Genomic DNA, 56,843 nt, shown 5'->3' with positions numbered 1-56,843 from the left:
TAACTCTTAACCCTTGGGATATTTGTTCATATTATTTTCTTAGATTAAAAATAAGAAAAATATTAAAATCATTCAAGTGACCATTGGGCTACTTTCGCATTATCTTGACCTTGAGTTCTTACCAAGAGACGGTCGCCGTAGACATCACGAAAATAAAAAGAACAATATACTAAACCTTCACTACAGTTTTCAATTTCCCAATAGCCTTTATCCCACCATTCTCGGCCGACAGAATTCCATAGTTCGTCCTTGTGAGTCCAGTGTTGCTTTTGCGGTTGCCATCCTTCAGCAATCAATTTGCGACGTGCTTGTGCATATTCCAAAGCATATAGGCTAGGGATTGAGGAGTGCTGCCTTGATTGGTGAGACTGTGAAGAATTTTCGAGTGTCCATTTGTTAACTGTGGCATTCACTTGGCCTTGAGTTGTCACCAAAAGACGGTTGCCATAGACATCACGAAAATAAAAGGAACAATATACTAAACCTCCACTACAGTTTTCAATTTCCCAATAGCCTTTATCCCACCATTCTCGGCCGCTAGAATTCCATAGTTCGTTTCTGTAAGTCCAATGTTGCTTTTGCGGTTGCCATCCCGCCGCAATTAATTTTTGCCGCGCTTGCTCATATTCTAAACCGTAAATACTGGGTATTTTTGTATGTTGTCTAGATTGATTAGTTTGAGCTAACACAGGCTCCATTGGAAGAGAGCTAATCGCTATCCCCAGAAAAAAATATAGGCTAGAAAAGATTAATGATTTCATTTTTTTGAAGATAAAAATCTACCACCAAGAAACTAAATCTTAAAATACACTTAGCTTCATACCCAAACATACCTTATGGCACAAAGACTAGAAATAAACGTAGCAATTCTTAACTTCGTGTATTGATATCAGTAGCTATCATTTCTAAGCAATTGAAAGTGAGCATAGCGATCATGGTGGCTATTAATTATTCCCAGCAAAAGCTGAAATCCTATCAACTTCGCCATACTTTTAAAAGACTATTTAGTTTTTCAGTGATATTGTATGTCTACGCATTTAAGACTCAAGAACCGAAACCCTACCCCCTACTTTTTCCGGGGCTGATCTGTGGATTGGGTTAATTTGGCGATCGCCGCCTTGGCCCGTTGGGGTTGACCCCAGAGAATCGTTTCCTGTTTATAAATGCACATTCCTGGTTTGGCCCCCTTGGGTTTATAAACGTGCTTGGGTTTTGTATAAACAATGGGCACCTGATCGCTTTGGCTGGCGCGACTGTAATAGGCCGCAAAATCCGCCACCCACTGCAATTCCGCCTCATCGGGAACCGCACCGGGTTCTAGTCGTAATAAAACATGGCTACCGGGGATTTCTTGGCTATGGAACCAAAGATCATAATCATTGGCCACCCGAAACGTTAGATGATCATTTTGTTGGTTATTGCGCCCGATCCAGAGTTCTGATCCTCCTGGGGTGCGGTAAATATGGGGTTTAGAAACCGCTTGTTTAGCAGTGGGTTCCCGGTTGGTTTTGAGGTAACCCCCGTGGATCAATTCTGCCTGAATTTCCTGTAAAGCTTCCAAGTCAGTGGCGTTTTCGTAATTCGCAATTTGTCCCAAACTTGCTTCAATGTGTTCGAGGTAATGAATTTCTGTTTCTACTTCCTTTAAAAGCGGTTGCACAATGTGATTTGCTCGCTTTAGTTTTTGGTGTTGTTTATAAAAAGCCTGGGCATTTTGGACAGCATTTTTATCCGGTTGGAGGGGAATTTTAAGGCGATCGCCTGAGGCAAAATCCGTTAGGGCAATTTCAGTTAAACCCGGTTGCCACTCATGCAAATAGGCCATGAGTAAATCGCCGTATTGACGGTATTGATCCGCTTCGGTGGATTCCGTCAGGCGCGTTCGAAAAAGTTGGGCTTTTTGCTGCAATTTTCCCAACAGGAGACTAACTTTCTGGTTGAGTTGGTGGTGCAGTTGTTGGAATTGTTGTTGATTAAGGCGGCTTTGGTAATAGTGATTGAGAGTTGGCTGTAGGGGCAAACAAGATTCATCCGGCTGCCAGGTTACCATTTGATATTGGTTGTCCTGGAGCGTCAGGCAAAACTGTCGCTGTTCTAGGCAAGCGAGCCACCATTGCCACTGCTGAAAAAGATTTTCCCAATCGTTAGCGGTGAGGGTATCCGTCGTTTGTTCAGGGGTTAGTTGGGCCGCGCCAATCATCCCTGCTAGGAGAATAGGACTCACGCCCCGGTAATTTTCGAGGATTTGTTTTTTCAGGGATTTGGGTAATAGGGCGATTCTTTCTTGCCAGCGTTCAAAGGACTCTGTGGGACTGGGCGCTGTTTTCGTCAGGGCCGGGGGAAATTCGTAGGGTTGGCCGGTTTGGACGGGGCGGACGGTGGAGCGATCGCCACTAATTTGTTGGGCCGTAGTAACAATTTGCTGATCGGCATTGGCGAGGATTACGTTGCTGTGTTTCCCCATAATTTCGACATACAAATGCCATTGGGGGACTTCTCCAGGGCGACGGCCAAACTGAAAATCCACCACCCGCTCCCAAGGCTGGATCAATTCAATCCCCAGCAAGGCTGAACCTTTAATCAAATGGCGCAGTTGGTCGCTAAAGGTGAAAGTATCGGGATCCCTGGGGGGGCGATCGCCTAAATGCATTCTGGCGGCCTGGGGGTGCCAAGATAACCAGAGCCATTCCCGTTTTTCGAGGGTACGCAGGGCTAAACAGAGAGTTTGTTTGTCGTATTGATAAACCTGTTCGAGGCGCGCCGGCACCCAGTCCCGCTGTAATTCCGTGACCAGGGCCACCAAGGTTGTGTAGTCTACTGCCTGAATTTTCATTGCTGCTCGATTCTCCCCAATGCCGATGCCACGGATGCGCAGTCTTGGATCTTAGGGGCTTTCGCTAAAACTATCCAGGTAAGCGCCGATATATTTTTTCATTCGTTCGATGAAATAGGCCGAAAACAGTTCCCCATAGTCTGCTTCTACGAGGGCGATCGCCTCATTTAAACGGTGATGACCACAGGCGATAAACTGCGCCGTAGAAATGGCATGGAACTGCGATTCTGCCCCAGGCACATTATTTTTAAACGCATCAATGTAGAGTCCCCGCACCCGCCGCACATAGTCGGTTTCCCCATCGCTAAATTCAACGGTGCCGATGCTGGGAAACGACAATTCCACATTTTTCATAAAGCCCATCACCATGTTCATACATTGCCGGGTCTGCTCGATGGGGAGCGCTTGTTCTGCCCCGCGCCGATAGGCCCATTGGGTGATGCCGTTGGTCACTTCTAGGGCACGTAGTTTTGCTAGTTTATCTAGAGTTGCCGCAGGAAAGCGATCCAGATCTTGCAATTGCTGTTCAATTTCGGCTTGGAAACCAGCAAAATCCGCCGCAAAAAATTCCTTGAGTTCGTAAATTTCCGCTAATTTCTGCCAGTTAATCTGTCGCTGTGGTGCCATAATCATGCCTCAAGCTTCCGCGCAAAATCTACCATTCATCCCGCCGTCGCCGTTGGGGTGCCGTCCATTCCAACTCCGCCAATTCTGGGTCTTCTTCCAGTTCAATTTGCCACACTTCCTTAAAGGGATTGACAACTTTTAGAATTGCATCGCCGACAAAATCTTTGACAAACTCATCTTTTTTACTGAGCTTAAACTGTTCCTGCACTACTTCCGTGATCCCGCCATCGCCCCAATCCTGGTCATGGCGGAAATATTCGATGAAACTTTTGCCCGCAATGCGCGTGAGATAGGCCGCCGTCACCCCCTGGATTGCTTTGCCCACGAGATAAGTAGCAATGTTCGTTTGGAGAATCTTCGCAAGAATTTCCACCGCCCCTTTAACAACGCCCAAGCTGACTAGAGTTTTCCCCAGGGAGACGGCCAATTCTTTACCGCGATCGCCATCGATTTCGCAGCCATAAACCCGACCAATTTCCATCACCATCTGGGCATTCACCGCCGCCGTCGCCAACATATCCACCACAGGTAAGGGCGTTACAGCAATTACTCCAGCACCAATCCACTGGTAGCGTTCAATCACCTGTTCGGCCTGTTTTTTCCGTTGGTGTTCAATGATTTTGCGGGCTTCTTCCCCCAGGCGTTGGGATTGTAGGAGGAGATTATCTGCTAACAAATCATCCCCTTCAGCCCGCAGCACCACCGCTAAACGTTTTACTAGGGGCATCACGTCCGGCTCTGGGGTAAAAATTTCGCCATCCTCTAGTTCTACGGGTTGGGGATTGGCACAGACTAAAACCACGTCCTGGGGAGTGATCAGGTGTTGTACTTTTTCCTTGAGGCGATCGCCAATTAATTGTTGATCAGCGTCTGCGTAAACATCGATTTTGTTAAACACCAACAGCGATCGCTTGCCAATTTCAGCCAGCTCACAGAGGGGATCATATTCCGATTGCCGCAGATCGTTATCCACCACGAAAATCAGCAGATCTGCATTGGTTGCCAACTCCCGCGCCAGGCGATCGCGTTGGATGCCCGCTTCCCCCGCTTCTAAAATTCCCGGTGTATCCGTGATTAAAATTTGCCGATTCACCCCTTTGAGTTTCAGACGATAGGTCTGGCCCGTCTGGGTGGTGCCCATGGTCGCTTCGACGTTACCCACCATTTGCCCAATCAGCGCATTCACTAGAGATGTTTTCCCCGCTGATCCCGTACCAAAAACAGCCACCTGGAGCTCTTGTCGCTCAAAATTCGCCTGAATTTCCTGGGAACGGTTCAGGAGGACTTTCTGGGCCACTTTATCTTGAATTTGGTTCACCTGCTGTTGAATCGTGCGCAGATTTGCCGCCGCCACTTCTGTTTTTTCCGTGGGCAGTTGGGGTTGATAATTGACAACTTTCCGGGGCGATCGCGGTTTTCGTTTGCGGCCAAAGAGGTTGAAATAGCGCCAAAATGTCCAGAGAATCAAACCAATTAGGGCAATAAGCACCAAAATTAGCAGATTTGCCAGAAATGGCGCCGTAAAGGACACCTGGAGATAGAGACGATAGAGGGAATTCACCAACCACAACATCAGCCCCAGAATAATACTCAGGCCAATGAAAAATAAGGTGAGGCGAATCGGGTGCATTAACGCGCAAACTCTCTGAAAAACCTGATGACCATCATAGCTTGTCCCCCTTCGCTGAGGATGCTGTAACCCTTAGTTCACTTGACTCCCATTGTTTGTTTCCGGCTGTTTGGTCACGATTGATCTTGGTGATAGGCATCAAATGCTAGACAAGGGAGTGTTGGTCAGAACCAGAGGCAATCGCCTTTTCCCTTTTGGCAACCCAACAGTTGATATAAGAGAATGGAGCAAAAGCAAATTCTGACCCTGCAGACATAACCCCATCACCACAAACTCCTATGAAACGTGATTCCTACGGTGCTTTAGCGGGCGCATCGATCCCCGCCGCCATCCTCAGAGCCTCCGCCACCCTCAAACTCGCCGGTAATATTGGCTTCTGGGTACAGATTATCCTCGGTGTTGTCGCAGCGCTAATTCTCCTCTTTGCCAGTGCGAGCCTAGTCGGCAGTGATGCCACCAACGCCAACCAAGATATTCGCTTTAGCCAAGGAAGCAGCTTTGGGCTATTCTGTGCTGCCGGCGGTCTCATTGCCCTCATCGTGAGTATCTTTTTCTTCTTCCGCTACAAAACCATTGCCCGACTGATGCTCGCGGGTGATAGCTCCCTCCGGCCCAAGAAATCTTACACCATTCAAACCATTAAATTTGGCCTCTTGGCTAACCTCCTGGGCATGATGTTTGCGATCATTGGAGCCGAAGCCTTTGTGGGGCTCGTCCTCGGGAAATCTTTGACCATTCCCCAGGGGGCCGTTTTTTCCAATACATCCCAGCTCATTCAACCGAAAGATCTATTTATCATCCTGGCGAATACCCACACGATCGCCTCCCATTTCACCGGGATTGTCATTGCCCTCTGGCTCCTCGATCGATTGAATAAATAATGTCCTCACCGCTCCTGACGTGACCTATGCAACGTACCCGACTCAATCTCCTCCTGGGGGAAACCCTTGGGCAATTTACCAGTTTTTTTCAAAATCCATGGCGCAAGATGGCCTTGCTCGCCATTTTTCTCCTTTTTGGAAACTTTGTTGCGACGGTTTTTCCGCCGGCTATCGGCCAAGCCATGGCTTGGGATCCGATAGTTGCCATTGGGATCATTTTTTTGGCTGAAGTGATCAACTTTCTCTACTACAGACAAGGCGATCGCCAAACCATTGCCCAAAAAGCGGCCACAAACCCCACTGCGCCCCAGAGCCGACTCTTATTTCAACTGATGCATGTCTTCAAAATTGGGCTCCTGTATGGCCTCACTGTTTCTGCCGTTAACGTCGGTTCGTAGCGAATGTTACCAGAGCTTGCCAAGGGGGAGAAACCGTATCAGAATCAATTGTTCTAGGCATCAACCAAAAATTTCCCCTGTGCTAGAATCAACTCTACATAGGGACTAGCAGCAGGTAAAAAACAGGTCATGTTTGAACGCTTCACAGAAAAAGCTATTAAGGTGATTATGCTCGCCCAAGAGGAAGCGCGTCGCCTTGGTCACAACTTCGTTGGTACGGAGCAAATCCTCCTCGGTCTCATTGGTGAGGGGACTGGCGTTGCCGCTAAGGTACTCCGGTCTATGGGGGTTAATCTCAAGGATGCCCGCATTGAGGTAGAGAAAATTATCGGGCGGGGTTCTGGCTTTGTGGCCGTTGAAATTCCGTTCACGCCCAGGGCAAAACGGGTCTTAGAACTCTCCCTCGAAGAAGCTCGCCAATTGGGTCACAACTATATTGGTACGGAGCATTTGTTACTAGGCTTAATCCGTGAAGGGGAAGGAGTTGCTGCCAGAGTCCTCGAAAATTTAGGGGTTGACCTCTCCAAGGTACGTACCCAGGTAATCCGGATGCTCGGTGAGACCGCAGAAGTCGCAGCGGGTGGCGGTTCTTCCCGGAGTAATAAGACACCGACCTTAGATGAGTTTGGCTCGAATCTGACACAATTAGCCAAAGACAGTAAGCTTGATCCCGTCGTTGGTCGTCAAAATGAAATTGAACGGGTAATTCAAATCCTTGGTCGCCGCACGAAAAATAATCCGGTACTGATTGGCGAACCAGGGGTCGGGAAAACGGCGATCGCCGAAGGTCTTGCCCAAAGAATTTCCAATGGGGATGTGCCTGACATCCTCGAAGAAAAGCGCGTTGTCACCCTCGACATTGGTTTGCTGGTTGCGGGCACGAAATACCGGGGTGAATTTGAAGAACGCCTCAAAAAAATCATGGACGAAATTCGCCAAGCCGGGAATGTGATCCTGGTGATTGACGAAGTTCATACCCTAATCGGTGCGGGTGCTGCGGAAGGGGCGATCGATGCCGCCAATATCCTCAAGCCTGCCCTCGCCCGTGGTGAACTGCAATGTATCGGTGCCACCACCCTTGATGAATATCGCAAGCACATTGAGCGGGATGCGGCCCTTGAGCGGCGTTTCCAGCCCGTAATGGTCGGTGAACCTTCCGTCGAAGAAACCATTGAGATTCTCTTTGGTCTGCGGGAACGCTATGAACAGCACCACAAGCTTAAAATTTTAGATGAAGCCCTTGATGCAGCGGCAAAATTAGCCGACCGTTATATAAGCGATCGCTTCTTACCCGACAAAGCCATTGACTTAATCGATGAAGCGGGTTCCCGTGTCCGGTTGATCAATTCCCAACTGCCCCCCGAAGCCAAGGAACTCGATAAAGAATTGCGCGATGTCCTGAAACAAAAGGATGAAGCGGTACGCTCCCAAGACTTTGATAAAGCGGGTGAACTGCGCGATCGCGAAATGGAAATCAAAACCGAAATTCGGGCGATCGCCGCCAGCCAAAAAGAGAAAAATAGCGACATCGATGCCGTGGTTGATGCTGAAGAAATCGCCCACATCGTCGCCTCTTGGACAGGGGTTCCCCTCAACAAACTCACCGAGAGCGAATCCACCAAGCTCCTCAACATGGAGGATACCCTGCACCAGCGGCTCATTGGTCAAGAAGATGCCGTTAAAGCTGTATCCCGCGCCATTCGTCGGGCCCGTGTTGGCTTGAAAAACCCCAACCGTCCCATTGCCAGCTTCGTCTTCTCTGGCCCCACTGGGGTTGGTAAAACCGAATTAACCAAGGCTTTAGCTGCCTACTTCTTCGGTTCTGAAGATGCGATGATTCGCCTCGACATGTCTGAATTCATGGAGCGGCACACTGTTTCTAAACTGATTGGTTCCCCTCCCGGATACGTCGGTTATAACGAAGGGGGTCAGTTAACCGAAGCCGTTCGTCGTCGTCCTTACACAGTCATTCTCTTTGACGAAATCGAGAAAGCGCACCCCGACATCTTCAACATGCTGCTGCAAATCCTTGAAGATGGACGCTTGACCGACGCGAAGGGACGCACCGTGGACTTCAAGAACACCTTGATTATCTTGACCTCCAACATTGGCTCTAAGGTCATTGAAAAGGGTGGCGGTGGCCTCGGCTTCGAATTTGGCGAAGATGCGGCAGAATCCCAGTACAACCGGATCCGTTCCCTGGTCAACGAAGAACTCAAGCAATACTTCCGTCCAGAGTTCCTCAACCGTCTCGATGAGATTATTGTCTTCCGTCAACTCAACAAAGAAGAGGTTAAAGAAATCTCCGAAATCCTCCTTAAGGACGTCTTCAAGCGCCTGACTGAGCAGGAAATTGAGTTGCAAGTTACCGACAAGTTTAAGGAGCGACTCGTAGAAGAAGGCTACAACCCATCCTATGGTGCCCGTCCATTACGTCGCGCGATTATGCGTCTGTTAGAGGATGTCCTCGCTGAGGAAATTCTTTCTGGCCGCGTTGGTTCTGGTGATACGGCGATCGTCGACATCAATGAAGAAGGTAAAGTGGCCGTCAGTAAAGCAGCAAAACCTTTGGAATTAGCCAAGCAACCTGGTTAACTGTGACCAATCTATAGCCTGTCGATAACCCTAACGTTAATTAAAACCTAAGATGCCAAGAGGAGCTTTCGGGCTCCTTTTTTGTGGTTTGGTTATACGCAATCTAAGTAGAATCCTTAAGTTTTTCTGATTTTTTCGAGAAAATTTAGGGATTAATGTAACAATAGTTACAGAAAAAGTTTTGAGGCACAGTGAGGAAATCTCTATGAAATTGACATATCGTGGTGTTTCCTATGATTCTCTTCCCGCAACCTTAGAAGTGACGGAAGGGGATATCTTAGGTCGTTATCGTGGACAAACGGTGCGGCGACACTGTGTAACGCAAACAGTTGATCGTCCGGATGTTGAGTCAGTACTCCTCCACTATCGGGGTGGCACCTACGCGATTCAGCAACCTGTGGTTAAAGCGACGGCCCAACAGCAACAGGAAGCGGCCGCTGCAGCTTGTCCGGTACGAGTCCCACAGCTCTCTAAATTAATGGGTCAAGATGCCCGGCGTGTGCACTTAGAAAATATGCGTCGCAGCTTAGAACGGCGGATCCGCACGGCCCAAGCTCAGGGGGACGAACAACTGATTACCCTGCTGCAACAGGAATCTAACGCTTTATCCTCGGTGTAAGTTGTGATTTTGATTTAAACTCTTTCTGACTCTGGTGAGAGAACAAGGTAAATCTCCCCAGTAGTCGTAACAGTAAGAATAATGAGTATTCGTTGGAAGTGGATGGAAGCTGCTTCCTTTTTTATTGGGAAAATGGTCGGCGATCGCCTTGGGTCAGGTTTCCTTCTTCGGGAATAATGGGAATCAAGGTGTTTTGGAAGTAACCATGCGCATTTTGTTGGTAGACGATGAACGGGAATTACGGGGCGCCCTTAGCCAAGTGCTCCAACGGGAAGGGCATACCGTAGCATTGGCAGAAACTGGCCAGCAGGGGTTAGAACTGGCCTGCGATCAAGAGTATGATCTACTGATTTTGGATTGGATGTTGCCGCAATATTCGGGGGTTGAAATCTGCCAACGGGTGCGATCGCTAGGCCGCACAACGCCTATTTTATTTTTAACGGCCAAGGATACGGTGGACGACCGGGTTTCTGGTCTGGATGCTGGTGCTGATGATTATTTAGTCAAGCCCTTTGAGTTGCGGGAACTGCTGGCCCGGGTGCGGGCGTTATTAAGGCGATCGCCTGGGGGAGAGCCACCTAATCGTTTAAAGATTGCCGATCTCGAATTAGATATCGCCAACCAAATGGCCTACCGTGCTGGCCGGGCCATCCGTCTCTCGGATCGGGAGTTGCAACTCCTGAGCTATTTTATGGAGCACCCAGCTCAACTCCTGACCCACGAGCAAATTTATCAACACCTCTGGCAAGATGGCGATGAATCCCCCAGCAGTAATGTTTTAGCGGCCCTGGTACGCTTGCTGCGGCGTAAGGTGGAAGCAAAAGGCGATCGCCCTCTAATCCACACCATTTACGGAAAAGGATATTACTTTGGCGAGCAGAATACCTAGGGAGCTGTTTCCTTCTTTTGAATGACAGGGGGAGCCGGCACATCAACATTCGTAGGAGCTGGTCTTGGGGCCGCAGGCGGACTCGGTGGCGTTGCGGTGGATGCAGGTCGATTATTACTCGGTACGGGGGCAAGGGGAGGCACAGTATCCGCCGGATCAGTGAAGTCAAAGGCCGGTGCTGGGGGTTTAATTTCATTGTCGACCACAGCTTTATTATCATTGTTCGTCGGTGTTGTCGCCGCTGCCTCTGGGGTTGGGCGCTCATCAGAGGATGCTTCCGTGGTCTCTTGTGCTTCTGAATTTGTGGTGCTGGTTTTTTCTTCTGTATCTGTGGCAACGACCTTCGTTTTTTTCGCGCCCCCTTGGATTGGTTCTGCGGCAATAGAACCGACGCGATTATTCAAATTTGGTAATTTGGGAAAGTCTTCCACCGTCATGGCCGCCGCAATTTGACGCATTGCATCACCCCAAAGGCGCGCCGCTGTACTACTGGCTCCCCAGGTGGGTTTATTATCGTCATTGCCGAGCCAAACCCCTGTTACCATTTGGGGGATGTAACCAATAAACCATAGGTCTCGCGCCTGATCGGAGGTGCCTGTTTTCCCGGCTACTGGACGACCAATATTTGCTTGGCTGCCAGTACCGCTACTCACGACATTGCGCAGCATATAGGTCATGATGGCGGCACTATCAGAATCGATAGCTTGGATCGGTTTGCGGTTCGCTTGGTAAACGACCTTGCCATTGCGATCAAGAATTCGACTAATGCCATACACAGGCTGATAAGCGCCACCATTTGCGAGGGTGCCATAGGCGGCGGTTAGCTCTAGTAAATTTACTTCCCAGGCTCCCAGAGCTAAGGAATAGGTGGGCTTCATCTCCGATTCAACACCCATGCGGTGGGCGAGATTAATGATCGGGTCCCAACCCACATCAAGCATCACACTCAAGGCGATGGTGTTGATCGATTTTGTCAGGGCTTCTGTGAGGGAAACGGCTTGATTGCTGACGGTACCGGAATAGTTCTTCGGACGGTAGCCATCAATGGCAAATTCTTGGTCAACGTAGGTTGCATTGGGAGACATCCCAGAGGCGATCGCCGCTGCATAGACAAACATTTTGAAGGTTGAACCAGGTTGCCGTTGGGCTTGGGTGACGCGGTTATATTGATTATTTTCAAAATCTAAACCCCCAACCATCGTTTTAATCTGGCCACTGCGGGGATCGATGCTCACCATCGCCGCCTGTTCAAAGCGTTGGTAACGTCCGTAGTTCGTAATTCCTTCCGCCACAACCGCCTCTGACCACTCCTGCCATTGAGGATTTAAGGTCGTTTCAATGACAAAACTGCCCGTTTCCAACTGCTCTGGGGAAAGGTACCGTTTCAGTTCTGCCTTCACATAATCAGCAAAATAGGGGTATTTGCGCAGTAAACGTTGGGGCGTTTGCCGATTCGTTTCAATGGGGGTGGCGATCGCCGTTTCATACTCGGTCTGGGAAATATAACCCTCTTCCCACATCCGCTCTAGCACCTGATCCCGCCGTACTGTCGCCGCCTGGAGATTCACAAACGGTGAATATAAACTGGGGGCTGGCGCTAAACCCGCAATCATCGCCGTTTCCCCTAGGGTCAATTCTTCTAAATTTTTACCAAAATAAACCCAAGCCGCATCCGAGACACCATAGGCCCCGGAGCCTAGATAAACTAAATTTAGATAACTTTCTAGGATTTGCTCCTTGGAGAACTGTTCTTCTAATTTTGTTGCCAAGCGCATTTCCTTGACCTTACGCGCTAGGGTCATTTCCTGGTTCAAAAAGACAATACGCGCCACCTGCTGCGTAATGCTACTGCCCCCTTCTACGACTCTGCCTGCCCGAAAGTTCATGTAGGCGGCCCGTGCGACCCCCTGTAAATCCACCCCAAAATGCTCATAGAAGCGTCGGTCTTCACTGGCAATAAACGCCTCGGTTAAAGTCGTTGGTACGGCCCAGATTTTGACCCGGTCATGGGAAACAGGCCCCACCTCTTCAATGACACTGCCATCTGCTGCTTGAATGGTAAGGGTGCCAGGACGTGTATAAATTAAGATTTCATCGACATTTTCCGGCACCAGTGCCTCTAGTTCCTGCCAGCCCCGGTAGATGAGAAAACTGCCGCTGCCAACCCCAAGCACAAGTCCCGCCAATAGCCAAAGCCGCCAACGTCGTCTTTTTGATTTTCGCTGTGGTTTTTGGGATGATGCGCCGTTATCTGTAGTGGTTTGTGGTAATTCTCCCTCGCCCATGGCCACCCTTTCAGCACCTTGTAAGTCATGGTCAGAGCTAGCCCCAGGTTGTGACCCACTCTGCAATTGATTGGTGTTGTCTTCTAGGGGTTGAGACACTGACTTTCTGACAAAATTAAACACGCCGAAATCCTCTAAGCATGGCTCGAATTAAGCGATAGATTATGATGCATCGCGGTCTTTGATTCGGAGCCAGTTTAACAAATGTGCTCGAATATTCCAGACAGTCTATAGCAAATCGCAACGATTGTACCAGGGCGAATGATGAGGTTATTTTATTGTTTGATTAGTTTTTTAGTTAAGCGGGTAACGCGATTCGAACGCGCGACATTCACCTTGGCAAGGTGACGCTCTACCGCTGAGCTATACCCGCTTGCGTGCTGAGCACGTATACAACTATGCCAAGAAAAAACGAAGATGTCAAGGGTCTCATTGATTTTTTTTGAGATCCCGTTGGCGATCGCCCCAAAGCTTAAATTTTTCCCATCAGACTCGCCATTTCTAAAGCACTGAGAGCGTAGCCCCAACCGAGATTATTCTTAATCCCGGCCCGTTCGAGGGCCTGCTGCATGGTATCTGTGGTCAGGACGCCAAAAATAACCGGTACGCCCGTTTGGAATGCCGCCGCCGCAACTCCCTTGGAAACTTCAGCCGCAACGTAATCAAAATGGGGAGTATCGCCCCGAATCACCGCCCCAAGACAAATGATGGCATCGTATTTACCAGAATCAGCCAGTTTTTTGGCGACTAGGGAAATTTCAAAACAGCCGGGCACCCAAATGTAATCGATTTGCGCTCCTTCTGGATCAGTATTGACTCCATGGCGACGGAGACAGTCTTGGCAGCCTGCGAGGAGCTTGCTTGTTACCAGGTCATTGAAACGACCGATGACGATCGCCAATTTGAGCGCTTGGGTGTTGTCGTTATAGGTTCCTTCAAAGGTAGCCATAATGGATTTGTAGAGAAAAGGTGTAAAAGGGGGAAATTAATAAAAAAATTAAGGTGCAATCACGTTGAGGTTGCCAACGCAGAAGATTGCACCTTGGGGGAGATCAGGGCCGTCCTGATCGCCAAGCATAGGAATGTGCGTGGTTAGATCACGAAAAAATTCAGGACACCGACGGCAATGACCAGAACAGTCCAAGCAATGGAACCGACAAAAATCAAGGATTTGGATTGTTCCCAGTTGGTGGGGGAAGCATAGGCAACGGGGACACCAATTACCATCAGGAACGAAAGGGCCACGAGGGCAGCAAGGGCAAGTTGGAATAAAATAGTCATTTTTTAAAATTCTCCCAAGACAGCAAGCAAATGGGGTTTATGGGCTTAGGATGCCAAATAGGGTTTTGAAAATCCTAAAGTTTTCATTGTTTATAGTAAGCTACCAGAAAATTGACCTTCTCTGGTAGATGGGGCCGCAAGTGATTCTCAAAGAAGGCATTCTCGGTGAGAATGGGAAAGCTTTTCGCTTTTTATTGTGTTTTTTAAATTCCTAAAAGATTGTGACTGATTCTCCTCGAAAGTCTCGTTCGCTAGCTGGTATTGCGGGGGTTGTGGCGATCGCCACCCTGATTAGTAAGGTATTCGGCTTGGTGCGAGAGCAGGCGATCGCCCGGGCGTTTGGGGTGGGGCCAGTGGTCGATGCCTATGCCTATGCCTACATCATTCCGGGCTTTTTACTCATTCTGTTGGGGGGAATCAATGGGCCGTTCCACAGTGCCCTAGTAAGTATCTTGGCCAAGCGAGATCAAAAAGATGCCGCGCCCCTCGTCGAGACGGTTTCTACCCTGGTGACGGGGGGACTCCTGTTGATCACTGTTTTGCTGGTGGTCTTTGCGGGATTTTTCATTGACTTGGTAGCCCCAGGTTTAGAGGGAACCGTGCGGGAGTTGGCGATTTTGCAGTTGCAGATTATGGCTCCGTTGGCGGTCTTTGCGGGTCTAATTGGCATTGGTTTCGGGGTGTTAAATGCCTCGGATCAATATTGGCTACCGGGGATTAGTCCGTTATTTTCGAGCCTCAGTGTGGTGATCGGGGTCAGCAGCTTGATCTGGATTTTGGGGGAACAGGCCAGCGCCCCCGAATATATGCAGTTGGGCTGTATTGTCCTCGCTGGAACGACCCTCATTGGTGCGGTTTGGCAGTGGCTCGCCCAGGTGTTTGCCCAGTGGAAATCGGGCTTAGGTACCCTGCGGCCTCGATTAGATCTGAATATTCCGGGGGTAAAAGATGTGATGCGGGTGATGTTGCCCGCCACCTTGTCTTCGGGAATGCTGCATATCAATGTTTATACGGATATGTATTTTGCCTCCTATATTGAGAGTGCGGCGGCGGCGATGCGCTATGCCAATTTCATCGTCCTCACGCCCCTAGGGATTATTTCCAACATGATTTTGGTGCCATTGTTGCCTGTGTTTTCACGGTTGGCGGCCCCAGAAAATTGGGATGATTTAAAGATTCGCATTCGTCAGGGTTTGTTGCTCACGGCCCTTTCGATGTTGCCCCTGAGTGCAATTTTTGTCTCCCAGGCGCGGACGATTATCCGGATTATCTACGAATACAATGCTTTTGCGGCGGAAGCGACGGCCATTGTTGCTCCAGTCTTGATGGCCTATGGGATGGGGATGTTTTTCTACCTGGGACGGGATGTGCTGGTGCGGGTTTTCTATGGCCTGGGGGATGGGGTCACGCCGTCGCGGATTAGTGTTTTTAATATTTTTTTGAACGCGTTTTTAGATTTTATTTTAGTAAACCAATTCCAGACGCCGGGTTTGGTCTTTGCCACGATTGGGGTCAATATTTTCTCGATCGTCATGATGCTTGGGATCTTAAACCGTCGCCTCGGCGGATTGCCCTTGGGAGAATGGGGCTTAAATTTGCTGGGCTTAACGGGGGCAGCGATCGCCGCTGGATTTGTAAGCTGGGGAATTTCGCTGGGGGTAGAATCCTTGAGTTTCGGCCAAAACCTCTATGTGCAGGGCTTGGAATTATTTGTGGCGATCGCCTTTTCTTTAGTCGTTTTCTTTGGCCTTGCGAGTTTGTTGAAATTGCCAGAACTCGATATCTTTTGGCAGCGCATTAAGGGCAAGCTTAAGCGCCGTTAAGGGAAGCTAAAAGCCTTGATTGGTTTGGCGAGACAGATAAAGGTTAAAAATTGAGAGGACAAAAATTACCAAGAACAAGACGAGGCCAATGGTGCAAGCATAGCTAATCTCTAAATTTTGAAACGCCTGTTCATAGAGGTAATAGACCACCGTTTTTGAAGCGTTTAACGGCCCCCCCTGGGTCATCACATAAATTTCTTCAAAGACTTTTGTCGCCGAAATCGCTGAAATCACAGACACCAGCAAAATGTAGGGACGCATCAAGGGCACCGTAATATCTAGGTGTTTACGCCAGCCGTCCGAACCGTCTAGGGAAGCTGCTTCATACAGTTCTGGGGAAATCGCCTGCAATCCCGCCAGATAGATCACCATGTAATAGCCCAACCCTTTCCAAATGGTCACCAACATCACACTCCAGAGAGCGAGTTTGGGATCCGTGAGCCAAGGAATTCCGTCCCCTAAACCAACTTGCTTCAGAAGTTGATTAAAAAAACCATTGGAGGCATACAGAGCGCGCCAGGCAATTCCCGCCACCACCAGAGAAACGATCACTGGGGTATAAAAAGCCGCCCGAAACCAAGTAATTCCCCGGAGACTTTGGTTGACCAGAATTGCTAGGGCCAAGGAAAAACTCACCAGTATCGGTACGACCCCAATCAGATACAACACCGTATTACCCAAGGTTTTCCAAAATAGATCGTCCTGGAGCAGCAGGGCAAAATTTTTAAAGCCGATCCAATGGGGCGTTTGGGTCAGATCGTATTGGTACTCGGTGAAACTAAGGTAAAACGCCTGGAGGGCCGGGAGAGCTACCGCTAGGCCCAAAATGGCAAGGGCCGGTAGCAGAAAAAGATATGGCGTCAGGAACTTGGTTGAAAGTTTCATGGGGAATACCGGGGCGCAGAGTCAAAATGTATCTTAAGGCAAAAATCTAAGGTTGCCCGACATAGACGGTGATTTGGGGGCCGCTCCTGAACCAAGGAGAAGCGCCAATTTGTTAAGCTAAAGGTGATCGTTATTCATTATTTTTCAGCCCCTGTGGAAAATTTCCCTGGAAAATTCTATGGCCCGTTTCAATCGACGAACTGTTAAGCGTTTATATCGCAAGGAGCCAGTGTCTAGCTTCTTGATTGTGATGGGTTTAATCGAAGTGGTGATTGGGGGTGTCGATGAGCATTGGGGTCTATTTACCATCGGTTTGGGATTTGTATTAGGGGCGATCGCCATTCGCTGGTCTCGTATCCGCCGCGATCAACGGGATCTCAATCGGGTTTTACCACGTCGTTATTTACCCCCCACAGAAGTGAATGTGCCGCTGCCCCAGTTGATGAACGAAAGACAACGCTAATGGCAACGGCAGATTATGGTCTCAAAATTGGGACAGTGGCGCAACAGAGTAGTTTACCGGTAAAAACGATTCGCTACTATGCGGATCTGGGGTTGTTGACCACGGTGATGGGGCGATCGCCAAAGGGTTATCGACTCTTTTCGGCGGCGGTCTTTGCTCGGTTGGCATTTATTAAACGGGCCCAGTCCCTCGGTTTAAGCCTCGAAGACATTGGCAAGATTCTGACGGTACGTGACCAAGGAACATTACCCTGTGGGGTAATTAGGGAGTTATTAGAAGCGCAACTCCAAGAAATTAATCAGCAAATGGCCGCCCTGACGATCCTAAAGGGGGAATTACAGGGTATTCTGTCTGGTTGGCAAGATTTTTCCGATCAGCCCCAGCCCCCATCGACCATTTGTCCAAATTTGCAATGACCCCCCTCCAACAACGCTGGTTTGCACAACTCCGAGAACACCGGGCGATCGCCGTTATTCGGGCCACGGACTGGCAACTGGGAATAAAAATGGCTGAAACCGCCATTAACGGGGGATTAAAGCTCATTGAAATCACCTGGAACAGTGATCAAGCTGGCCACATCATTGCGACCCTGCGGGAAAAGTTTCCCACAGCAATCATCGGCACGGGCACTATCCTCACGCCCACAGATTTAAAAGAGGCGATCGCCTGTGGGGCTACCTTTGCCTTCAGCCCCCACAGTGACCGGGAGTTAATCCAGATTGCCCATCACCAGGATATTCCCATGGTGCTAGGCGCCTTAACCCCAAGCGAAATCTACCAAGCCTGGCGTTGGGGCAGTGATGGCGTCAAGGTATTTCCCATTAAAGCCGTTGGTGGCGCTAGTTTTATCCGTTGTCTCCAAGCCCCTCTACCCCACATTCCTCTCATTCCCACTGGGGGCGTTACCCTCACCAATGGCCCAGACTTGATCCAAGCCGGGGCGATCGCCGTTGGCCTTTCAAGTGATCTCTTTCCCCCCGCGATGCTCGCAAAACAAGAATGGCCGGAACTTAGCCAGCGACTCCAGCAACATCACCCTAGTCAATGGTAATTTCCACAAAAAAACGACCCCCACCATGGCGATCGCTATCTCGATTTGTGCAGATTAATTTCTAGGAAAATTTAATCATCACCATCGGCACCCAGTTGTTTGAGGTGAATATGCTTGCGACCTAAAGAAATTTCAAATTCATCACCGGGCTGGAGTCCCATTTTTTTGGTGTAGGCAGACCCAATCAAAAGATTCCCATTGGACTGTACACTAATACGATAGGTGGCAGCACGACCACCCCGACCTTGGGCATTTGTATTGCTATCTAACTGCACCCCTTCTGCTTCGATGAGAGCATTATAGAACTTCATCATATTGACACGTTCAACCCCATTCTTGGTGATCGTGTAATAGCCGCAAGCTCTTGCTTTTTCTTCTTTACTGTGGTTTTCAAGCTCCTTAACTTTTGCGAGCAGTGCATCACCGGTCAATGTTTCAATCTTTTTCTTTGTAGCCATTTACTTATTACGAATGAATGACGATAAATGAGAGTTATGGGATGAAGCCTGCGAATTCTTTTTTTACTTCGCTGCGCACCTTAAACTTTTAAATTAGCTGTTTCTCACGTTTATCTTACATTATTCTCTCTTAAAATAGAGGTTAAGACGATTTTTTTTGGTAAAAATAATCGCATTCTTTCCTAACATGCCAAAATTTTTTCAAAAAAGGTAGCCATGAAGCTAACCACCAGAGGTCATTACAGCGTTAAAGCTTTACTCGATATTAGTTTACAACCCGGTTATGGCCCCACCTCCGTAAAGGCGATCGCCAAACGCCAAAACCTCCCTGCCCCATACCTTGAGAAGCTGTTGATTGAGATGCGTCGAGCCGGAATTCTTCGTTCAGTCCGTGGTGCCCAAGGGGGATATCAATTACTATCGAAACCCGAAGATATTTCCCTAGGTCAAATTCTCCAGGCCATCGGTGAAACCATTGAACCGCTCCCCCACCATGAACCCCACCCCGACCAAGCCGAAGATTGGGTTACCTTTAGTCTCTGGCAGCGGCTCCACCAAAAACTCCAAGAAGCCCTTTATAACATTACCCTTGCTGATTTGTATTACGACGCCCGCAGTTGGAAAGCAGCCCAGGGAGAAGCCACAAGTTTTGTTATTTGAAGTTTTTACAATGTCTAATTTTTCTGAACCGAAACGTTATGGTGGTGGTTGTCATTGTGGTGGTATTTGCTTCCAAGTCGTCCTGAGAAACTTTCAAGCCCTTGACTGTAACTGTTCTATTTGTCGCAAAAAAGGATTTCTCCATATCATTGTCCCCCAGGCAGATTTCCATTTACTCCAAGGACAAGATCTGCTAACGGCCTACCAGTTTAATACCCACCAAGCCACCCACCTTTTTTGTCGGCGTTGTGGCGTCCATTCTTTTTATCTACCCCGCTCCCATCCCGATAGTATCGATGTGAATCTGCGCTGTTTAGATGAAAATCTATTAGATGTCTTTGAGATTATATTTTTTGATGGGGAAAATTGGGAAGACAATCTCTCCCAAATCACCTAAAATCTGGATCCTGTGCTGTTAGCTAAAAAATAAGATTGTGCTGTCGAGAAGATATCAACGCATTTGCCAAACCTTAGACCGTCGTCAACCTGACCTCACTGTCCTCATGGAGGATGTCCACAAACCCCACAATATTTCCGCGATTATTCGCACCTGTGATGCGGTGGGGGTGATGGCTGTCCATGCAATGAATCAGGTCGCAGATGGTGATGTCCTCGATACTTACTCCCAGGTGGCCCAAGGCAGTGAGAAATGGGTTGATTTAAATCGTCACCCTGACGTTACCGTAGCTATTGACCATCTCCACCAGCAAAACTTTAAGATCTATGCGGCCCATTTAAGCGATCGCGCCGTTGATTATCGCACCATTGACTATACGCAACCCACGGCAATTTTGATGGGGGCCGAACGGTGGGGGGTCAGCGACACAGCCGCAGAGCTTGTAGATGGTCACATTATCATTCCGATGTTAGGGATGGTGCAGTCCCTTAATGTTTCCGTGGCCGCAGCGGTGATTCTCTTTGAGGCACAACGTCAACGCCTCCAGGCTGGATTTTATGATCAACCCCGTCTGGACCCAGAGTTCTACCGTCAGAAGGTCTTTGAGTGGGGCTACCCTGAACTTGTCGCCCATTACCGCGATCGCCAATTACCCTATCCCCCGCTAGATTCAGAAGGTCAAATCATTCCAACCTGAGCTGAGTCAGCCCTAACAACCCCATTGCAACACACCCATGGCTGCGATCATTCTTGCCTAGGTGTTTTTCATGTAAAAACGTAATTCAATTCATGCATAGAACTCAAGTGCCCTCAAAAATCGTAGCTTTGGTTACACATTTTCAGGGTTTCCTTGTTTAACTTATGACCTATTAAACGCGCAAAATCTCTTTTAAAAAGATTTTTGTAGCTCGTTCTCTACTTTGCCAAGGATTATTATTTTCTTAGCAAAACCAACTGAAGATTACTTTCTTCTAAACAATTTGAATCCTCTATATTTTTTGCAGTTAGTCAGAAAATGGAGCTTCAATTGTGACTGGAGACTGATTTTATTTAAAAGTATTTTTCTTTGGGAGAATTCCTCGAAAGTATTGTTGTGCCTGGCTTTAACGTAGGCCAAGGGATTTCCTTAGCTGAATATCACAGCAGAACAAAAATCCAGAGCTAAACTTTTGAAATCAAATTCCGAAAAAGTAAAATTAAGTTCTTCATGAACAATTTATCTGTGGTTTAAAAGTTAATCTCAAAGCGCATTGACTTTAGAAAAACCAATGACCCTTTTGTTTCCCCATCGGTTTTAAATTAGGAGAAAATAATGGACTACGTAATCCCCAAAGAACTAGTAGATGCCAGTATCAAAGCAGGCGAAACAAAAGCACGTCTTTCCGTCAAAGATCTGCTCATCCGTGGCTTCTACTCTGGTCTGGCCCTTGGCGTTGCCACTACCCTCGCTGTTACCGTCGCTGTACAAAGTGGTCTGCCATTCCTCGGAGCACTTCTCTTCCCTTGGGGATTTGCCTCCATCGTGCTCTTTGGGATGGAACTGGTCACTGGCAACTTTGCGCTGATGACATCGGCAATGTTGGCGAGACGAGTGAGGTTTGGCAGAGTTATTAATAATTGGCTTTGGGTTTATCTGGGTAATTTTTTAGGTTGTTTGTTTGTGGCCTTGCTGATGGGGTTCTCCCTTACCAATGGTGGGACGGCTGACCCCAGCCCCGTGGGTGAAAAAATCATCGAAATCGCCCTCTCCAAGACCGTGGCAGTGAAAGAAATGGGCATCAATGGCTTTTTCCTCTTCATTGTCCGTGGTATTTTCTGTAACTTCCTAGTTTGTTTGGCTGTGATGATGGGCATGGTGAGTAAGTCCGTCCCAGGTAAATTTATGGGCTGCTGGTTCCCGATCTTCGCGTTCGTCACCCTCGGCCTGGAGCACATCGTGGTCAATATGTTCTTTATCTTGACTGGTATGGTTCTCGGTGCGCCGATCTCGGGTATGGATATGGTCTTCTGGGATTTCCTGCCTGTGACGATTGGTAACATCATTGGTGGTGGCATCTTCATCGGTGCACTGCTGTACTCGACCCACTACACGAAATCCCAAGGGCTACCTCAAATGGCGATGGAAGAATCCATGAAAAATCCTGTGCTGCGTTAGGAAATCAGGCTTAATCCACCGATTGCCAAAATAAAAATAATTATGAAAATGGGAGGGAGCGACTCAGATCGCTCCTTTTCTATGTTTTGAATTGTGAGGGCCAAGATCAACTCAAAGGATGCCGAAGGTTAAGCCACTGTAAGCGGTGAGGCGATCGATGAGATGTTCACCCATGGCTGTGGCCGGTGTCCAGAAGCCACCGGATCGGGATAGATTATCTTTGGCTAAACAAAGTCCTGCTTGGGCGATAATTTTTGCGGTGGAACCATAGCCAGGGTCGCGATCGCCAGTGACTTTTGCCATAAGAGCTTCACCCGAAGTAGTAATGCCCCAAAAGCGTAGATCATAAAATCCGGCTTGCTGTTGGCTGGGGGAAGGCCCTTCGCCGGGGGCCGGGACAATTTTTTCGAGGATGCCAGGGGCGATCGCCGCAGTTCCTCCCAGGATTTTAAGTAATAGGCTTAGACCCTGGGCTTTAAGCCAACCCCCGACACTGATCCCCGTAAGCAGCCCTTCGTCGTAATGGAACTGCTCTCCATAGGCCCAATTTTGTAGGACATTGGAGCGCAGCACAATGGGGGTATTCACCGCCGCCATGATAAAGGGCGTCACCCATTCGCCGAAAATGTGATCGATTTGTACCGGGATTAGGGGAGCTGGGTGCTGGGGATTGGGGGCTTTGGGACAGAGGGCGTAGGGATTAGCCAACAGCGCTTTGATCTCTGGGTCGGCGATCGCCTCTTTGATCAGATTTACGCCGCTGGCCGCCGTCCCCCCGGAAATGCCTCCCTGGGCTGTCTTAACGCGCATCTTAATTTGGCGACAGGGTTTTCCGAATCGTTTTAAAGCCCGCTGTTGCAAAAAATACACCCCAAGGTCAGACGGCACCGAATCAAAGCCGCAACAATGGACGATCCGTGCCCCCGACTGTTGGGCGATCGCCTCATATTTAGTCACCATCTTTTTGACCCACTGGACTTCCCCGGTCAGATCGCAATAATCGGTTCCCGTTGTGGCACAGGCCTGCACCAGCGTTTCTCCATAAAGACTGTAGGGGCCGACCGTTGTGAGGATCACCTTCGTTTGCTCGCAGAGGGCCGTCACTGCCCCTTGATCAAACACATCAACAACAAAGGTTGCTAAGATCTCCCCTGGGATGCCCAAGGAGTGCTTGAGTTGGGCTAATTTTTCGGCTGAACGACCGGCGATCGCCCAAGTAAACGATTCACGTTCGGCATGGTCACAAAAATAGCGGCAAATAATTTGGCCCACAAAACCAGTGGCCCCTACCACGATCAGATCATAGGGGGGTGACGATGGCGACATTTTTTCAGAAGACATAGAGCCTAGTGTCCCAGACAAAGATGCCCTTCAGTGTATCGTCTGTGCTAAACCTTTGTGGCTCGGTTGGGGGTGCCCCGTTCTGCATCCCGCACCCGTTTACCGCGCCAAACCAAACGGATCGGCGTGCCCGCAAAACCGAGATCCTGACGAAATTGCTTCTCGATATAGCGGCGGTAGCTATCGTTAAATCGTTTGGGGTCATTAACAAACAGAGAAATCGTCGGCGGCTGACTCCGTACCTGGGTGCCATAGTAAATCCGGCCCTGTTTCCCTTGGCGGCTGGTGGGGGGAGAATGCCAGGAAACCGCTTCTTGGATCACCTCATTAATCACAGCAGTAGAAACGCGGCGACGGTGAGATTCGGCGGCTTGATCAACTAAATCCAGGATTTTATTCACCCGCTGACCAGTCTGGGCGCTAATGAAGAGCATTTCGGCCCATTCCATGAAAAATAGACGCGCTTGCAACTCTTTGCGGTATTGGTTGATCGTGTAGGTATCCTTCTCGACGGCATCCCACTTGTTGGCAACGATGATCACCGCTCGGCCTTCGTCAATGATCCGACCCGCTAGTTTGAGATCCTGTTCGGTCACCCCATCTAAAACATCAATCACAAAAAGCACTACATCCGCCCGACGAATCGCTTTAAAGGCACGGTTAATGCTAAAAAATTCGGCCCCATAATCCACATTTTTTTTCCGGCGGATGCCAGCGGTGTCAATGAGACGATATTGTTGGCCGTTGCGTTCGATGATTGTGTCAATGGCATCGCGAGTCGTCCCAGAAATCGGACTGACGATCGCCCGTTGTTCTCCGGTGAGGGCATTGAGCAGACTCGATTTACCGACGTTGGGGCGACCAATGATCGCGACGTTAATGGTGGTATCTTCTTCGACATCGGTGATCGTGGGGAGGTACTCAATCACTTTGTCTAAAAGATCGCCGGTGCCACTGCCATGGATCGCCGAAATAGGGAAAGGCTCTTCCATGCCCAGCTCCCAAAATTCAGCTGCTTGGGTATAGCCCTGTTCGAGGGATTCGCATTTGTTCACGGCCAGGACAACGGGGACATTTTGTTGGCGCAACCAGTCGGCAATTTCTTGGTCGGCGGCATTTAACCCAGCTTGGCCATCCACCACAAAAAGGGCAACGGCTGCTTCGGCCAGGGCGATCGCCGCTTGTTCGCGGATTAAAGGTAAAAATTCTTCGTGGTCATCGAAAACAATCCCGCCCGTATCGACAATCTGAAAGTTGCGGTCTTGCCAAAAACCAGGCCGATAGGTGCGATCGCGGGTAATGCCGGGCTGGTCATGGACGATCGCCTGTTGATCGCCAGCAATGCGGTTGACGAGGGTAGATTTGCCCACGTTGGGACGACCGATCACGGCAATAATGGGGAGTTTCATAGGGACTCTGCTTGAATCAGGGGAAAAGACTGGATAATGACGGGGGGACTCGCTAAGCTTTAGTACAAGCGGTCTGTTTTGCTTCAAAAAATTATGATATAAACGCCAACATCAAAACTCAGAATATTTAATCATACCAATTTTTCAGGCGATCGCCCCGATTCCGACCCCCTTTTCTTACCCTTTACTCTGTAATTTTTTCCATGGCTTCCCACAATGAACTGCCTGAGGTGATTAAACCTCTCTTGATGTACAGTGGCTCGAAATTTGCCTACGAAGTGAATCGTCTGCGGTTACCCAATGGGGCCGTCGGTGATTATGGGGCGATCCGCCATCCGGGGGGCGCGTTGGTGGTGCCTGTGACCAATGAAGGTCAGTTAGTAGTGGTGCGGCAATATCGCTTTGCCCTCCAAGGACGAATTATCGAATTTCCGGCGGGAACGATTGAAACCGAGGAAGACCCCCTCAGCACGGTGCAACGGGAACTACCAGAGGAAGCGGGTTACGCCGCAAAAAATTGGCGATCGCTGGGGAAATTCCCCCTTTGTCCAGGCTATTCTGACGAATGGATCTATGCTTTTTTGGCGACGGATTTAGAAAAATTAGCCACCCCCCCAGCCCAGGATGCCGACGAGGACATTGAGGTGCTCTTGCTGAGTCCAGAGGAGTTGGAAGCGAAAATCCATAATGGCGATCGCCTCGATGCAAAAACCATTGCCAGCTACTACCTCGCTAAACCTTTTCTGACCCACTAAATACCGCGTTAGTCCAACGAAAAATTGAGCTAAACTGCTACTGAGATGACAAAATTTCCCTGAGCACAGACTAAAATCGGGAAAATCCCAGGATTTGGAGGCAAATGATGCAGCTAGGCGCACTTTTAAAACAGGTATCGGCCATTGAATCCTTGCCGGATCACCCGATGCTCCAGCAGGTCGTCAAAGGATTGGCGAGCAACTCCCAAGCCGTAATGCCTGGGGATCTGTTCATTGGTTTGCCCGGTACCCGCGTCGATGGAGGCGAATTTTGGCAAGGGGCTATCGAAGCTGGGGCGATCGCCGCTGTGGTCAGTCCAGAGGCCCTCGAAAAATTTCCCGCGACCAAGGGCGAATGCGTCATTCCCGTTGCCGATCCCGTGATCGCCTGTGCTGAAATTGCCAACCTCTTTTACAACAAGCCCACGGCAAGTTTAAAACTGGTCGGGGTGACTGGGACGAACGGCAAAACCACCACCAGCCACCTCATTGAATATTTCCTCCAGGCTGCCCAGCAGCCCACGGCCCTCATCGGCACCCTCTACACCCGCTGGCCTGGTTACGAAAAAATTGCCACCCACACCACTCCTTTTGCCATCGATCTCCAGAAAAACTTTGCGGCGGCCCTCGAAGCGGGAAATACCCACGCCGTTATGGAAGTGAGTTCCCATGCGCTGCACCAAAATCGCGTTAAGGGTTGTCAATTTGATGTGGCCGTTTTCACCAATCTCACCCAGGATCACCTGGATTACCATCCAACGATGGAGGACTATTTCCAGGCAAAGGCCTTGCTCTTTAATGACGAGTATTGCCATGATCGGGCAGTGGTGAATTTGGATAATCCCTATGGCGATCGCCTCGCCCACAAACTCGGTGACAAAGCCTGGGGTTATAGCCTCCAAGATGCCGCAGCGGATCTTTACATGGATCGTCTGATCTACACCGCGACGGGGGTTGAGGGCCGCCTAAAAACCCCCATGGGCACGGTAGAATTCACGTCACCCCTAGTCGGTCAGTTTAATCTCGAAAATGTGATGGCCGCCATCGGTGCGGGTCTGGCCTTGGGTTTGGATTTAGACCAAATGATTACCTGTTTGCCGCAATTCCAAGGGGTGCCGGGGCGCATGGAACGGGTGATCGTGGCTGAGGATCAAGACATTAGCGTCATCGTTGACTATGCCCACACCCCCGACAGTTTAGAAAATCTCCTGAAAGCCTCCCGGCCTTTTATCACGAAAAAAATGATCTGTGTGTTTGGTTGCGGTGGCGATCGCGATCGCACCAAAAGACCTTTGATGGGAAAAATCGCCGCGACGCAATCAGATTGGGCCGTGGTGACCTCCGATAATCCGCGTACGGAAGACCCCAAGCAAATTTTGGCCGATGTGGTCGAAGGGATTCCCGAAAATATCCAGTTTCTCGTGGAAGCAGACCGGGCCACGGCAATCCAACGGGCCATTTTAGAGGCCCAACCGGGGGACGGGGTTCTCATCGCTGGCAAAGGCCATGAAGACTATCAAATTCTGGGGACTGAAAAAATTCACTTCGATGACCGGGAGGAAGCCCGCAAAGCCCTCGGCGATCGCCACCCCAAAACCCCCTAACGCTACAATCAACATAAATTTTTCTATAAATTTCTCTGCCTGAGTCTAGTAAAAAAACTGCCCCCATGAGTGATCTGGTTCTCGATGTCCGTCAACTGCAGGTGGCCTTCACCAGCGAAAATCAAACCAATCTCGCGGTTGATCAAATTAGCTTTCAGCTTAAACGGGGCCAGACCCTCGGCATCGTGGGCGAATCCGGCTCCGGCAAATCGGTCACATCCCTTGCCCTGATGGGGCTGATCCAAAAGCCAGGCCGCGTCACCGGGGGCGAAATTTTCTTTAAGGCGACCCCAGACATAGAACCCCTCGATCTCCAAAGTTTGCCGGAATGGGAGCGGCGTACCTATCGCGGTGGCGAGATTGCGATGATTTTCCAGGAACCCATGAGTTCCCTTAATCCCGTTTATAACGTGGAGTTTCAGCTTACCGAAGCGATTTTATTGCACCAAAATGTCACCCCAGCCCAGGCCCGCCAACAGGCGATCGCCCGACTCCAGGAAGTGCAACTGCCCGCCGAGGTGATGAAACGCTACCCCCACGAATTGTCCGGGGGCCAACTGCAACGGGTGATGATTGCCATGGCGATCGCCTCCAATCCGACGCTATTAATTGCGGACGAACCCACCACTGCCCTCGATGTGACTGTGCAAGCGACGATTTTGCAACTGTTGCGGGATCTTTGTCAGGCCCGGCAAATGTCTTTGATTTTCATTACCCACGATTTGGGGGTGATTGCGGAACTTGTTGACGAAGTGGCGGTGATGTACCGGGGAAAAATTGTTGAGCAAGGCCCCATCGAACGGATTTTCAAAGCGCCTCAACATCCCTATACCAAAGGATTACTGGCCTGTCGGCCCCGCCTCGATCAAAAATTAGTCTTGCTGCCGACCGTTGCCGACTACATGAGTGTTGAAACCGATCCCGACACCCAAACCGTCGTGATCCAAGAGCGACAGCCGGATCTAAATTTACTGGCAGAAGTCTCCCTAGAGGCTGATAAAAAGCGCCTCGAAGCCCTAATTAAACAAAAACCGCTCCTATCTGTGCAAAAGCTCCAGGTGGGTTACCCAAGCCGTAATTTTCTTTTGACGGGACAACGGTATTTTATGGCCGTTAATAATGTTTCCTTTGATCTCTATCCGGGGGAAACCCTGGGTCTAGTGGGCGAATCCGGGTGCGGCAAATCGACCCTGGCCCGGGCCATTTTGCGACTGATTCAACCCCTCAGTGGCGACATTTGGTTTCGGGGGGAAAATATTGCCCAACTCCCAGCCCGCAGCAAACGTCTCCGGCAACTGCGCCGGGAGATGCAAATTGTCTTCCAAAATCCCTACAATTCCCTCAATCCCCGCATGACCATTGGCCGGGCGATCGCCGAACCGTTAATCATTCACAATATTAAGCGGGACAAGAAAAAACGCCTTGAGCGAGTGCAATATCTGTTAGATCGGGTAGGTCTCAATCCTCAATGGGTAAACCGCTATCCCCACGAACTGTCGGGCGGCCAGCGGCAACGGGTTTGTATTGCGCGGGCCTTAGCCATTGAACCCCAATTTATTATCTGCGACGAATCCGTATCGGCCCTGGATGTCTCTGTTCAGGCCCAAGTGTTAAATCTGCTTAAGGAATTACAAGCGGAATTTCAACTGACCTATATTTTTATTTCCCACGATCTCAGCGTTGTTAAATTTATGGGCGATCGCATTATCGTGATGAATAAAGGCAAAATCGAGGAAGTGGGTACGGCTGACCAAATTTATCGAGATCCCCAACAGGATTACACGAAACAGCTGATCGCCGCCATTCCCCAAGGATTGTAAATGCTCTATGGCACAATTTTGGCGTCGTTTCATCTTGGTCTGCACTGCTTTTTTATTATGTTGGCAGATCACAGTGTGGCAGGGAAAAAATCTTGGGGCGATCGCCCAACCCAATGTGCCCGAACCAACCATTACCGTTGAAAAGCCGGAAAATACTTTGTCCCAGGGATCGCCAGTAATTCTCGGCGACAGCACATTGTTTTTCATTGATGCCCGTATCGGCTCGTTTCCCCCAGACTTTCGGGCCCAGGTGACCTCCGAACGAATCCTTAAATTTGCCAAAAATGATCAACTCAGCCTTGATGATCTGCGCATTGTTGATAACGAAGATACCCAAACAGTGGACATTTTGGTGGGCGAAGAGACTCTCCTCGTCACCCTTGCTGAAATTGATGCCGTCGCTGCCAATGCCAATCGCTATGATTTAGCCGAACAATACACAGACATTATTCGCACTGAAGTTGCGGCATTTCGAGAAGTCCATAGTCTACGCAATATTTTGTTGGGGGTTGTCTATACCATTGTTGCAACCCTCGTTTTAGTGACGAGTCTCATTGTTCTCAATCGCTCTATTCCTAAGATTCATCGTCGTTTGCGAATCTGGCAAACAACCTGGATTCCCTCGATCAAAGTTTTAGGTGTCGAACTCCTGTCCGCTAAACGGGTGGTTGACTTAATCTCCGAATTGATTAAGATTTTGCGCTTAACAACCTGGCTAACTTTTATTTACATCTATGCCAATTTAGTTTTAAGTTTCTTCCCTTGGACTCAGGGACTGGCTCGGTTGTTATTTGAGTATGCTAAAAATGCTACTGTAACGGTAATTTTAGGTGGCTTGACCTATCTGCCTAATTTATTTTTTATTGCAGTCATTATTTTTGTTACCGCTTATTTTTTAAAGATCTGCAAGTTCTTTTTTACTGAAATTGAACGTAGCAAAATTATCATTCAAGGTTTTTATCCCGAATGGGCCATGCCCACCTATAAACTGGTGCAATTTTTGGTGCTGGCCTTTGCGGCAATTGTTGCATTTCCCTATCTACCAGGCTCCGATACACCTGCTTTTCAGGGAATTTCAATTTTTCTAGGTTTACTGCTATCCCTTGGTTCCACGGCAGCGGTAGCTAATGTTGTCGCTGGGACGATCATGACCTATACCCGGGCGTTTCGGATTGGCGATCGCATTCAAATTGGCGATACGAAAGGTGATGTCTTAGAAAAAACCCTATTGGTGACACGCATCCGCACCATCAAAAATGAAGTAATCACCATTCCCAATTCCGCCGTTTTAAGTAGTCATATTATTAACTTCAGTGAATCCAAGAATGATACCGAAACGCCACCATTAATTATCCATACAACCATTACCCTTGGTTATGATGTCCCCTGGCGCAAAGTCCATGCAGTGCTGGTTGATGCGGCATCTGCAACGGAACATACCCTAGTAGAGCCCAAGCCTTTTGTGTTGCAAACCAGCCTTGATGATTTTTATGTGAGCTATGAAATTAATGTCTATGTCGATGAGCCTAAAATGATGGCAAAAATCTATTCGCAATTGCATCAAAATATTCAGGATAAATGCAATGAAGCGGACATTGAAATTCTCTCGCCCCATTATGGTGCAATGCGCGATGGCAACCGAACGACCATTCCTGCTGACTATTTGCCTAGTGATTATGAAGCGCCGAGCTTCCGTTTGGGGGACTTTTTCCCGCCCAAGAGCTAGCATAAGTTGGCGATCGCCGACTTGAAAGTAAGAGTCTATTGGGGGCGATCGCCTGTGTGCCAGTTCAAAAAATCTTTATTCGTTATAGCCAGCCACCGCATTCGGATCAACATCTCGCTTAGAACCCAGCAAATCTAGACGATTAACCCGAATCACTGGCTTAGACGATTCGTGGCCATTGCGATTCGTGAAAGTCTCAATCTTTAAAGTGCCTTGAATACCGAGCAGACTGCCTTTTTTTACATAATTAGCGGCTACCTCTGCTGTTTTTCCCCAAATCTCTAAGTTAAACCAATCCGGCTGATCTGTCCGGCTGGTGGGACGATTTACCGCTAAAGTCAAATTACACAGCACACTACCCGACTCGAAATAGCGCACTTCCGGATCCCCACCGGCCCGGCCCACAAGATTTACGAGGTTAATGGTCATCGTTGACTTTCCATACAACTGTTCTGCTTTATTGTGCCACAAGTTCCCATGGCAATTTGTTGTGAAGTTTTGTAAGGTGTGAGTGATTTACCTACTCAATCATCAAGGCGAACCCCTATGTTGGCGTTATACCAATTTGAACTATCCCAGTTTTCGGAAAAAGTCCGCTTAATCCTCGATTACAAGGGTTTAGAGTACAAAAAAATCGAAGTGACCCCCGGTATCGGTCAACTGGACGTATATAAAATGTCGGGTCAGCGTCAAGTGCCTGTCCTCAAAGATGGCGATACGGTAATCAGTGACTCCACAGAAATTGCTTTTTACCTTGACCGCAAATATCCCGAAAAACCGATTATTCCTACCGCTCCAGTGCAACGGGCCCAATGTTTGATCATGGAAGAATGGGCCGATGAGTCCATTGGCTTGAAAGGTCGCAAGGCCTTCATTGGTGCCCTCAACCAAAACCCTAACTTCCGCACCTCCATTGTGCCGAAGCAGGTGCCTGATCTCTTTAAAAATCTTCTGGGGGCTGTGCCGGGGGATGTTTTAGATTTCTTTGGGGCGGGCGTTGGCCTTGGTGGTGATGCAGTTAAAGAAGCCCAGCGGGGCCTAAGGCAGGATCTCGAAGCATTAACCTTGCTTGTCCAGCAGCAGCCCTATTTAATCGGCGATCAGCCAACCTTAGCGGATTTCTCCGTGGCCGCCCTGAGTATTCTGCTGAAATTTCCTGAGGGGAACTATTTTGATATCCCTGACTACCTCAAAGGTAAGGGCATTCCGGGCTTGGGGGATAATGCGGAATATGCGCCGTTTTTTGAGTGGCGCGATCGCCTTTATCGCGAGTTCCGCCAAGAAACAGGAGGCAATCGTGAGTCAAAGACTGAAGATGGTGCGCCCACAACCATTGAAATCGATTAATAAATTGTCCTTATAAAGAAAAAAAAGCCCCCAAGTTTTACGTAGGCCTGGGGGTTAAATTAGTGTCAGAAAATAGGATGTTTTCTGAAGCAGATAGTTTTTAAAGCAATTCTTGGATATCTTTGGCGATCGCCTCCGGTGTTGCCGTGGGTGCATAACGCTTTACCACTTGACCCTGACGGTTAATAAGGAATTTTGTGAAGTTCCATTTCACATTTTTTGTCCCCAAAATACCGGGTGCTTCCTTGGTTAAATATTGATATAATGGGTGGGCATTGCTGCCATTAACATCAATTTTTTGAAACATCGGAAAAGAAACTCCAAACGTAGTTTCACAAAATGATTGAATTTGCGATTCGTTGCCGGGTTCTTGTTGGCCAAACTGGTTACAGGGGAAGCCGAGGACGACTAAACCTTTGTCGCCATATTGTTCATGGAGCGCCTGCAAACCTTTGTATTGGGGGGTGAATCCACATTGGCTGGCTGTATTGACAATCAATAAAACCTGATCTTTATAGGTACTAAGATCGACCGATGTGCCATCAATGGCTGTGGCCGAAAAATCATAAATAGAAGTAGGCGTTTGTGTCGTCATAAACTCGAAAAAATATTTGTAGAAGCGGTTTAAAACAATCTCGCAAGCATTATATTCATTATTTCAGCAGAGTGTAAATGAGTCTTAGAGATAAGACCTCTGCGTAATTTTTGCCGTTACTCTCCCCATAATGCTTAAACAGCAGCAATAGTATAACAAAGACCAACAAGACTGGGGGCGATGTTTTGAAAACCGATGGTTTGCTGCTTTGATCAGTTGAGTTTAAATAGGCGCGTTTTGTTTTGTCAGAGGCAGAACAGCCTTTGCTGCTTAGGGACGAGATTTTTTCTTCGTTATAATGTTTTTTTTGAATACCTCCCAATAGAAGTTAAGAAACGCCCTTGAGATCTATGCAATATCGTCGTTTTGGTCGCACCGAACTGCAAATGCCTGTTTTTTCCTGTGGCGGGATGCGCTATCAGTTTAAGTGGCAGGATCAAGACCCCGCGAAAATTCCTGCTGATAGCCAAAAAAATCTAGCGGCAACGATTCGGCGATCGCTTGATCTGGGCATTAACCACATCGAAACGGCACGGGGGTACGGCACGTCAGAAATGCAACTTGGCTGGGTCTTATCGCAATTTAAACGAGAAGATCTCATTATCCAAACAAAGGTTTCCCCAAAGGCTGATCCCCAGGCATTTCGGCGCGAAATTGAAAAATCCCTCAATTATTTGCAACTGGATTATGTGGATTTATTTGGTATCCATGGCATTAATAACGAGGAAATATTTAAGTTCACCTTTGAACGGGGTTGTCTAGAAGTCGCCCAGGAATTGCAGCGGGCGGGACGGATTCGTCACATCGGTTTTTCGACCCATGGTTCGACGGATTTGATTGTGAAAACCATCGAAACGGGGGCGATGGATTATGTGAATCTGCACTGGTATTGGATTAATCAGGACAATTGGCGGGCCATCGAAGCGGCAACGCAGCAGGATATGGGGGTATTTATTATTAGCCCGTCGGATAAGGGGGGACATCTTTACAATCCACCCCAAAAATTAGTCGATCTCTGCAGACCGTTGCATCCAATGGTGTTTAACGATTTATTTTGTTTGTCCCATCCCCAGATCCATACTTTGAGTGTGGGGGCGGCGCGTCCGTCAGATTTTGATCGGCATCTAGAAACCCTCCCTCTGCTGGGGCGGGCCGATGAAATTTTGCCAGATATTCTCGCGCGACTGGAAAATCAGGCGATCGCCTCCCTGGGAGAAGATTGGGTCAAGACCTGGCAAGTGGGCCTGCCGACCTACGACCAAACCCCGCACCAGATTAATATCCCCGTCATTCTCTGGCTCAGAAATTTGGCGATCGCCTACGACATGATTGAATACAGCAAAGCCCGCTACAACCTGATGGGCAACGGCGGCCACTGGTTCCCTGGCCAAAAAGCCGACCGCTTAACGGAGGTAGATCTACGCAACGTATTACGCCTCAGTCCCCACCGCAATCAAATTCTCCAGTATCTCCAGGAAGCTCATGATTTACTAGGAGGGGCAGCGGTGAAACGGTTATCGACGAGCTAAGTTTTATCCCGAGAAAATGGCTTAAGGCACCTGTAGGGTAACAAAGCGATTTTCTGGCACAAAACTATGGTACTCACCATCATCGGCCAAAATTGCTACTAAATTGAGCGTATAGTCCGGTTTAATTTGCAGCACATCCCACGGCACAGACAGTTCTAAACATTCTCGGTAAGCCATTTTTGCATGGGCACCCCGGGGCCGCCACTGGCCATAATCACTGGCTTCTTCAAACCAGATAGATTGGGTTAAGAGATTAATGCCGATATGGTGCCGGAAGAGATAATTTAGGGGGGCCTGGTCGGGCATACTGGCGATGGGAGCTGGGCTAATGGCGCAGTTTACCCCTGGATAGAACCAGAGGAGGTGGAGTTCTGCCGGGAGTTCCTCGCCCCATTTGATGCCCCGCTTGAGGTCAAAGCGCAAATAAAAATTAAGATGATCCCAACCGTAAAAGAGTCGTTGTAGGGCGCTGCTTTGGTGCATGGTACCCCGGGCACCACCAATTTCGATGCAACCGGCTTTATCCCAATCCTGTTCGTCACCGATACCATCAATGATCGGGTGAATAAAGCTTTCGGGGAGGTGCTCCCGGTGGCGGGTGTGGTCTTCAATGGGTTGGAGCACTTCCGGTGGAATCGGTTCGTTTAGGGCTTTGTAGATCCCAGCGACGTGTTCCCGAAAGAGTTGGTCAAACATGGCGTCTTGGTTAGAGGAGTGACCTTCCCCAAACCACCAAAACCAGTCTGAGCCTTCGGCCGCATAGAGGGACTCCCAGGCTTCGGGGTTGGTAATTTCTGTCGCTTCGGGGTGGGCGGCCAGCAGGTGGCGGGCTTTGGTGAGCATATCCCAGGCGCGATTTTTAGCGGGATCCCCAATCCAGGTGGTAAAGCTCCCATCAACCCAGGAACCACTATGGAGTTTATGGCTAGGAATGGTTTCGGTGGGGGGAAATTGCTCGATAAATTCGGAGACCGTGACGAGTTCGAGTTGGCGATTGGCACTCAGTTTTTCGTAGAGGGAGGTCAGGAAAGGGATGCCGTCTTTTTCGTAGAATTCCCAGCAGTTTTCACCGTCGAGGGCGATGGTTACAAGGTGTGGTTCTTGGAGGGCAGTTTGGCCTTCTTTTTGGTGGTGTCGCAAACTGCGGGCGATCGCCTCTAGGTGACCGACCAGATCGCAAGCGGCCTGTTCTGAGTCCATACCGCTGTAGGTGAAGCCGACGAGATCCGACAGACGGTGATCCCGGAAGACAATGGCGAGATCCCCATGGTCTGTTTCGAGGCGATAGGGGCGGTACATTTTTTCCGGTTCGTAGACATTGCCCACTTCGTCCCGGTGGAAGAAATGCTTCAGGCTCCAACCCAACACCGCTTCGTCGGAACAGATCCACTTAAAGCCAGCGGCGGCGATGGGGTTAAGCACTTCTGGGCTGACAGATTGCTCCGATGGCCACAGACCCCGTACTTCCCGGCCAAAACGTTCCCGGTACATTTCCTTGGCGCGGTTGAGATGGCGGGGAATATCTTCTGACCACTGGAAGCGCTCCTGGGGAAGTTCCATCTTGGGGACGGCGACCCGACCGGAATCTGTATCTGCGAGCAGGGGCAAAATCGGGTGGGTGTAGGGGGTGGTGGTCACCTCCAGTTGCCCGTTGTCCTGCATTTGTTTGTGTTTGGGGATAATCCGCTTAATAATTTCCCGTTGTTTGGAATAAATGCGTTGGCGATCGCCTAAAGTAAAGCCGCGATCTTTTTCGAGCCAGGCAGCGATCTCCGGGTCATCCCAAAAGAGGGGATCAATCCAGGCTAAATTATGCCAAGCCAAGAGATCACTAAATTTTTGTTCGTCCCAATTTTCCAGACACCAGGCTTTGCCTTTGTCCTGGCGCTCGGTGTACAGTTCCCGGTAGCGGGGATGGGGATCGACTAAGGTGCGGTGGTTGCCATCAAAGAAATGCTCCAAGATGTACCATTTTTGGTCACTATTGAGGTCTGTGACGGGGGTAAGGGCCAGCTTTAGATAGGGGTCAAGGGCCTTGCCTTCAGCATAATCTTCCAACTGCATCATCAAAGAAGGTACCAAATTCACAGTTTGGTGGAGGCGCGGATATTTTTCGAGCAGCAGAATCAAATCTAGGTAATCTTTAGTGCCGTGGAGCCGCACCCAGGGGAGATGATATTGACCGTCTGGTGCTTTGTAGAGGGGTTGATGCTGATGCCAAATAAACGCGATGTAGAGGGGATAAGACATATAAATGGAAATATTTTGCCGCTGTGGAGTCTCCAAAAGCCTTGGGTAAGCTTGGCTTTCTCTTTAAATCATAGCGATCGCCTTTCCGTTCTTCCGGGCAGCCTTAACGAATTGCAAGGATGCGATGGGGCTGTGACATTTAGCAATTAGCGTGATTGACTTTGATTAGTCTGATTTTCGGTAACTTGACGGGCCAGGTAAGCCACGGCAAAATCGCCATTGTTGTGGGCCGCAAGTTTTTCGCCCAGGTCAAAAACATCGGTGGCCAGGGTCGGCCCAAGTTTCTGGATCAAGGCCTGTCGTTCGCTGATGTTGTGCTGTTGTTCCCGGACTTTGTGTTGCCATTCGGCGGTAAAAATATATTCGAGGCTGGTGTGGAGTCGGAGTTTTTCTAAAATTTCCCATTCTTGGCGATCGCACCAGAAGCCATTACATTCGGGGCAACGCTCTAAGTAAAAAGGTTGATCAACGGGGATTTTTACCCGCGATAAATAGCGGCGGCATTCGGGACAGAGGGCTGCTTTATTGTCCGTTTCACCGGGGATCACGGTTTCTGGGAGGGACAGTTGGGTATTGAGGCGCTGTGGTTTTCGTTGGCTATTTTGCCAGGTTTGGTAGCGATCGCCAGGGAGCCAATCTCCTTCACATTTTTCACAATGACAACTGGTCAGCTCCCCAGATAGAAGCTGATCCCCAAGCTCAACATCGCGACATTTAGGACATTGCACAGTTTAATGACTCCCACAGTTTTTCCTCGTTTTATCCTACGCCGAAGCCAATCCCGCCACAACTACGGCCCAGAAATTTGGCGCTAACTTTTCTATAATCACCAAACAGAAACAATAGACGGGACAAAAAATTCATGCAGCGGTTATCGGTGGTGGTCGTCCATGGCAGTTTTAGTGACAGTTATCGACGGGAATTTCAAACCCTGATCGCCCAGGTGAAAGCCCAGGTGGATCATCCGGTGCTTGGGGCCTATTTAGAATGTAGCGAGGTGTCTCTAACGGCGGCGATCGCCCAGTTCCTCCGGGATCACGCCCCAGAACCCGCTGAAGTGCAAATTCTGCCTCTATTTCTCTTGCCCGGTGTCCATGTCCGGGAAGATCTCCCAGAGGCGATCGCCCAACTGCAGTCCCAATTTCCCCAAGTAAAGTTTCAACAACTCGATTACCTCGGTAAAGATGCCCGCCTTGCCCCGTTCCTAGAGCGACAGTTTGCCGAAAATTCTACGGCCCAACGTATTTTGATCGCCCATGGTAGCCGTCGCACCGGCGCGAATCCCGAAATCGAAAAGCTCGCCCAGGCCCTCAACGCTAGCACCGCCTACTGGGCCACAGAACCCTCTTTAGACCAAAGACTTGCACAGCTCCAAGAGACGACCGCAACAACGATTCACTTGGTTCCCTATTTTCTTTTTTCCGGCAAAATCCCAAAGGCGATCGCCGCCCAGATGAAAACCTTCGCCCAGGCCAACCCCACCATGACAATTCAGCTTGGTCAACCCTTTGGCACTGATCCCCAATGTGCAGTGGCGATCGCCCAGATTCTCCGGGGCGACCCATAAGCAAATAGTGAAATGCAGCGCGAAATATTGCTGTTCTTTACGGATTTATAAGAAAAATTCACGCCAATGGCATGATATGTATGGTTAGTTGCCCTGGCTAACTGGTGCCGTTGGCAACGCAAATTTAAATAAACAAAGATAAGCACATTTACTTACAGCCTTGATAAATTCTTGCCTGTAGGTCTGCCTTCACAGTTAAATAGGTGGAGATAGATTTATTTACGTTATTGCTGTATTGAGGAAAAACATGAATAAAATTCTGGGGATCGACCCACTCAAAAAATTTATTTTCGGGATTAGCGCATTCGTTTTACTATTTTGGCAACTCAATGTCGGCGCTGCCAATGCCACCGCCCTCCGGGAAGTAGACCGCACCGTCAACCTCAATGAAACCGAAACGGTCGTCCTCAGTGACCAGCAGGTTGCCAAAGGAGAGCGGATCTTTATCAACACCTGTTCCACCTGCCACAACAGCGGCCGGACAAAGAGCAACCCCAACGTAACCCTTTCTCTAGTCGATCTAGAAGGGGCAGAACCCCGCCGCGATAATATCCTGGCCATGGTGGACTATCTCAAAAATCCCACCTCCTACGATGGTGAATTAGACCTATCTCAGTTACACCCCAATACCGTCCGTGCCGACATCTGGAGTAGCATGCGTAACCTCAACGAAGAGGATCTGCAAAATGTTTCCGGTTATGTCCTCGTTCAAGCCCAGGTGCGTGGTGTTGCTTGGGGTGGTGGTAAAACCGTTAACTAAAACACGATTGATCGACTTTATTTAAATCGTCTTTTTTATCTAAAATTCGCAAAATGAAGTACAGAAGACAACCTAGTGATGGTTGTCTTTTTTATTGTCTCTAAAAGTGTTCATTGACTTTTGCAACAAAAAAACTCCCCAGACCGGGGAGCCATAGATCGTTTTTTATTGCGTATTTGAGGAAAATCCCAAGGAGCAACGAGATGAACCTAAAGGGTCAGACTGTGTGTGTTATTTTCAATCAAGTCGGCTAGATCCTTAAGGAATGCCGCCGCATCAGCACCATAAATAATGCGGTGGTCGCAGGTGATATTGACGGTCATTTGCTTTTTCACACCAAATAAACCGTCGGGCGTCGCAACGACTTTAGGCTGAGCCCCCCCAATCGCGAGGATTGAACCTTGGCCGGGGGGTAAAATCGCATCAAAACTGCTGACCCCAAACATGCCTAGGTTAGAGAGGGTAAAGGTGCCAGTGCTGTACTCATCGGGCTGCAGTTGCTTGAGGCGCGCCCGGTCTACCAAATCTTTCCACTTGCGGGAAAGGGAATAGATATCCATTTGATCGGCATTTTGCAGCACAGGGGTAATCAGGCCGCCATCGGGCATCGCAACGGCCACCGCCACATTAATACCACTGCTGTATTGAATCGCATTATCCCCAAAGCTGGCATTAACCACTGGGTGTTTCTGGAGGGTCACAGCCACGGCCTTCGCCAATAGACCCGTCATGGTGACGCCCTTGCTCTTAATTTGCTTGTAGAGGGCATCTAGGGCATCGGTCGTGATGTCATAGGACACGTGGAAGGTAGGTACATTCAGGCTGGCATTCATATTCCGCACAACCGCCTGTTGCAACGTATTCAGCGGGACAACTTCACCAGGAGTAACGGCGACGGGAGCTGGCGCTGGGGCGGCAGGCTTACTGGTTGTCGGCGCTGGAGTTGATACGGCAGCAGGGGCAATAGTAGGTGCTTTACCAGCGGCTTTTTCGACATCTTCGGCGACAATTCGACCGTGGGGGCCAGAACCAGGCACTGTTTTAAGATCAACGCCAAATTCTTTGGCGAGTTTTTTCGCCCTCGGAGAAGCAATAATTCTGCCATCGTTGACCACTGGTGCGGGGGTCGGGGTTGCAGGTGTAGGCGCCGGGGCTGCCACAACGGGAGCCGGTTCTGGACTAGGTGCAGCAGGTGTGGGTTCAGGTGTAGCAGCAGGAACACTACTCCCCCCTTTCAGAGTCGCGGCTTTTTGTTTGGCTTCTGGAATTTCTGCTTCGGTTTCAGCAATAAGGGCGATCGCCGAACCCACTGGTGCTTCTTCCCCCGCATCAACGATAATCGCTGCGAGAAACCCTTCGTTAAAAGACTCAACGTCCATATCGGCTTTGTCAGATTCCACCACGACAACGGTTTCACCTTTAGCGACTTTATCTCCCGGGGACTTAGTCCAAGAGACGATTTTACCTTCGGTCATCGTAGAACTGAGGGCGGGCATGAAAATATCGTGAATCATGGAGGAATCTTCTTTTAAAACAACGGTGTGGACAAACTTTACAATCGTTGTCGATTTTAACCCATTGGGGGAAGCTGGGCTGAGGAATTTGCCATCAAGGAATCAAGGTCTGTGAGGACTTCTTGGCTATGGATCGCAGGATTTACTCCTAGATAAATTTTGCGCAAAATCCCTTCTGGATCAATGAGGTAGGTGTGGCGCAAGGAATAGCCTGTCAAGTAGGAACCGTACTGCTTGCTCACATCCCCGGTACTATCGGCTAAGAGGGGAAACTTTAAGCCTTCGGCATCACAAAAAGCTTCGTGGGAATCGACATCGTCAACACTGACCCCCAGCACCTGCACATTACGCTCTAGGTATTTAGGGAGATCCTGTTGGAAACGGCGGGCTTCGAGGGTACAGCCAGGGGTGAAATCCTGGGGATAGAAGTAAAGTACGACCCATTGGCCCCGGTAGTCCTGGAGGGAAAATTCTTGAATTTCCCCCTCGCCGTCATTGCCTAGGAGGGTGAATTCTGGGGCGAGCTGGTTAAGTTCGGGTTGGGGGCCACCCAGGGCGATCGCCGCCTCACCGGGGAACCACATAAAGGCGATCGCCACCACAGTAATGAGAATCGTCCGAAAAAATTGCAACATGGAATTTCAAGCTGGTTTTGATACAAGATAATGTTGTAGCAAATCAAGGCAAATCTAACAGTGAGTCACCATGGCAGACATTAAAATTGGCATCATCGGCGGTAGCGGTCTCTACAAAATGGACGCCCTCCAAGACATCGAAGAAATTACCGTTGAAACTCCCTTTGGTGCCCCTAGCGATCGCCTCATCAGCGGCACCCTCGACGGCACCCCCGTTGTCTTCCTCCCCCGCCATGGCCGCCATCACCATCTCCTCCCCACAGAGCTTCCGTTTCAAGCGAATATCTACGCCCTCAAATCCCTCGGCGTTGAATACATTATTTCTGCCTCGGCTGTGGGTTCTCTCCAGGGGCATATCAAACCCGTGGACATGGTCATTCCCGATCAATTTATTGACCGCACCCGCCACCGCACTGACACCTTTTTTGGAGACGGGATTGTCGCCCACATTGCCTTTGGTGATCCTATTTGTCCTCAGTTGGCGAAGATCCTCGGTGATGCAGTGGCATCCTTAAATTTAGAAGGCGTTGATCTCCATCAGGGCGGCACCTATGTCTGCATGGAAGGCCCGGCCTTTTCTACTAAAGCCGAATCCAATCTTTACCGCAGTTGGGACGCCAGCATCATCGGCATGACCAACCTCCAGGAAGCAAAACTGGCCCGGGAAGCAGAAATCGCCTACGCAACCCTCGCCCTCGTGACCGATTACGACTGTTGGCACCCCGACCATGACAGTGTCACCGTTGAAATGGTCATTGGCAATCTCCACAAAAATGCTACCAATGCCCAAAAAGTGATCCGGGCTGTCGTCGAAAAACTAGCGGCAAATCCTCCCCAGTCCGCTGCCCATGATGCCCTTAAATATGCGATTCTCACTCCCCTCGACCAAGTCCCAGCTAGCACCAAGGAGAAACTTGCCTTATTGCTCAACAAATACTTGTAAATCAGTCCAAAATTAGCACTCTTCTCTAGAAACTGCTAAATATTGCAAAAAGTTTGCAGATAACCCTTTTAGGGGGAATTTTCCTTAAACTAGATCAGTAACAGTCCCTATACCTCAACCATAGGGACGAGCGCTCTCCCTCCCACTGTCCTATCCTGTGGCGATCGCCTCTAATGTACGGGACAGTCCCAGCCTGAGGATGCTGTGGACTGACTTTTCCCCTGGTTATGCGTTTGGAGTGTGCAAAAAAATGACTTACGCTTTCGATCTGCTTGGGGTGACCCCCCTGCTTACTTTTTTTAACTACCAACAGCAATACGAACTAGACCCCCAGCGTCCCAAAGCCTATCTAGCCGCCTATCACTGTACTTTAGATAGCTTTATCCAGGCCCTGGATGCCATTCCGAAAAAGCCCCATTGGAACTGGGACGAAGTCGTCGAAACCATAGTCCATTTTTGGCTCAAACAAGAAGCGGTGGTGCGCCGCTGTGAACAGGAATTACCCGACGATCCCCAAGAACCCTATCTGGTGGTGGCCCGCATTGCCAATCTTCAGGCCCTACGCCATGAATTTGAAAGCCTGTTTGAGGTTTAGTCAGCAAAAAAAAGAGGTGGAACAAAGCCACCTTTTTTAACTATTAACTTTCCCTGCCTGATGAAAATGTCAAACCTTTGCTTAACATCAATGTCAGACATCGTGCATGTAGCTTTAAAGCATTATCCTTGCCAGTTTTGAGCAACGATTTCTGCGAGGTCAACAACCCGTTGAGAATAACCCCACTCGTTGTCATACCAAGCCACAACTTTAATCAGGTCACCATCCATGGCGAGGGTGAGGCTACCGTCAATAGTGGAAGATACATCAGTTCCCCGGAAGTCACAGGAGACGAGGGGTTCTTCGGTATAAGCCAAAATCCCTTTCATGTAAGTTTCAGAAGCTTCTTTTAGCACCTGGTTAACTTCTTCAGCGATGGTGGGCTTGGCCACTTGCGCAACCAGGTCAACCACGGAAACGTTGGGGGTCGGTACCCGCATGGCGATCCCGTTGAGCTTACCCTTCATTTCAGGAATAACTAAAGCAACGGCTTTTGCTGCACCGGTAGAAGTCGGCACAATATTTTCTGCTGCTGCCCGCGCCCGACGGAGATCCCGGTGGCTATTGTCGAGGATACGTTGGTCGCCAGTGTAACTGTGGACGGTGGTCATCGTCCCTTTGACGATCCCAAAACGATCATTGAGTACTTTAACAATGGGGGCGAGGCAGTTGGTGGTACAACTGGCATTACTAACAACATTTTGTTTGTCATGGCCGTACTGATCAGCGTTTACACCAACCACATAGGTGCCGATATGGCCGCCTTTGCCAGGAGCTGTAATCAGTACTTTTTTGGCACCAGCTGTAATGTGCTTAGAAGATCCTTCTTCGGTGTTGAATACACCGGTAGATTCGATTACCAAATCGACGCCCCACTCTTTCCAAGGAAGGTTGAGGGGGTTTCTGTCAGAACAGCATTTGATCACGTTGCCGTTGACAGTCAGAGAGTTGGCGTCATAATCGATTTCGCCATCAAATTTACCCAGCATCGTGTCATAACGAAGCATGTGGGCATTACTTTTGGTATCGGTGGTCGCATTGATCCCAACGACTTGGAGTTGGCTGTTTTCGCGACCAGCCCAACATCTCAAGAAGTTGCGTCCAATACGTCCAAATCCATTAATCGCTACTCTAATCACCGCGTCTTGCCCTCTATTAAAGATTAAATTGCAATAAAAGTTTTCATTTGATGACCCCAATCATATCAAAGACTGCACAATTCGATCCCCGAATTTCGGGAAACTGCCGAATTGATTTGGGAATTAAGACTTCGGTGCTACGCCTCTAGATCGATTGGCTAGACCCAAAAAGGCGATCGCCCCTAGGGATGTTTCTGCGGAATGATTTACTTGTAAATGTCCGGTAATATTGCATACTTAAATGTGTTCTGTTATCTATCGTTACCCATACCAGCGATAGAACGTGTGAGGGGAGGGATCTTTGAAAGCAGTAGATCTAAACGGAAAGCCATTCCATTTCATTGGCATTGGCGGGATTGGGATGTCTGCCCTTGCCTATGTCTTGGCCCAGAAAAAGTTACCCGTCTCTGGCTCTGACCAACGCACCAGTCACATTACAGAACGCTTGGCGGCAGTGGGTGCCCATATTTTCAGTCAGCAAGTCAAAGAAAATTTACAGGCCTTTGGGGGGGAGTCCGATGCCATTGAACATCACAACGGTTTACCCCAGGTCATTTGCTCAACGGCTATTGGCCAAGAAAATCCAGAATTTCAAGCGGCCCAATCCCTAGGCTGTCACATTTTTCATCGGTCTGATGTTTTGTCTGCCCTCGTCGCCGAATATGACAGTGTGGCAGTAGGGGGAACCCACGGCAAAACGACGACCAGTAGTTTAATTGGCTATATCTTTCTGGTGGCCGGCGTTGACCCGACTATCATTGTCGGGGGTGAAGTGGATGCTTGGGATGGCAATGCTCGCCTCGGCCAAGGTAATTATTTGGTAGCTGAGGCCGACGAATCGGACGGCACCTTGGTAAAGCTCCGTCCCCAGTTAGGGGTTGTCACAAATATTGAATTGGATCACCCGGATCATTATCAATCGCTGGATCAGGTGGTAGAAATTTTTCAAACCTTTGCCCAGCAGTGCGATCGCCTGATTGCCTGCGTGGACTGTCCCACCATCGCCACGGGGGCCGTGCCCTATCAGGTGGGCTATGGGTTACAGAATCTTGAACAAGCTGATTATTGGGCGACGGATATTCACTACGGAGCAACGTCAACCCGGGCAACCATTTGGGAACGAGGCGATCGCCTCGGAGAAATTAATCTAGCCCTACTGGGTGCCCACAACCTGAGTAATGCCCTGGGGGCGATCGCCGCTGCCCGGTGCTGTGGTGTGCCCTTTGAGCCCATTGCCGAGGCTTTAGCTTCCTTTCAAGGGGCAAAGCGACGGTTTGAAATTCGCGGTCAATACCAGGGCATTACTCTCATTGATGACTATGCCCACCACCCCAGTGAAATTGAAGTGACTCTCCAGGCTGCTCGGCTCCGGGCTGGTCAAGGGCGGCGCGTTGTGGCAATCTTTCAACCCCATCGGTACAGCCGTACCCAAGCTTTCTTTGATGAATTTGCAAAAGCTTTCAAAAACGCAGATGTGACCATAATTACTGATATTTATAGCGCAGGGGAGAAAAATGTAGATAACCTTACAGGTGAAGCCCTACAGCAGGCGATCGCCCATCAACAAGATGGTGACGTTGCCTATTACCCAGATCTCCAAAGCCTACCCACATGGTTAGCACCGCAACTGCAAACGGGGGATCTGGTACTGTTTCTGGGAGCCGGGAATCTCAACCAAACTATCCCAAGCCTCTTGGCTCAACTGTCTGCCAATGGCGACCCTGCGCTGCCCCAAGCGCCGTTGACCCAATGTTCTGCCCCAGACTAAGCGCTTTTGACCTTTGCCCCCTAGACCCGGAAATACGCCATGATTTGCTCCCCCTCCCGTTCCCAGATTGCTACTCCTGTGACAACCCTAGGCGACGGCAATAGCCTGATTCAAGCTCAAGTCCCCTTAGCTCACTACACCTCTTTTCGGGTCGGGGGACAGGCAGAATTTTATGCAGAACCCAGCAATTTATCCGAAACAGAAGCCTGTTTCGAGTGGTATCTCAAGCATTTATCAGGATTTCCCCTCACTATTCTGGGAGCCGGTTCTAACCTTTTGATCAGTGACAAAGGGATTCCTGGTTTCACCATCAACACCAAAAAGTTGCGCTATTACCATGCCCAAGAAGACGACGGCATTCTCGTAGCCAGTGCGGGGGAACCCATTGCTCGCCTTGCTTGGAATGCGGCGAAACGGGGTTGGAAAGGTTTAGAGTGGGCCGTGGGCATTCCGGGGAGTGTCGGCGGGAGTGTGGTGATGAATGCGGGCGCTCACCAGGGCTGTGTCGCCGATCAGTTATTGTGGCTCAAGGTGCTTGATCCCGACGGGACGATTCATCAGCTCCAACCGGCGGATCTCGATTACCGTTACCGCACGTCTAATCTCCAGGGGAGCGATCGCCTGGTTCTGGAAGCCGCCTTTCAACTGGAACCCGGTTTTGAGAAAGCAACGGTACGGGCGGAAACCAATCGGAATCTGCGGATGCGCAAATCGACCCAGCCTTACCATCTACCTAGTTGTGGTAGTGTTTTCCGCAATCCCTATCCCCAGGCGGCGGGCCATTTAATTGAACAAACAGGATTGAAAGGGTATCAAATTGGCGGAGCCCAGGTAGCCGAACGCCATGCTAATTTTATTGTCAATTGTGGTGGGGCGAAGGCCATGGATATTTTTCAGCTAATTCAACACGTCCAAGCCCAGGTGGAGCAGAGCTGGCAGGTTTTACTGAAACCCGAAGTGAAAATTCTGGGGGATTTTTCCTAGGCCCCGGCAGAAACTCCCCTGAAAACGTCAAATGGTGCCGGGAGATATTAAGATAGGTTACGGATTAGATGCCCTAGGGGGTCTAATCTAGACGAGACAATCACGAACATTATTATTTTGTAAAGACTATGCCACAAGGATTTGGACTCGGGAAAATGAAAGAGCTGGCCGCCGCATTCCAGCAAGCCCAAAAGGTACAGGAAGGGGCGAAAAAACTCCAAGAAGAGCTCGAAGCGATGGACATTGAAGGTACCAATGCCGACGGTTCTGTAAAAGTGATTCTCAGCGGTAACCAGGAACCACGGGGCGTAGAAATTTCCCCAGAGGCGATCGCCAAGGGCGCAGAGGAACTTTCGGCTGCCGTTTCTGAAGCACTGACCGATGCCTATACCAAATCCACCGAAACCATGCGCACCCGGATGGAAGAGCTAACCAGTGGCCTCAACCTCCCCGGCCTTTAATTCAAAATAAACATCATTCACCTGGCGAGTTTGGGCTGCGGAAAATACCCACACCAAGACCCAATCCTTCAACTTAAAAAAACAATAATTTTTGACCCCAGGGTTTTGTCTTGGGGTTTTTTATTGTTTGATTTGATTTTTTTTAATTATGCCAAGCGCCAAAATTAGGATGACGCCTCCGTTTCCACAACGGTGTAGGTAAAGCGCAAACCCGCCCACTGGGTCGTGGAGAAAACATAATTTTCTTTATTTGGTTCTGTGCCTTCTGGGGGAACCGCTTGCAAATCGCTGAGGAGACCTTGGATGAGGGGCAGGGATTTTTCTAGCTTCTGGGGAATGGTCTCTAAATCCCCAAAAAGTTGGGTGGCCTGGTCTTGGAAATTTTCAAAGGGGCGATCGCCAATGACCCAATAAATTGTCCACACTCCCAAGGGACGTAGCGCCGTTAATTCTAGGGGGCTGGTTGCGGTTTCTGGGGGGATCTTGAGACCTTCTTTAGCAGTCAGGAGCAGTAATTCTTGTTTCGGGCTTTGGGCAAAACCTAGACAAAATAGAGGTTGCGTTCCCGTATTTTCCAATTGATATTGCCCCTTTTCTCCCACCGTAAACATCGGCTGAGGATTAGGATTGCTCTTCGACTGCCCCAGGCTAAAGGGTGTTGTTTTTGCCGTCAGCAGGGTCGAAAAACGATCCAAACGCTGGACCGTTACTTTCAAAGGTAGTTGGGTGCTGGTTTCATTGACCAACAACCGGAGCCATTTTAAGGCTAATAATTGTTCTAGGCGGGGTAAAAGTCGATTGACTGAAGATTTGATCGCTTCGTTGGTATCGCTGGCTGGCACCACACCGGGGACAATTTTGCCAGGGACGGTGGTCAATTGATAGGCTTCATCAAAAACATAATCTACCCAATCTTGGGGGTTACTGACGCTGGCGATGTTGGTCAAACTCGCAAAAGCACTGGTGGCATCCACCCGTTCGATGCGACTGAGATCCTCAGCCAGGGCAATTTTTAAGGCGAGGTTGCGGGGCAGATGGCGTTTCGTTTCTTGGATTGCTGTGCCAACGGTGACATTCGGCGTAGAAGATTTCCCTTGGCCGAAAACCCCTGCTTTGCCGCTGAGTTGGAGAATCGGCGCTGTTTCGGTACGAATTGTTAATTCACTACCGGGGGCGATCGCCTGCAAAATTTCCGGTTCAAAGCCTCCCAAATAAACTTCTAATCCCGTGGGATTTTGGCTAAAAATCTGACCCGTCGCTGGCAGCGTATCGCTGGGGAGGGTGCCATAGAGGGGCGCGGTCTTAGTACCCAAAAAGGTCATTGTTGCCGGTTGCGTCTCATCCTTGGGTAAACGCACAGCAAGGTTCGTCTGGGCCGTAGTGACGGTGACCATCGGGTCATAGGCGGAGAGATATTGCCCAAGGGCCGCCGTAAATAGTCCCGTCATCACACCATTAATTTGCACTTCTGGGGTAATGCCCTCGGTGGCAGCCCACAGTTGAATCAAAGCTGATCGCCCCAACGCAAAACTAGAACTTGATTTGACGGTGGTGGTTTCGGGGGCAACGATGGGGGCGATCGCCGTTTCATCGGGATAAGTGCGGGGTCGCCAATAGGGGGCTGAAGGCCGGGAGCCAGGATCAAAACTGGTATCCAAGACGAGAATTCCTTGGGCTGGATTGAGATCTTGGATTAAGGCTTGAAAAGTGCTCAGGGCGATCGCCTCAGGGCCAGATTTCCCCGGAAGTACCAGGGCTGGTATCGGTTCTGGATCCGCTGGATCTGTGACTAAGCGAGTACCATAGCCGCTGAAATGCACAAAAACCAGATCCTCCGGTTTCACTTTTGTCTTCAGGTCTGTTTGAAACGTTGTAAAAATACCGCTGCCACTGGCTTGATCATTACGGAGAGTGACGATGTCCGTCGCCGCAAAACCAAAACGTGATTCCAGCAAATGTTTCTGGATTTTTAGATCCTGCTGACAACCCCCCAAATTAGGCCCTTGACCATATTGATCGATGCCGATAAGCAACGCGATCTTGCGACCCCGAAATTGACTGAGAGCCTGGGCAGATTGTTTGAGATCAGATGGCCGTAAAAACGAAGAAAACCCCAGGGCACCACAGGTCAACCCCAAAGCTTGTAAAAAATCACGCCGACGCCATGCCATCCTAGTTCACTGCCTTTGAAATTCTGATATCAGCCTACCAGTACATCACTATTCCTGGCTAGAGCTATTTACCGCACTGTATTGCAAGATCTGCATCCACAGCCAAGGGCGGGCTATATTCTTCTTTACTGTACGGGACTGACGGGACTCGAACCCGCGACCTCCTGCGTGACAGGCAGGCATTCTAACCAGCTGAACTACAGTCCCAAGTGGTTTAGGTCACTTTTAATAATATAAAGTCAGAAATTGTATATGTCAACTCCTTGGCGCAATTTTTTTTAAACAATACCCGAAGCTCAGCCTTAGATAACTGCATGGCGATTTTATGACATTGTTCAGGGGCTTAAACGGTGGCTTTACCGAAGCGACGTTCCCGTTGTTGGAAAGCCAAGAGGGCGCGGTGGAGTTCGGTTTTGTCAAAATCGGGCCAGAGGGTAGGGGTGACATAAATTTCGCTATAGGCCATTTGCCACAACAGAAAATTACTCAGGCGCATTTCACCACTGGTGCGGATCAAGAGATCGGGATCAGGGATGCCGTGGGTATAAAGGTGATCGTTGATCAAAGTTTCGTTGATATCGCTGGGTCGCAGTTCTCCGGCAGCAACTTTGGTGGCGATCGCCCGACAGGCTTGGACTAATTCTTGGCGTCCACCGTAGTTGGTGGCAACGGTAAATTGAATGCCGTTATTGTGCTGGGTTTGAATGACGGAGCGTTGAATTTCCGCCTGGAGGGAATAGGGTAAGGAGGTCAGATCCCCCACAAAGCGAATTTGAATCCCTTTGGCCGCCCAAATTTTAATTTCTCGCCGCAGCACCTTTTCAAACAAGGTCATCAAAAATTCCACCTCGGTGGGGGGACGCCGCCAGTTTTCGGTGGAGAACGCATAGACCGTGAGGGCATGGATTCCCCAGTCCTGGCAGTAGGTGAGCATATTGCGGATTGTGTCTACCCCTTTTTGGTGACCCATAATTCTAGGTAAACCACGCTGTTGGCCCCAACGACCATTCCCATCCATAATGACAGCGATGTGTTTGGGAAGCTTTTGGGGATCGAGGTCAGCGGGCAAAGGATGAACCATAGTTACAGTCAAAGGTTAATCTTTGTGGGTGAAAGGGAGATTCAGTTGCCGAAGAAACTTGAGTAAATCTTCCCCTTGAGATTTTAGCCGACGACCCAGGTCACCTAGGGACGGCGTTACAGATTCGCGATCGCCAGTGGTGAAATATTCCGAGAGCAGTTCTTTGAGTTCATTGCTGGTGAGGGGGCGATTCAGGTTCCCCCGGTCTGCGAGGGAAATAGAACCCGTTTCTTCGGAAACCACCACACAGACACAGTTTTCAGCTTGTTCTGTGATGCTGCGGGCAGCCAGATGACGAGTGCCTAACTGACGGAAGCCGGATTTTTCGGACAAATGGAAGAAGACCTTTGCGGCCACCACCCGGGAGTCACGGATCAAGATCGCGCCATCGTGGAGGGGATTTTTGTCGTAGAAAATCGATTGGAGCAGTTCCTTAGAGACCTCTGCATCGATGGGGACTCCAGGCTGGGCAATGCCTTTTTTATCGATGGGAATGGCGGTGGTTTCAATGAGAATTAGCGCTCCGGTACGGGATTGAGAGAGTTCTTTAACCGATTCAACAATCCGGTCGAGCACGGTATTTTCGGAGTTCGTATTCCGCGCCTCGACGGGCCGGAGCAATTCCATGATTTTACCTTGGCCTAATTTCTCTAATAGGCGCTTCAGTTGGGTTTGGTAGACTAGGGCGATCGCCACCGCAGAGATCAACAGTAATTTATCGAGGAGAGCCGCCGCATATTCAAATTGATATATTTCTGCTGCCTTATCAGCAATCATCAACAGCAAAAATCCCCGCATCACCCAGAGGGTTCGTCGGTCTCGAATGGCAAAAACCGCCACATATACTAAGAACAATGTCAGCGCAATATCCGCAATGTCAAACAGCCAATCTGGCATCCTCTATTACCGCTACTCCAGCACAACCAACAACTTGCCATCAGACTCTATCATGTCATGGCGGGGGTAACCTTGGGCAAAGAAAAACGGGGTTGGCGATCGCCCCAATGTGGCTACCCCATCTACCCCGTTCCCCAAAATGTTTAACCAATGAAAAGAGATCAGCCTTGACGTAGCCGTTCCGGCAAACAATCTTGACGCACTAAATCCTCCAAGGTTTCCCGACGGATAATCAGTTGGGCATCCCCTTCATTCACCAGTACGGCTGCCGGGCGACCGATGCGATTGTAATTCGAGGCCATACTGTAGTTATAGGCTCCCGTCGCCAGCACCACAAGGATATCCCCCGGTTGGGGCGTGGGCAGTTGGGCATCCTTGATCACCACATCCCCCGACTCACAATGTTTACCCGCTACCGTGACTGTTTCCTCGCAGGGGGCCGACAGGCGATTAGCAATGACCGCCCGGTACAGAGATTGGTAGGTAATCGGACGGGGATTATCAGACATGCCGCCATCCACAGAAACATAGGTACGAATTTCTGGTACAACCTTACGACTCCCAACGGTGTAAGCGGTAACACAGGCACTACCGACGAGAGAACGGCCCGGCTCTACGATTAATTTCGGTAACGGAATCCCATGGCTCCGGCAGGCTGCTTCGAGGGACTGGGCAACATTTTGCGACCAGGCTTCAATGCTGGGAGGATCATCGGATTCGGTATAACGAATCCCTAAACCGCCGCCAAGGTTGAGAATTTCTGGGTTTAGGCCATAGTCAGCGGCTTTTTTGTACCAACCAGCGAGGACATCACCGAGATCTTTGTGGGGTTGTTGTTCAAAAATTTGCGACCCAATGTGGGCATGGAGGCCAATGCAGTTTAAAAATTCAGCCTGGCTCACCAGGGCAAAGGCCGCTTCAATTTGGTTCGGGTCAAAGCCAAATTTGCTATCTAAATGCCCCGTCCGGATATATTCGTGGGTGTGGCACTCGATGCCGGGGGTGAGGCGCAAAATAATCTTGGCCGTTGTTTGGCGATCGCCTGTGAGTGCCTTGAGCAATTCCAACTCAAAGAAATTATCAACAATGATCGTCACCCCTTGGTCGAGGGCAAAATTCAGCTCCTCGCGGGATTTGTTGTTGCCATGGAAATAAATTTTTTGCGGGCTGACTCCAGCTTTGAGGGTTGTGTAGAGTTCTCCGCCAGAAACCACATCGAAGCCTAACCCTTCACTGTCAACAATGGCGCAGATGGCCATGCAGCTCCAGGCCTTAGATGCATAAATCACGAGGGATTCACCACCGTAATATTTTTGGAAACTGTCGCGGTATTGACGGCAGGTGGTTCTCAGGGTGTATTCATCGAGGATATATAACGGAGAACCATATTGCTTAACCAATTCAGTCACATCGCAGCCTCCCACCACTAAGTGATCCTGGCCATTTACGGTGCTGGTCAGGGGCATTAACGCTTGGTTGGGAGACAGGCCATCTGGATTTTGGGGCAAATATTGCCGACCTGTATTGTCAGTGGAGGCTGCGGTTAACATAAGCAATTACTTTGTGGTTATCTTTTACTAGATTCAATAGAATCATAGGTAAATAAGGATACCGAAAAAATAATCACCCTTGCTATGGAAATGGCGGCTATTTGTCTAAATTTTCATTGGCGTTGGTAGTTGTCGTTTGATCACCATCCCGGCCCGTCGTCGTATTGGTATTTTCACCGCTGCTCGAAGTATTGTTGACATTCGAAGCTCCACTTTCACTGACACGAACTCGAATGGTACTACCATTCTTAGTTTTGATGGTAATTTCTGTACCATTTCTTCCTTCAGATACAGTCATCGAGCCGCCGTTAAATTCCTGAGCCATGGCATTGTGACTAAACCCCAAGAGGGAGCCGCTACACAGAGCGACAACTGCCATACTTTTTAAGGTAATTGCTTTGAGAGTTCTACTTTTTTTTGCATCGTTTGTGCGTGAAATCTGCTGTCATTGTACAAATGGATAAAAAAACTGTTTAACAATTTTTATAAACTAATTGTCTTTGCTACCGAGAGAGGATTATGGATGATTATTTTCGGCACCACCATGAACATGAAAATTTAATGACTTAACCTGGTGTCTTTCAATTTTTCTGCTGTTCGCATTTGATAAACTTTTCAAGTATTTTTATGAGTGAGTGGTGAGATTTGTGAGTGCAGTTGCTTTATCGGTGCAGCCCTTGACAGAACAAACACTGCCCCAGGCATTGGTTTTAGATCAATTATGTTTTGGTGGCCTCTGGTCTAAGGATGGTTATCTACGGGAACTAGAAAGTCCAAATAGTACCTTGTTGATTGTACCGGCTCCCCATGATCCAAATAAATTATTGGGATTGGGTTGTCTCTGGGCGATTGTCGAAGAAGCTCACATTACGCTGATGGCAGTTCATCCGGAAGTGCAACGGCAGGGCTTGGGACAACTCATTTTGTTGGGTTTGCTCCGGGATGCTAGGTTACGGGGTTTAGAACGGGCGACCCTCGAAGTCAAAGAATCCAATCAGCGGGCGATCGCCCTCTACGAAAAATTTGGTTTTAACCTGGCCGGACGCCGTAAAGGGTACTACCAAGACACTGGGGAAGACGCCCTGATCATGTGGCGCAAGGGTTTAGATCAGCCCGAATTTACTGTCCAATTAGAAGCCTGGGGAGCGACCATTGCCCAACGACTCCAGCAAAACCACTGGTTTTGGTCTCTCGATGCTTAGAAATGCCAAAGGTTATCTCTGTCCACAAAAAAACCCCATCTCACCGAGAGACAGGGCACATTGCCTAGACAAAAAATGTGATTTAAAAAGAATTTTTAAAACAAGGGCCGCAACAGATCTTAAATGACCGTACCGTCGGGAATAACGGCGTTTTTTAGTACCACTGTAATGCCGCTGCGAATGTAGTAGCCAAGCTCTTCACGGTTTGACTCCTCCACATTTTCCTTATTGACGATCATCACGTTTTTACCGATGCGTGCATTTTTATCGACGATCGCCCGGCGAATCGTTGTACCTTCACCAATCCCAATGGGAGGCTTGCCACGACGGAGACAATCCTGGCGCTTCTCATAGGGCTGATAATAATCTGCGCCCATGATCATCGTATCTTCGATAGTGCAGTCCGCTTCGACACGGGTGCGAATGCCAAGAACTGAGTGGTGAATGCGGCAGTTTTTAATGATGCAACCTTCGCTGATCATCGATTCTGTCACGTCAGCGTTGAGCACTTTTGTCGGCGGTAAGTAGCGTGCCCGGGTGTAGATGGGAGCCTTTTCGTCATAGAAACTAAAGGGTGGGATCGGCTGCTTCGTCAAGCCAAGGTTTGCTTCATAGAACGCTTCGATGGTCCCAATGTCAGCCCAATAATCATCAAAGAGATAGGCCTGAACGTTGTAGTCTTTGGCCGCATCAGGAATAATTTCTTTCCCGAAATCGGTTTTATCTTTGCCTTCTTTGAGTAGATCGAGGAGTACTTGTTTCTTAAAGACGTAGATCCCCATCGACGCAATGTAGGGCTTTTCTTTCGCCTGCTCTGGATCGAGACCTAAGGACTGGGTATCCACCTGCATCGCCTTGAGGGCTTCACCGGTGGGCTTTTCACTAAAGTCCACGACACGACCATTGGCATCAATTTTCATCAACCCAAAGGCGGGGGCCACTTTTTCGCCCACGGGAACCACAGACAGGGTGATGTCTGCCCCAGTGTCACGGTGGCGCTGGATAAATTCACGGTAATCCATACGGTAGAGGTGATCACCGGAGAGGATGATGTATTCATCGACATCCCAGTCTTCTAGAAGCCAACTGTACTGTCGGACAGCGTCGGCGGTGCCTTGGAACCAATCGGGATTTTCTTTAGTTTGTTGGGCTGCGAGTACTTCGGTAAAGCCTTCGGTGAAGCCGGTAAAGTTGTAGGTTCGACTAATGTGACGATTTAAAGATGCTGAATTAAATTGGGTTAAAACGTAGATTTTATGAATTTCAGAATTAATGCAATTGCTAACAGGAATATCAATGAGACGATATTTGCCTGCTAGAGGTACTGCGGGCTTAGCTCTGAGTTTTGTTAGCGGATATAGGCGAGTACCTGCGCCGCCGCCAAGTATGATTCCTAGGACTCGTTTCACAAAAAAGACCTCACGACTGCCTTTGACCTCTGTGTCAAGTGTATGACTGGAGGGGGGATCTCGAAAAGTAAAAATTCAAACTTTTTCGGGATTTTTTCCCCAGAATCCATCATAGGTCTGATTTTCACCGACGTCATTTTAAGATTTGGGAATCGTTTATTTAAGGGCGATCGCCGCCCCCAGAGATCCAGTGGGGGATCGTGGTAATCCCCTGCAAATTCTGCGTAATGCCCCTTCCATCTCCTTTGGCAACCCTGATAAAATGGGCTTCTAGTTTTTTATCTTCTAAGCTTATTTTCCCTAATGGTTTCCCCAAATCCTCGCCTGACCCTCGGTGTGAATATTGACCATGTTGCGACGATTCGCCAAGCGCGACGCACGGTAGAACCAGATCCAGTGGCGGCGGCAACCTTAGCGGAACTGGGGGGAGCCGATGGGATTACGGTACACCTCCGGGAAGACCGTCGCCATATCCAAGACCGGGATGTCAAAATCCTGCGGCAGACGGTGCAGTCCCACCTGAATTTAGAGATGGCCCCCACGGCGGAAATGGTGGCGATCGCCTTAGACATCAAACCCGACTATGTGACCCTCGTCCCCGAAAAACGCGAGGAAATCACCACGGAAGGGGGGATCGACATCGTGGGTAATTTTGCCCGGTTCAAAGAGGTGGTTGAACAACTCCAGGGGGCCGGGATTCCTGTCAGTTGGTTTATCGATGCTGAGCTAGAGCAAATCGAAGCGGCCCAGAAAACCGGGGCGCAATTTATTGAGTTGCACACGGGGAAATATGCCGAGGCCCAGGACTCAGAGCAGCAGCAGGCAGAATTGGCGACCCTCAAAACTGGGGCAAAACAGGCGATCGCCCTGGGGTTACGGGTCAACGCCGGCCATGGCTTAACCTATCGTAATGTTTACCCCGTCGCTTGTATCGAAGGCATGGAAGAGTTAAACATCGGGCATACCATCATCAGCCGGGCTGTGTTGGTGGGCCTAGAACGGGCCGTGCGGGAGATGAAGCTTGCCATGTGGGGACAATTGTAGGGTATCTTTACTGGAACAAAAACAGTTATAAATCTTTCTATATTGAACAAGTGATGACGACCTATCATTTTGCCCTGGCCAGCCAAAAATTTCTCTTTGAAGAAGAACCCTTTGAGGAAGTAATCAAAGAACGCATCCGCCACTACGAAGAACAAGGCAAAGAACGGGATTTTTGGGTAGTGGAGAATCCGGCCTTTATCAACGCTCCCAGCCTCAAAGAAGCGAGCGAAAAAACCCCCAAACCCTGTGTGGCGATCATCTCCACGAAGAAGCAATTTATTACTTGGTTAAAATTACGGTTGGAGTATATCTACGTCGGCGAATTTGAGGCTCCCTCTGAGGAAATTCCAGAGCCCCTCAAGTCCCTAGCCGCCTAGACTCCCCTATTCTTTCTGGCGTGTGAACTTATGATGGGCAATTTCTGGCAACCGTTGATTAGGCTTGGGCGTGCTGCTTATATCGGCAGTATCGCGGCGATCGCCTTTGTCCCCCCCAGTGTTGCCCAGCGGGGTTTATCCCAATGTCAGCCGCCCCAGGGCGCAGAGTTTTTGGTATTGGTATTTACCCCGTCTCAACCCCTCCAGGCGGAAGTGCGTAATCAAGTGAGTCAAACCCTCCCGGAAAACCAACAGGCGGTGGTTTGTGAATACGATGGCAATGTTCTCAGTCGGGTCGGGGGCTTTACGAGCCTCGAAAACGCAACCCAGTGGGCTGAATATTTTGGGGAAGCGGTGGGTTTGCCCTTGATGGTGATCACCCCAGTAGATAGTGATTTGGCCCTAGAAACCAGCCAAGCGCCGACTATTCCCCCCATGAC

55 protein-coding genes and 2 tRNA genes (1 of these 57 only partly in view) are annotated in these 56,843 nt (G+C 49.4%); 31 read left to right on the top strand and 26 right to left on the bottom strand.

Annotated features, from left to right (window positions below; all coding sequences use genetic code 11):
* Positions 1-68 precede the first annotated feature (68 nt).
* The 4 genes from AWQ23_RS00875 to AWQ23_RS00860 form a co-directional block, all read right to left on the bottom strand.
* On the bottom strand, positions 69-761 hold the full coding sequence (locus AWQ23_RS00875; RefSeq protein WP_062431750.1) for a hypothetical protein: 693 nt from the start codon (positions 759-761) through the stop codon (positions 69-71).
* A gap of 305 nt (positions 762-1,066) precedes the next feature.
* Entirely contained in the window at positions 1,067-2,833 is a 1,767-nt protein-coding gene (locus tag AWQ23_RS00870) for an NFACT RNA binding domain-containing protein (protein ID WP_198158676.1), read from the bottom strand.
* A gap of 51 nt (positions 2,834-2,884) precedes the next feature.
* The gene (locus tag AWQ23_RS00865; protein WP_062436429.1) at positions 2,885-3,460 is read right to left on the bottom strand and encodes a hypothetical protein; all 576 of its coding nucleotides are present in this window, start codon (positions 3,458-3,460) and stop codon (positions 2,885-2,887) included.
* A gap of 28 nt (positions 3,461-3,488) precedes the next feature.
* On the bottom strand, positions 3,489-5,090 hold the full coding sequence (locus tag AWQ23_RS00860; protein ID WP_030006721.1) for a YcjF family protein: 1,602 nt from the start codon (positions 5,088-5,090) through the stop codon (positions 3,489-3,491).
* A gap of 278 nt (positions 5,091-5,368) precedes the next feature.
* Here AWQ23_RS00860 and AWQ23_RS00855 point away from each other — a divergent pair, with 278 nt between their 5' ends.
* The 5 genes from AWQ23_RS00855 (at position 5,369) to rppA (ending at position 10,472) form a co-directional block, all read left to right on the top strand.
* Positions 5,369-5,971 (top strand): DUF3611 family protein, encoded by a 603-nt coding sequence (locus AWQ23_RS00855; RefSeq protein ID WP_012305781.1) that lies wholly within the window; start codon positions 5,369-5,371, stop codon positions 5,969-5,971.
* 26 nt (positions 5,972-5,997) lie between these two features.
* Positions 5,998-6,369 (top strand): DUF565 domain-containing protein, encoded by a 372-nt coding sequence (locus tag AWQ23_RS00850; protein ID WP_062431748.1) that lies wholly within the window; start codon positions 5,998-6,000, stop codon positions 6,367-6,369.
* Between the two features lie 129 nt (positions 6,370-6,498).
* Positions 6,499-8,964 carry an ATP-dependent Clp protease ATP-binding subunit gene (locus AWQ23_RS00845; protein WP_062431746.1) on the top strand — a complete coding sequence of 822 codons (2,466 nt, stop codon included), beginning with the start codon at positions 6,499-6,501 and terminating at the stop codon, positions 8,962-8,964.
* Positions 8,965-9,169: 205 nt separating this feature from the next.
* Entirely contained in the window at positions 9,170-9,583 is a 414-nt protein-coding gene (locus tag AWQ23_RS00840; protein ID WP_012305778.1) for a DUF4278 domain-containing protein, read from the top strand.
* 205 nt (positions 9,584-9,788) lie between these two features.
* Positions 9,789-10,472: a two-component system response regulator RppA gene (gene rppA, locus AWQ23_RS00835; RefSeq protein WP_030006723.1), complete on the top strand. Its 684-nt coding sequence runs from the start codon at positions 9,789-9,791 to the stop codon at positions 10,470-10,472.
* Here the strand turns inward: rppA and AWQ23_RS00830 are convergent.
* The 4 genes from AWQ23_RS00830 to psbZ all read right to left on the bottom strand — a co-directional run bounded on the left by AWQ23_RS00830 (position 10,469) and on the right by psbZ (position 14,038).
* A complete protein-coding gene (locus tag AWQ23_RS00830; RefSeq protein WP_232308930.1) occupies positions 10,469-12,856 on the bottom strand; it encodes a transglycosylase domain-containing protein in 2,388 nt (795 codons plus the stop codon). The two genes, rppA and AWQ23_RS00830, sit on opposite strands and share 4 nt — an antisense overlap.
* A 202-nt stretch (positions 12,857-13,058) precedes the next feature.
* A tRNA-Gly gene (locus tag AWQ23_RS00825) sits at positions 13,059-13,130 on the bottom strand.
* Between the two features lie 99 nt (positions 13,131-13,229).
* Positions 13,230-13,706 carry a 6,7-dimethyl-8-ribityllumazine synthase gene (ribH, locus tag AWQ23_RS00820; protein ID WP_012305775.1) on the bottom strand — a complete coding sequence of 159 codons (477 nt, stop codon included), beginning with the start codon at positions 13,704-13,706 and terminating at the stop codon, positions 13,230-13,232.
* Positions 13,707-13,849: 143 nt separating this feature from the next.
* Positions 13,850-14,038, bottom strand: coding sequence for a photosystem II reaction center protein PsbZ (gene psbZ / locus AWQ23_RS00815; protein WP_012305774.1), 189 nt, complete (start codon positions 14,036-14,038; stop codon positions 13,850-13,852).
* Between the two features lie 221 nt (positions 14,039-14,259).
* On the opposite strand from psbZ, the gene murJ reads away from it, so the two are divergent.
* On the top strand, positions 14,260-15,861 hold the full coding sequence (murJ, locus tag AWQ23_RS00810) for a murein biosynthesis integral membrane protein MurJ (protein ID WP_062431742.1): 1,602 nt from the start codon (positions 14,260-14,262) through the stop codon (positions 15,859-15,861).
* 6 nt (positions 15,862-15,867) lie between these two features.
* On the opposite strand, the gene AWQ23_RS00805 is transcribed toward murJ, so the two are convergent.
* Positions 15,868-16,746 (bottom strand): carbohydrate ABC transporter permease, encoded by an 879-nt coding sequence (locus AWQ23_RS00805; protein ID WP_062431740.1) that lies wholly within the window; start codon positions 16,744-16,746, stop codon positions 15,868-15,870.
* Positions 16,747-16,924: 178 nt separating this feature from the next.
* Between AWQ23_RS00805 and AWQ23_RS00800 the strand changes: the two genes are divergently transcribed.
* Genes AWQ23_RS00800 through AWQ23_RS00790 form a run of 3 tightly spaced genes read left to right on the top strand, consistent with a single transcriptional unit; the run spans position 16,925 to position 18,260 of the window.
* Positions 16,925-17,209, top strand: coding sequence for a hypothetical protein (locus AWQ23_RS00800; RefSeq protein WP_012305771.1), 285 nt, complete (start codon positions 16,925-16,927; stop codon positions 17,207-17,209).
* Positions 17,209-17,625, top strand: coding sequence for a heavy metal-responsive transcriptional regulator (locus tag AWQ23_RS00795; RefSeq protein WP_062431738.1), 417 nt, complete (start codon positions 17,209-17,211; stop codon positions 17,623-17,625). Before AWQ23_RS00800 ends, AWQ23_RS00795 begins: the two co-directional genes overlap by 1 nt.
* Entirely contained in the window at positions 17,622-18,260 is a 639-nt protein-coding gene (locus tag AWQ23_RS00790) for a bifunctional 4-hydroxy-2-oxoglutarate aldolase/2-dehydro-3-deoxy-phosphogluconate aldolase (protein WP_062431736.1), read from the top strand. The genes AWQ23_RS00795 and AWQ23_RS00790 overlap by 4 nt, the downstream gene beginning before the upstream one ends.
* A 71-nt stretch (positions 18,261-18,331) precedes the next feature.
* On the opposite strand, the gene AWQ23_RS00785 is transcribed toward AWQ23_RS00790, so the two are convergent.
* Positions 18,332-18,718 carry an AbrB family transcriptional regulator gene (locus AWQ23_RS00785; protein ID WP_012305768.1) on the bottom strand — a complete coding sequence of 129 codons (387 nt, stop codon included), beginning with the start codon at positions 18,716-18,718 and terminating at the stop codon, positions 18,332-18,334.
* A 216-nt stretch (positions 18,719-18,934) separates the two neighbouring features.
* On the opposite strand from AWQ23_RS00785, the gene AWQ23_RS00780 reads away from it, so the two are divergent.
* The 4 genes from AWQ23_RS00780 (at position 18,935) to AWQ23_RS00765 (ending at position 21,930) form a co-directional block, all read left to right on the top strand.
* Positions 18,935-19,378 (top strand): Rrf2 family transcriptional regulator, encoded by a 444-nt coding sequence (locus AWQ23_RS00780; protein ID WP_012305767.1) that lies wholly within the window; start codon positions 18,935-18,937, stop codon positions 19,376-19,378.
* 10 nt (positions 19,379-19,388) lie between these two features.
* Positions 19,389-19,775, top strand: a complete 387-nt coding sequence (locus tag AWQ23_RS00775; RefSeq protein WP_062431735.1) for a GFA family protein — start codon at positions 19,389-19,391, stop codon at positions 19,773-19,775.
* 37 nt (positions 19,776-19,812) lie between these two features.
* Positions 19,813-20,472, top strand: coding sequence for a tRNA (guanosine(18)-2'-O)-methyltransferase TrmH (gene trmH / locus AWQ23_RS00770; RefSeq protein ID WP_062431733.1), 660 nt, complete (start codon positions 19,813-19,815; stop codon positions 20,470-20,472).
* 615 nt (positions 20,473-21,087) lie between these two features.
* Complete coding sequence (locus tag AWQ23_RS00765; RefSeq protein WP_062431731.1) at positions 21,088-21,930, top strand: formate/nitrite transporter family protein; 843 nt, start codon at positions 21,088-21,090, stop codon at positions 21,928-21,930.
* 111 nt (positions 21,931-22,041) lie between these two features.
* Here the strand turns inward: AWQ23_RS00765 and AWQ23_RS00760 are convergent, their stop codons facing one another.
* Together AWQ23_RS00760 and der are read right to left on the bottom strand one after the other, a co-directional pair.
* Positions 22,042-23,271 carry a trans-acting enoyl reductase family protein gene (locus AWQ23_RS00760; RefSeq protein WP_198158675.1) on the bottom strand — a complete coding sequence of 410 codons (1,230 nt, stop codon included), beginning with the start codon at positions 23,269-23,271 and terminating at the stop codon, positions 22,042-22,044.
* A 47-nt stretch (positions 23,272-23,318) separates the two neighbouring features.
* Positions 23,319-24,680, bottom strand: a complete 1,362-nt coding sequence (der, locus tag AWQ23_RS00755) for a ribosome biogenesis GTPase Der (protein ID WP_012305762.1) — start codon at positions 24,678-24,680, stop codon at positions 23,319-23,321.
* A 203-nt stretch (positions 24,681-24,883) separates the two neighbouring features.
* Between der and AWQ23_RS00750 the strand changes: the two genes are divergently transcribed.
* The 4 genes from AWQ23_RS00750 to AWQ23_RS00735 all read left to right on the top strand — a co-directional run bounded on the left by AWQ23_RS00750 (position 24,884) and on the right by AWQ23_RS00735 (position 30,585).
* Positions 24,884-25,435, top strand: coding sequence for an NUDIX hydrolase (locus tag AWQ23_RS00750; protein ID WP_062431727.1), 552 nt, complete (start codon positions 24,884-24,886; stop codon positions 25,433-25,435).
* Positions 25,436-25,539: 104 nt separating this feature from the next.
* Positions 25,540-27,039: a UDP-N-acetylmuramoyl-L-alanyl-D-glutamate--2,6-diaminopimelate ligase gene (locus AWQ23_RS00745; RefSeq protein ID WP_062431724.1), complete on the top strand. Its 1,500-nt coding sequence runs from the start codon at positions 25,540-25,542 to the stop codon at positions 27,037-27,039.
* A 65-nt stretch (positions 27,040-27,104) separates the two neighbouring features.
* Positions 27,105-28,859, top strand: a complete 1,755-nt coding sequence (locus tag AWQ23_RS00740) for an ABC transporter ATP-binding protein (RefSeq protein WP_062431723.1) — start codon at positions 27,105-27,107, stop codon at positions 28,857-28,859.
* Positions 28,860-28,866: 7 nt separating this feature from the next.
* A complete protein-coding gene (locus tag AWQ23_RS00735) occupies positions 28,867-30,585 on the top strand; it encodes a mechanosensitive ion channel family protein (RefSeq protein WP_071884887.1) in 1,719 nt (572 codons plus the stop codon).
* Positions 30,586-30,660: 75 nt separating this feature from the next.
* Here AWQ23_RS00735 and AWQ23_RS00730 read toward each other — a convergent pair whose 3' ends face one another.
* A complete protein-coding gene (locus AWQ23_RS00730) occupies positions 30,661-31,014 on the bottom strand; it encodes a single-stranded DNA-binding protein (RefSeq protein ID WP_062431721.1) in 354 nt (117 codons plus the stop codon).
* A 117-nt stretch (positions 31,015-31,131) separates the two neighbouring features.
* Here AWQ23_RS00730 and AWQ23_RS00725 point away from each other — a divergent pair, with 117 nt between their 5' ends.
* Positions 31,132-31,932: a glutathione S-transferase family protein gene (locus AWQ23_RS00725; protein ID WP_062431719.1), complete on the top strand. Its 801-nt coding sequence runs from the start codon at positions 31,132-31,134 to the stop codon at positions 31,930-31,932.
* A 100-nt stretch (positions 31,933-32,032) separates the two neighbouring features.
* Here AWQ23_RS00725 and AWQ23_RS00720 read toward each other — a convergent pair whose 3' ends face one another.
* The gene (locus tag AWQ23_RS00720) at positions 32,033-32,527 is read right to left on the bottom strand and encodes a glutathione peroxidase (RefSeq protein ID WP_062431717.1); all 495 of its coding nucleotides are present in this window, start codon (positions 32,525-32,527) and stop codon (positions 32,033-32,035) included.
* Positions 32,528-32,877: 350 nt separating this feature from the next.
* Between AWQ23_RS00720 and AWQ23_RS00715 the strand changes: the two genes are divergently transcribed.
* Positions 32,878-34,056, top strand: coding sequence for an aldo/keto reductase (locus AWQ23_RS00715; RefSeq protein ID WP_062431715.1), 1,179 nt, complete (start codon positions 32,878-32,880; stop codon positions 34,054-34,056).
* 21 nt (positions 34,057-34,077) lie between these two features.
* On the opposite strand, the gene AWQ23_RS00710 is transcribed toward AWQ23_RS00715, so the two are convergent.
* Positions 34,078-36,306, bottom strand: a complete 2,229-nt coding sequence (locus tag AWQ23_RS00710) for a glycoside hydrolase (RefSeq protein ID WP_062431713.1) — start codon at positions 36,304-36,306, stop codon at positions 34,078-34,080.
* 146 nt (positions 36,307-36,452) lie between these two features.
* Positions 36,453-37,034, bottom strand: coding sequence for a zf-TFIIB domain-containing protein (locus tag AWQ23_RS00705; protein WP_062431710.1), 582 nt, complete (start codon positions 37,032-37,034; stop codon positions 36,453-36,455).
* 134 nt (positions 37,035-37,168) lie between these two features.
* On the opposite strand from AWQ23_RS00705, the gene AWQ23_RS00700 reads away from it, so the two are divergent.
* Both AWQ23_RS00700 and psbV read left to right on the top strand, forming a co-directional pair.
* Positions 37,169-37,873: a sirohydrochlorin chelatase gene (locus AWQ23_RS00700; RefSeq protein WP_062431708.1), complete on the top strand. Its 705-nt coding sequence runs from the start codon at positions 37,169-37,171 to the stop codon at positions 37,871-37,873.
* Positions 37,874-38,120: 247 nt separating this feature from the next.
* Entirely contained in the window at positions 38,121-38,633 is a 513-nt protein-coding gene (psbV, locus tag AWQ23_RS00695; protein WP_012305751.1) for a photosystem II cytochrome c-550, read from the top strand.
* Positions 38,634-38,842: 209 nt separating this feature from the next.
* Here the strand turns inward: psbV and AWQ23_RS00690 are convergent, their stop codons facing one another.
* Complete coding sequence (locus tag AWQ23_RS00690) at positions 38,843-40,147, bottom strand: dihydrolipoamide acetyltransferase family protein (protein ID WP_062431706.1); 1,305 nt, start codon at positions 40,145-40,147, stop codon at positions 38,843-38,845.
* Between the two features lie 56 nt (positions 40,148-40,203).
* The gene (locus AWQ23_RS00685) at positions 40,204-40,782 is read right to left on the bottom strand and encodes a peroxiredoxin (protein WP_030006741.1); all 579 of its coding nucleotides are present in this window, start codon (positions 40,780-40,782) and stop codon (positions 40,204-40,206) included.
* Between the two features lie 70 nt (positions 40,783-40,852).
* Here AWQ23_RS00685 and AWQ23_RS00680 point away from each other — a divergent pair, with 70 nt between their 5' ends.
* Both AWQ23_RS00680 and AWQ23_RS00675 read left to right on the top strand, forming a co-directional pair.
* Positions 40,853-41,725 carry an S-methyl-5'-thioadenosine phosphorylase gene (locus AWQ23_RS00680; protein WP_062431704.1) on the top strand — a complete coding sequence of 291 codons (873 nt, stop codon included), beginning with the start codon at positions 40,853-40,855 and terminating at the stop codon, positions 41,723-41,725.
* Between the two features lie 250 nt (positions 41,726-41,975).
* Entirely contained in the window at positions 41,976-42,320 is a 345-nt protein-coding gene (locus tag AWQ23_RS00675) for a hypothetical protein (protein ID WP_062431702.1), read from the top strand.
* Between the two features lie 122 nt (positions 42,321-42,442).
* Here AWQ23_RS00675 and AWQ23_RS00670 read toward each other — a convergent pair whose 3' ends face one another.
* Complete coding sequence (locus AWQ23_RS00670; protein ID WP_062431700.1) at positions 42,443-43,459, bottom strand: type I glyceraldehyde-3-phosphate dehydrogenase; 1,017 nt, start codon at positions 43,457-43,459, stop codon at positions 42,443-42,445.
* Positions 43,460-43,760: 301 nt separating this feature from the next.
* On the opposite strand from AWQ23_RS00670, the gene murC reads away from it, so the two are divergent.
* The 3 genes from murC (at position 43,761) to AWQ23_RS00655 (ending at position 46,672) form a co-directional block, all read left to right on the top strand.
* Positions 43,761-45,227, top strand: a complete 1,467-nt coding sequence (gene murC / locus AWQ23_RS00665; RefSeq protein WP_062431697.1) for a UDP-N-acetylmuramate--L-alanine ligase — start codon at positions 43,761-43,763, stop codon at positions 45,225-45,227.
* A gap of 39 nt (positions 45,228-45,266) precedes the next feature.
* The gene (gene murB / locus AWQ23_RS00660) at positions 45,267-46,211 is read left to right on the top strand and encodes a UDP-N-acetylmuramate dehydrogenase (protein WP_062431695.1); all 945 of its coding nucleotides are present in this window, start codon (positions 45,267-45,269) and stop codon (positions 46,209-46,211) included.
* A 128-nt stretch (positions 46,212-46,339) separates the two neighbouring features.
* On the top strand, positions 46,340-46,672 hold the full coding sequence (locus tag AWQ23_RS00655) for a YbaB/EbfC family nucleoid-associated protein (RefSeq protein WP_012305742.1): 333 nt from the start codon (positions 46,340-46,342) through the stop codon (positions 46,670-46,672).
* A 164-nt stretch (positions 46,673-46,836) separates the two neighbouring features.
* On the opposite strand, the gene AWQ23_RS00650 is transcribed toward AWQ23_RS00655, so the two are convergent.
* The 6 genes from AWQ23_RS00650 to AWQ23_RS00625 form a co-directional block, all read right to left on the bottom strand.
* Positions 46,837-48,843 carry a caspase family protein gene (locus tag AWQ23_RS00650; RefSeq protein ID WP_062431693.1) on the bottom strand — a complete coding sequence of 669 codons (2,007 nt, stop codon included), beginning with the start codon at positions 48,841-48,843 and terminating at the stop codon, positions 46,837-46,839.
* 133 nt (positions 48,844-48,976) lie between these two features.
* Positions 48,977-49,050: transfer RNA gene (locus AWQ23_RS00645), tRNA-Asp, on the bottom strand.
* A 136-nt stretch (positions 49,051-49,186) separates the two neighbouring features.
* On the bottom strand, positions 49,187-49,924 hold the full coding sequence (locus tag AWQ23_RS00640) for an isoprenyl transferase (protein WP_012305739.1): 738 nt from the start codon (positions 49,922-49,924) through the stop codon (positions 49,187-49,189).
* Between the two features lie 15 nt (positions 49,925-49,939).
* Complete coding sequence (cdaA, locus tag AWQ23_RS00635; RefSeq protein ID WP_012305738.1) at positions 49,940-50,821, bottom strand: diadenylate cyclase CdaA; 882 nt, start codon at positions 50,819-50,821, stop codon at positions 49,940-49,942.
* A gap of 161 nt (positions 50,822-50,982) precedes the next feature.
* The gene (gene lysA / locus AWQ23_RS00630) at positions 50,983-52,371 is read right to left on the bottom strand and encodes a diaminopimelate decarboxylase (protein WP_030006748.1); all 1,389 of its coding nucleotides are present in this window, start codon (positions 52,369-52,371) and stop codon (positions 50,983-50,985) included.
* Positions 52,372-52,468: 97 nt separating this feature from the next.
* Positions 52,469-52,750: a hypothetical protein gene (locus AWQ23_RS00625; protein ID WP_062431691.1), complete on the bottom strand. Its 282-nt coding sequence runs from the start codon at positions 52,748-52,750 to the stop codon at positions 52,469-52,471.
* Positions 52,751-53,018: 268 nt separating this feature from the next.
* On the opposite strand from AWQ23_RS00625, the gene rimI reads away from it, so the two are divergent.
* On the top strand, positions 53,019-53,573 hold the full coding sequence (gene rimI, locus AWQ23_RS00620; protein ID WP_062431687.1) for a ribosomal protein S18-alanine N-acetyltransferase: 555 nt from the start codon (positions 53,019-53,021) through the stop codon (positions 53,571-53,573).
* A gap of 119 nt (positions 53,574-53,692) precedes the next feature.
* Here rimI and AWQ23_RS00615 read toward each other — a convergent pair whose 3' ends face one another.
* A complete protein-coding gene (locus AWQ23_RS00615) occupies positions 53,693-54,982 on the bottom strand; it encodes a glucose-1-phosphate adenylyltransferase (protein ID WP_062431685.1) in 1,290 nt (429 codons plus the stop codon).
* 145 nt (positions 54,983-55,127) lie between these two features.
* Here AWQ23_RS00615 and AWQ23_RS16395 point away from each other — a divergent pair, with 145 nt between their 5' ends.
* The 4 genes in view from AWQ23_RS16395 to AWQ23_RS00600 are tightly spaced (at most 53 nt apart) and all read left to right on the top strand, a layout consistent with a single transcriptional unit that may run on beyond the window.
* Entirely contained in the window at positions 55,128-55,256 is a 129-nt protein-coding gene (locus AWQ23_RS16395; protein ID WP_254903487.1) for a hypothetical protein, read from the top strand.
* A gap of 29 nt (positions 55,257-55,285) precedes the next feature.
* Positions 55,286-56,026: a pyridoxine 5'-phosphate synthase gene (locus AWQ23_RS00610; RefSeq protein WP_030006752.1), complete on the top strand. Its 741-nt coding sequence runs from the start codon at positions 55,286-55,288 to the stop codon at positions 56,024-56,026.
* 53 nt (positions 56,027-56,079) lie between these two features.
* Positions 56,080-56,403 (top strand): MgPME-cyclase complex family protein, encoded by a 324-nt coding sequence (locus AWQ23_RS00605; protein WP_030006753.1) that lies wholly within the window; start codon positions 56,080-56,082, stop codon positions 56,401-56,403.
* A 30-nt stretch (positions 56,404-56,433) separates the two neighbouring features.
* Positions 56,434-56,843, top strand: partial view of a hypothetical protein gene (locus AWQ23_RS00600; RefSeq protein WP_157072171.1) — the 5' portion only. It continues 394 nt past the right edge of the window; only the first 410 of its 804 coding nucleotides appear in the window; it begins with the start codon at positions 56,434-56,436; its stop codon lies beyond the right edge, outside the window.

The sequence above is a fragment of the Picosynechococcus sp. PCC 73109 genome, from assembly GCF_001521855.1.
Taxonomy (GTDB): domain Bacteria; phylum Cyanobacteriota; class Cyanobacteriia; order Cyanobacteriales; family MRBY01; genus MRBY01.
The sequence above is the reverse complement of the archived record's forward strand: the minus strand, read 5'-3'. Positions and strand labels throughout refer to the sequence as shown.

Excerpts from the sequence above, each read along its gene's own strand:
- AWQ23_RS00865 (WP_062436429.1), bottom strand. The coding sequence starts at position 3,460 with ATGGCACCACAGCGACAGATTAACTGGCAGAAATTAGCGGAAATTTAC.
- rppA (WP_030006723.1), top strand. The coding sequence starts at position 9,789 with ATGCGCATTTTGTTGGTAGACGATGAACGGGAATTACGGGGCGCCCTT.
- AWQ23_RS00740 (WP_062431723.1), top strand. The coding sequence starts at position 27,105 with ATGAGTGATCTGGTTCTCGATGTCCGTCAACTGCAGGTGGCCTTCACC.
- AWQ23_RS00640 (WP_012305739.1), bottom strand. The coding sequence starts at position 49,924 with ATGGTTCATCCTTTGCCCGCTGACCTCGATCCCCAAAAGCTTCCCAAA.
- AWQ23_RS00680 (WP_062431704.1), top strand. The coding sequence starts at position 40,853 with ATGGCAGACATTAAAATTGGCATCATCGGCGGTAGCGGTCTCTACAAA.
- AWQ23_RS00780 (WP_012305767.1), top strand. The coding sequence starts at position 18,935 with ATGAAGCTAACCACCAGAGGTCATTACAGCGTTAAAGCTTTACTCGAT.
- AWQ23_RS00870 (WP_198158676.1), bottom strand. The coding sequence starts at position 2,833 with ATGAAAATTCAGGCAGTAGACTACACAACCTTGGTGGCCCTGGTCACG.
- AWQ23_RS00625 (WP_062431691.1), bottom strand. The coding sequence starts at position 52,750 with ATGGCAGTTGTCGCTCTGTGTAGCGGCTCCCTCTTGGGGTTTAGTCAC.
- AWQ23_RS00855 (WP_012305781.1), top strand. The coding sequence starts at position 5,369 with ATGAAACGTGATTCCTACGGTGCTTTAGCGGGCGCATCGATCCCCGCC.
- AWQ23_RS00700 (WP_062431708.1), top strand. The coding sequence starts at position 37,169 with ATGCAGCGGTTATCGGTGGTGGTCGTCCATGGCAGTTTTAGTGACAGT.
- der (WP_012305762.1), bottom strand. The coding sequence starts at position 24,680 with ATGAAACTCCCCATTATTGCCGTGATCGGTCGTCCCAACGTGGGCAAA.
- AWQ23_RS00605 (WP_030006753.1), top strand. The coding sequence starts at position 56,080 with ATGACGACCTATCATTTTGCCCTGGCCAGCCAAAAATTTCTCTTTGAA.
- AWQ23_RS00775 (WP_062431735.1), top strand. The coding sequence starts at position 19,389 with ATGTCTAATTTTTCTGAACCGAAACGTTATGGTGGTGGTTGTCATTGT.
- AWQ23_RS00790 (WP_062431736.1), top strand. The coding sequence starts at position 17,622 with ATGACCCCCCTCCAACAACGCTGGTTTGCACAACTCCGAGAACACCGG.
- AWQ23_RS00715 (WP_062431715.1), top strand. The coding sequence starts at position 32,878 with ATGCAATATCGTCGTTTTGGTCGCACCGAACTGCAAATGCCTGTTTTT.
- AWQ23_RS00840 (WP_012305778.1), top strand. The coding sequence starts at position 9,170 with ATGAAATTGACATATCGTGGTGTTTCCTATGATTCTCTTCCCGCAACC.
- AWQ23_RS00730 (WP_062431721.1), bottom strand. The coding sequence starts at position 31,014 with ATGACCATTAACCTCGTAAATCTTGTGGGCCGGGCCGGTGGGGATCCG.
- AWQ23_RS00805 (WP_062431740.1), bottom strand. The coding sequence starts at position 16,746 with ATGAAACTTTCAACCAAGTTCCTGACGCCATATCTTTTTCTGCTACCG.
- AWQ23_RS00850 (WP_062431748.1), top strand. The coding sequence starts at position 5,998 with ATGCAACGTACCCGACTCAATCTCCTCCTGGGGGAAACCCTTGGGCAA.
- AWQ23_RS00800 (WP_012305771.1), top strand. The coding sequence starts at position 16,925 with ATGGCCCGTTTCAATCGACGAACTGTTAAGCGTTTATATCGCAAGGAG.
- psbZ (WP_012305774.1), bottom strand. The coding sequence starts at position 14,038 with ATGACTATTTTATTCCAACTTGCCCTTGCTGCCCTCGTGGCCCTTTCG.
- AWQ23_RS00795 (WP_062431738.1), top strand. The coding sequence starts at position 17,209 with ATGGCAACGGCAGATTATGGTCTCAAAATTGGGACAGTGGCGCAACAG.
- cdaA (WP_012305738.1), bottom strand. The coding sequence starts at position 50,821 with ATGCCAGATTGGCTGTTTGACATTGCGGATATTGCGCTGACATTGTTC.
- AWQ23_RS00655 (WP_012305742.1), top strand. The coding sequence starts at position 46,340 with ATGCCACAAGGATTTGGACTCGGGAAAATGAAAGAGCTGGCCGCCGCA.
- AWQ23_RS00690 (WP_062431706.1), bottom strand. The coding sequence starts at position 40,147 with ATGATTCACGATATTTTCATGCCCGCCCTCAGTTCTACGATGACCGAA.
- lysA (WP_030006748.1), bottom strand. The coding sequence starts at position 52,371 with ATGTTAACCGCAGCCTCCACTGACAATACAGGTCGGCAATATTTGCCC.
- murB (WP_062431695.1), top strand. The coding sequence starts at position 45,267 with ATGATTTGCTCCCCCTCCCGTTCCCAGATTGCTACTCCTGTGACAACC.
- AWQ23_RS00725 (WP_062431719.1), top strand. The coding sequence starts at position 31,132 with ATGTTGGCGTTATACCAATTTGAACTATCCCAGTTTTCGGAAAAAGTC.
- AWQ23_RS00760 (WP_198158675.1), bottom strand. The coding sequence starts at position 23,271 with ATGTCTTCTGAAAAAATGTCGCCATCGTCACCCCCCTATGATCTGATC.
- AWQ23_RS00745 (WP_062431724.1), top strand. The coding sequence starts at position 25,540 with ATGATGCAGCTAGGCGCACTTTTAAAACAGGTATCGGCCATTGAATCC.
- AWQ23_RS00875 (WP_062431750.1), bottom strand. The coding sequence starts at position 761 with ATGAAATCATTAATCTTTTCTAGCCTATATTTTTTTCTGGGGATAGCG.
- AWQ23_RS00860 (WP_030006721.1), bottom strand. The coding sequence starts at position 5,090 with ATGCACCCGATTCGCCTCACCTTATTTTTCATTGGCCTGAGTATTATT.
- AWQ23_RS00735 (WP_071884887.1), top strand. The coding sequence starts at position 28,867 with ATGGCACAATTTTGGCGTCGTTTCATCTTGGTCTGCACTGCTTTTTTA.
- AWQ23_RS00750 (WP_062431727.1), top strand. The coding sequence starts at position 24,884 with ATGGCTTCCCACAATGAACTGCCTGAGGTGATTAAACCTCTCTTGATG.
- psbV (WP_012305751.1), top strand. The coding sequence starts at position 38,121 with ATGAATAAAATTCTGGGGATCGACCCACTCAAAAAATTTATTTTCGGG.
- AWQ23_RS00765 (WP_062431731.1), top strand. The coding sequence starts at position 21,088 with ATGGACTACGTAATCCCCAAAGAACTAGTAGATGCCAGTATCAAAGCA.
- AWQ23_RS00610 (WP_030006752.1), top strand. The coding sequence starts at position 55,286 with ATGGTTTCCCCAAATCCTCGCCTGACCCTCGGTGTGAATATTGACCAT.
- AWQ23_RS00710 (WP_062431713.1), bottom strand. The coding sequence starts at position 36,306 with ATGTCTTATCCCCTCTACATCGCGTTTATTTGGCATCAGCATCAACCC.
- AWQ23_RS00650 (WP_062431693.1), bottom strand. The coding sequence starts at position 48,843 with ATGGCATGGCGTCGGCGTGATTTTTTACAAGCTTTGGGGTTGACCTGT.
- AWQ23_RS00675 (WP_062431702.1), top strand. The coding sequence starts at position 41,976 with ATGACTTACGCTTTCGATCTGCTTGGGGTGACCCCCCTGCTTACTTTT.
- ribH (WP_012305775.1), bottom strand. The coding sequence starts at position 13,706 with ATGGCTACCTTTGAAGGAACCTATAACGACAACACCCAAGCGCTCAAA.
- AWQ23_RS00720 (WP_062431717.1), bottom strand. The coding sequence starts at position 32,527 with ATGACGACACAAACGCCTACTTCTATTTATGATTTTTCGGCCACAGCC.
- AWQ23_RS00685 (WP_030006741.1), bottom strand. The coding sequence starts at position 40,782 with ATGTTGCAATTTTTTCGGACGATTCTCATTACTGTGGTGGCGATCGCC.
- AWQ23_RS00785 (WP_012305768.1), bottom strand. The coding sequence starts at position 18,718 with ATGGCTACAAAGAAAAAGATTGAAACATTGACCGGTGATGCACTGCTC.
- AWQ23_RS00845 (WP_062431746.1), top strand. The coding sequence starts at position 6,499 with ATGTTTGAACGCTTCACAGAAAAAGCTATTAAGGTGATTATGCTCGCC.